This is a genomic window from Methylobacterium frigidaeris (genome assembly GCF_022179185.1).
Lineage (GTDB): Bacteria > Pseudomonadota > Alphaproteobacteria > Rhizobiales > Beijerinckiaceae > Methylobacterium > Methylobacterium frigidaeris.
On sequence record NZ_BPQJ01000010.1, the window covers coordinates 1 to 57,671 of the forward strand.

The window sequence follows — 57,671 nt, forward strand, 5'->3', positions numbered from 1 at the left end:
GCATCGGCTCCTCGCCGGCCTCACGCCGCGACCGAGCGCACCCCTGAGTAATTACGTGGCGGCGCGTGGGTCCGTGGAATTGGTGGGTCGGTAGACACCAATACGACTGGCGCTTACTCTCTGCAGCAGATCGGTCGACCTGATATTGTATCTGCAATTCGTGTCAGACATCCTCGTCTTTAGATTATGGCGGCTTCCAGGCTGGCGCCGACTTTTCTCGACTTAACGTCGGTGGCTATAATATTCATTTTGGCGCAACGGCTGGATACGCGGAATCATCTGGATTTTCATCGACCAGGAATTCGACCAATTCATCCATAAATCCCGAACCAATTCGATCTAATTTTCAGGTTCCTTTCGTTGGCGCCTATGCTGTTGTGACAAAAGATCGGACGTTTGCCGATTTCCAAACACGTTGGGATTTCTTTCAAGGAAATATTAGCAACTCGACATTTGGATTGAATAACCAACCGCTGAATGCGCGCGCATTTTCATTCATAGCAAATGTCGGCCACCAGATACCTATTACTAGCGATTGGTTTGTCGAGCCGTCGGCTGGGATCATCTATTCGCGCGTCGGCGTCGATCGATTATCATCGTTCGGTTCATACGGCAATATTTACGCACAAATTCCAGGTCCAGCGAAAAATGCGGCTCCCTTTACTGCCAGAATTAGCGATTTCGACAGCATTCTGGGTCGCTTGAGCCTGAGAGTCGGCACAAATATCAAGTCCGGCGATGTTTTGCTGCAACCCTACTTCACCGGCAGCGTATATCACGAATTTGGCGATGCAATCACCACCAATGTCGTGACTGATATTGGTTTGGCAACGGCTAATGGTGGGCCGAGATTTGTCGACGGCGTCGGAACTATTCGGTCGAACCGCATCGGGACGTACGGCCAGGTCGCCTTAGGTCTCGCCGGTCAGATCCTGAACACCGGCTGGCAAGGTTACGTGCGGGGCGACTACCGCATCGGCGACCACATCGAGTCCTTCGGCGCCAGCGCCGGGATTCGCTACTCGTTCAATCCCGAGCCGAGCGCTGTCCGGACCGTCAAGAGCGAGGATGGCGGCCTGTTCGCCATTACGTCCGAAGAGGTCAACTGGACCGGCGTGACGGTCGGCGGTTCCGTCGGCGCGGTCTGGGATTTCACACGCCTCGCCTTCCCCACCGGCGGTTCACTCACCCAGCCGTCCGACACCACGACCTATCCCTACTCCCTGTCGTCGGCCCCCATCGCGCGCCCCCGTGCGGCGGGCCTCATCGTGGGCGGCGGCATCGGAGCGAACTACCAGTTCGGCAAATGGGTGGTCGGCGTCGAGGGCGATGCGAGCTGGGTCAACGCCCAGGGCGGGCGGGCTTGCCCCAATCGGGTCTATTACTCCTGCAAGACGCAGATCGACATGCTCTCGTTCGTGACCGGTCGCGTCGGCTACGCCTGGGGCCGCACGCTGTTCTACGGCAAGGGTGGTCTCGCCATCGCCGACGTCGCGGATTCCTTCCAGCAGAACAACACGTTCGGCCTGCCTCTCACGTCTCTCGCGTACAAGCCGGTCGGCAACGGCAGCGCGCGCGCGACCGTGCTGGGATGGGCCCTGGGTGCCGGGTTCGAGGTTGCGCTGACGAACAAGTGGTCGGCGAAGGCCGAGTACCTGCATTACGATCTCGAGGCGAACCGCGCCGCCTACAACGTGGCGGGTGTCGTCAGCCGCAACGAGCGCAACGGTGATCTGGTGCGAATCGGCCTGAATTACCGGTTCGGGTCGGCCCCCGTTGTGGCGTCGGCAGCGCCGATCGTCGCGAAATACTGAAACGTTCAGTGCATGCAGCCGAGGCGGTCCTCCGCGCTCGGCTGCTCTGTATGCGCGGTTTTGCAGTGCCAGCTGGATGCGGGGCCAACGGGGACGATCGATGCTGGTGGAAACCAAGCTGCCCGACGCTGGGCGTCAGACCACGACGTCCGAGAGCCCCTCCTCGGAGCGGAGAAGCCCGTTCTCAAGCTCGGAAGGCGGCCCGTTCGTTTCGCCCCTGGACGCCATTCATGAGTCGGCTCGGCTGCCGACCTCATCGCGGCGAGCCATCGTGGTCGTCGGCATGCACCGCAGCGGTACGTCCGCGCTCAGTGGCGCCCTGGGCATCTTCGGGGGCTGTCTGCCCAAATCCCTGCCCCCCCCGAATGAGTCAAACAAGAAAGGCTTCTTCGAATCGACGAAGATTCTCGAGTTTCATCATCGCCTTCTGCATTCTGTTGGAACGACCTGGTTCGATTGGTCAAAGATCCCAACTGCCTGGTACGAAACTGCGGAATGCGAACAGTTTCGCCACGAGTTGAAAGACATTATTGCAGCAGAGTTCGATTCCTCTGGAGCAATGATTATAAAAGATCCAAGAATTTGCAGAATTGTCCCGTTTTGGGCCTCCGTCCTTGACGATCTTTGCATTCAAACTGACTACATCTTGCCATTCCGCAATCCGATCGAGGTTGCTCGCTCGCTGCGGACGCGCAATCGTATCAACATGTACCAGAGCTATCTTCTCTGGTTACGACACCTGCTCGACGCCGAATATCACACCCGCGGGAGCAGGCGCTTGGTCGTGGATTACAGTGATCTGGTTCGAGACGAACGAGAAGTTCTTTCTCGCGTCCTGGAATCTCTCAACTGTGTTCTTCCGCGGCAGTCCGAAGCCGTATTCGGCGAGTTATCCACTTTCATCGACCCTGATCTCAGGTCTTCACACTGCGAGAAACAGTATTTGTCACAGAGGACTGATCTTAGTCCCTGGATGATTGAAACCTATAACTGCTACAGGCGCCTGGTCGAAGATCCCACGGACAGAGCTGCAATGGCGCGGCTAGACAGCGTGAGGCACGCCTTCGAGGAAGCCTGCGCCGTGTTCTCGCCGGCGTTCCACTCACAGCGCGGCTTTTTGACGACCAACAACGGCGTTGCACGTCAATCAAGCTCGCCCGCGCGATCCGTCTACCTGAAGCAAGCAGATGAAGTTTGGGTCATATTTAATGATCAGCGTTACCATGTTTCCGATGCAAATGTCTACATGGACTTGTTTGCGTCCAACATGATCCCACCAGAGGCTGAAAATATTTCAGATATCTCTCGGGGGCCCGACTTCAATCCAGGAACTTGCTTGGTTCGTTGCGAAAAATCAAATTTCATATATCTCGTCACCGGTGTTCCAGGATTGAGCTTGAGGAAACATCATATCGTTCACTACAAGACTTTCCTGCAACTTTGCTTCGATGAAAGCCGGTGCAGAACGGTGCCGGAGCTGGTGCTCGCTGGGATTGCGAACGGCGCAGCCATCATGGAGTGAGAAAGCTCCCGCACGTGCAGCACGACCTGGGCGCTCTGCGATCGGACGGTAAGCAAAGGCGGCGCTGGCAGCAGGGGACATTGAACGGGAAGAGACCTGCGAAAACCGTCCGATGATCGCTCGACGAACGGCTGGCAGGCTCGGCAAGGGCGGCGGCGAACCCTCAATTCTCCCCGCCCTTCCAGACTCGTCTCAGCGCGGCGCCGATGGCGCAGGTGGGCAACCGCCGGGCAGGCGTCACAACGCGTGGCAATGCAGACCGCTCCCGGAGCGGCAGAAGGATTGGTTTGCCGGCCTGGAGAGCGCCTTCCGGGCTTAGGAAGCGCGCCGCGCGAAGCGCCGCTCGACCATGCCCGCACCCTCGTCCTGCACCACCTACGGTCGGATGCGAGGTCGTGCTCCATCCCTGCCCGCATGCTTCGCCATGCCCTGAGGCTTTTCCGGGTCAGGTCTGCATGCCGTATCGCGCACGCACCAAGGGCAAGGACGAGCGCGACGTGCTCGCACGTCGAAGGACGGTTTCGGCCTGGATATTCCACGTCGAAATTCCACGTCATGGACGGTCAGGCACGCTCGTCCTGAAGCGCGCGCACGACCAGCGCCGAGGCCGAGGTGCGATTCTCGACGCCCAGCTTGGCATAGATCTGCTCGAGGTGCTTGGTGACCGTGCGGGGGCTGAGAGACAGGATCTCGCCGATGTCGCGGCTGGCCTTGCCGCGGGAGACCCAGAGCAGCACCTCGGCTTCACGGTGGGTCAGGCCGAGCAACCGGCGCAGGCGCTCGATCTCGTCGCCGGCTTCGACGTTGAGGCGCAGCAGCACCTCGTCGCTGCCGACGCCGCCGATGCGGCTGAGCTGGAGGCGTCGGCCGTCGCCGCCCGGCAAGGTGAGGGGGCCGTCGGCATCGCTGCGCAACCACGCCGACGCGGCGGGCGGCAGCATGGTGTCGCCGCCGGCCGGATCGAGACTGCCGGGACCGAGGTTGCGCAGCAACCTCGCCGCCTGGGGCGTGCACCAGCGGATCACCCCGTCGGCGTCGACCGCGAACAGGAAGCGCCCGGCGCTGTCGAGAGCGAGGCGCGCGCTCTGGGAGGCCCGCGCATTCGCCAGGTGGACGCGGATCCGCGCCAGGATCTCGCCCGCCGAGATCGGCTTGGTGACGTAGTCGACGCCGCCGGCCCCCAGGCCGCGCACGACGTGCTCGGTTTCCGACAAGCCGGTCATGAAGATCACCGGAACGTGGGCGAGCGCCGCGTCGGCCTTGAGGCGGCGGCAGGTTTCGAACCCATCGAGGCCCGGCATCACCGCGTCGAGCAGGATGATGTCCGGCGTGATCTCCCGCACCACCGCCAGCGCGGCCCCGCCCGAGACCGCGACCAGCACGGTGGCGCCCGTCGCCTCAATGGCCGCGGTGAGGAAGCTCAGCGTCTCGGGCGAGTCGTCGACCACCAGCACGACGTCGCGGCCAGGCTCAGGCATCGCCGCGCCTCCCTTCGCTCGCCGCTGCGAGCGTGGCCGGTTCCAGGGCCGCCGGTTCCGGCATGGCCGATTCCAGAACCGCCGATTCCAGAACGGCCATGTAGCGGGGCAGGTCGTAGGCCTGCACGAGGCCGCGCAGCTCGGCCAGAAAGGGCTCGGGCGTCTCCGCCTCGATCTCGGCGAGCTTCGCCTCGATGCCCCGGACATGGCCTATGCGCCCGAGCCGGAGCAGTTCGGCGACTTCGTCGGGACGCGCCCGACGCGGCTTGGGCCCGGCGGCCGGCGGGGCGACGCTCGTCCATTCGAGGCCGAGCAGGGCCTGGATGCGGGCGAGCAGGTCGCGCAGGTCGAAGGGCTTGGCGATCATCGCGTCGTGCGGCGCGTCCTCGCCCCGCACCGGGCTGATCTCGTGCGCGTTCGCCGACATCATGGCGATGCGGGCAGGACCGTGGCCGGCGGCGCGCAAACCCCGGGCGAGTTCCCAGCCGGTCATGCCCGGCATCGCGATGTCGAGGAGGAAGAGGTCCGGCCGGCACTCCGCCGCGAGGTCGAGGCAGGTCGGCCCGTCGGCGGCCGAGAGCAGGGTGAACCCCAGGGGGCTGAGGATCTCGCGCATCAGCTCGCGGTGGGCCGGATCGTCGTCGACCACGAAGATCGTGCGCCGGCGCCCGGCATAGCCGGTGACCGGCGCCTCGACCGGGGCAGTGCGGACGGGCTCGCCGAGAGAGGACAGCATCAGCCGCAGGCGGAACGTGCTGCCGCGCCCGAGCTCGCTCGCGACCGCGATCTCCCCGCCCATGACCTGGGCCAGGAGATGCGCGATGGTGAGCCCGAGCCCGGTGCCGGGGGTGGCGGCGGCGGCGGGCAGCGAGCCGCGCACGAACGGCTCGAAGATCCGTTGGCGATCGGCCTCCGGGATGCCGGTGCCGGTATCGGTCACGGCGAACTCGGCGATCTGGCTGCGATAGGTCAGGGTGAGCCCGACCTCGCCCCGGGCCGTGAACTTGATCGCGTTCGAGATCAGGTTGAGCAGGATCTGGCGCAGGCGCTTCTCGTCGGTGGCGACGAGGGCCGGCAGGCTCCGGGGCCGATCGAAGCGGAAGGCGAGCCCCGCCGCCTCGGCCTGGGGCCGGCACATGTCGACGATCTGATCGAGGAACTCGGGCAGCCGCACCTCGTCGCGGTGGAGCTGGAGCCGGCCCGCCTCCATGCGCGAGATGTCGAGGAGCCCGTCGATCAGCCCCGAGAGATGCTCGGCGCTGCGGCGGATCACCCGCAGCCCGGCCTGGCGCTGGGGCGGGATGGCGGGGTCCGCCTCGAGGAGCTGGGCGTAGCCGAGCACGGCGTTGAGCGGCGTGCGCAGCTCGTGGCTCAGTCCCGTCACGTAGCGGCTCTTGGCGAGGTTGGCGGCCTCGGCCGCCTCCTTGGCCTTCTGCAGCTTGGCGTCGGTGACCTTGTGGGCGGCGATCTCGGCCCGGTGGAGCGCGGTCTGGCGGGCACTCTCCTCCTGCGCGACGCGGCGGCTCTCCTGCGCCAGCACGAACAGCCAGGCCACCACCCCGAAGATCACCGCCATGATGAAGAACACTGCCTGGAGCGCCTGGGCCAGCACGGCGCGATGCTCCGGCGGGCGGTGCGCGGCCTCGGCGTAGATGGCGCCCAGGATCAGACCGGCGGTGCAGCAGAGCGCCAGCATCACCCCGGCATAGCGTCCGAGCCGCGAATCGACGAGGGACGCGGCGCGGGCCGGCAGCAGGCGCCCGGCGACGCGCTTGGCTTGGGATCCCAGCCGCGCATGCGGCTTGCAGAGGTCGCCGCAGCGCGCATCGAGGGAGCAGCACAGCGAGCAGATCGGCACCCCGTAGGCGGGGCAATGGGCCATGTCCTCGTGCTCGAAACCGTGCTCGCACACCCCGCAGGTGATCTCGGCCCGATGGCGCCAGTGCCGCCGCGGCCGGCGCGCGAGGTAGTAGCGCCCACCCGTCGCCCAAGCGATGAGCGGGGCCGCCGCGAAGGCGGTGGCCAATGCCACGAAGGCCGCGAAGGCCTGCGGCACCTCGCCGAACAGGCCTGCATGGGCGAGGCCTGCGACGAGGCAGGCGAGCGCCATCGCGCCGGTCCCGACCGGGTTCACGTCGTAGAGGTGGGCGCGCTTGAACTCGATGCCCGGCGGCGACAGGCCGAGCGGCTTGTTGACCGCGAGATCCGCGACGAGCGCCCCGATCCAGGCCGCCGCCACGAGGGCGTAGACTCCCAGCGTCCGCTCCAGGGTCTTGTAGACGCCGAGCTCCATCAGCAGCAGCGCGATGGCGACGTTGAAGACGAGCCAGACCACGCGCCCCGGATGGCTGTGGGTCAGGCGCGAGAAGAAGTTCGACCACGCGATCGAGCCCGCATAGGCGTTGGTCACGTTGATCTTGAGCTGCGAGAGCACGACGAACAGGGTGGTGAGCGCGACGGCGGCGCCGGACGCCGACACGACGTAGCCGAAGGCGACCGCGTACATCTGCGTCGGCTCGCTGGCGCGCTCCGGCGGCACGCCGTGGGAAAGAGCCAGGACGGCGAGGAACGAGCCGAGCAGGATCTTGAGGACGCCCGGCACGATCCAGCCCGCCCCCGCCCCCAGCACGGCGCTCCACCAGCGCCAGCGCCGGCCCGGCTCCGGCGGCGGCACGAAGCGCAGGAAATCCACCTGCTCGCCGATCTGCGCGATGAGCGCGAACAGGATCCCGCAGGCCGAGCCGTAGAGAAGGAGGTCGAAGCCCCGGCCCCGCTCGCCGGACAGGCCGGCATGGGCGATCCAGGCGTCGAGCGGCGCGTCCGCGTAGGCCGCGATGCACGCGATCGGCAGGAGGTTCAGCGCGAGCCAGACCGGCTGCGTCACGAGCTGGAACCGGCTGATCAGCGCGATGCCGTAGGTGACCAGCGGGATCACCGCCAGGGCGCTGACGAGATAGCCGACGGCGAGCGGCAGCCCGAAGCCGAGCTCGAGGGCGAGCGCCAGGATGGCGGCCTCGATGGCGAAGAACAGGTAGGTGAAGCTCGCGTAGATGAGTGAGGTGATCGTCGAGCCGATATAGCCGAAGCCCGCCCCCCGCGTGAGCAGGTCGACGTCCAGCCCGTGGCGGGCGGCGTAGGCGCTCACCGGCACGCCGGTGAGGAAGATCACCAGCCCGACGGTGAGCACGGCCCACAGCGTGTTGGTGAAGCCGCTCGACAGGATCAGGGTGCCGCCGATCGCCTCCAGTGCCAGGAAGGCGACCGAGCCGAGCGCCGTCTGGGCGACCCGCCAGCCCGACCAGCGCCGGGCGCGCTTCGCCGTGAAACGCAGCGCGAAGTCTTCCAGGGTCTCGTTCGCGACCCACTGGTTGTACTCGCGGCGGACCGGGATGATGCGCTGTCGTCCGGGCATGAGCCTCCGTGTCGCCCCCGCTGCGGCGCAGTATCCGGCACCCGTCCCGGCGCCGCGACCCGAAATACCGTTCTGCGCTCCCCTTCCGCGCGACGCACGCCTTCCGCGCGGCGCACGGGAGCGCATGATCCTGTGCGGCTTCGGGCCAGCGCGGAATACGTAAAAACGCGTATATGCTGCGGCGCAAAACGCCACCTAGCCTGAGATCCGAACGCGGCGGGACCGACCCGGAGAGGGCGCCCGAGCGGGACGACAGGAGAGGGCGATGGCTGGGAACGAGCGGGGCCTTGCAGGCGATCTTGGCCTCGAATCGGCGTTGCGGCGTCGGCTGCTGATGGGTCTCGCGGCGGTGCCGGCCGCATCCCTCCTGCCGCGCCTCGCGCAGGCGGCAGGGCCGCCGACCGCGTCCGTCAACACCACCGGCCTCGCGGTGACGGACACCGAGGTGACGGTCGGCATCCTGCACTCGGTCACCGGCACGATGGCGATCTCCGAGACCGGGGCGCAGCAGGCGGAGAAGCTTGCGATCGAGGAGATCAACGCCGCCGGCGGCGTGCTCGGCCGCAAGATCAAGGTGATCCAGGAGGACGGCGCCTCCGACTGGCCGACCTTCGCCGAGAAGGCGAAGAAGCTCCTCGTCAATGACAAGTGCGCCGCCGTGATGGGCTGCTGGACCTCGGCCTCGCGCAAGGCGGTGCTGCCGGTGTTCGAGCAATATAACGGCATGCTGTACTATCCGACCTTCTACGAGGGGCTGGAAGAATCGAAGAACGTCATCTATACCGGCCAGGAAGCGACGCAGCAGATCCTGGCCAGCCTCGACTGGGTGGCGAAGGAGAAGGACGCCAAGACGTTCTTCTTCATCGGCTCCGATTACATCTGGCCGCGCACCTCGAACAAGATCGCCCGCAAGCACGTCGAGAACGTGCTGAAGGGCAAGGTCGTCGGCGAGGAGTACTTCCCGCTCGGCCATACCCAGTTCAATTCCGTCATCAACAAGATCAAGCTGACGAAGCCCAACGTGATCTTCACCGACGTGGTCGGCGGCTCGAACGTGGCGTTCTACAAGCAGCTCAAGGCGGCCGGCATCGATTTGTCGAAGCAGGTGCTGATGACGATCTCCGTCACCGAGGACGAGATCGACGGCATCGGCGGCGAGAACATCGCAGGCGCCTATGCCTGCATGAAGTACTTCCAGTCGCTCAAGAACCCGAACAACGAGAAGTTCGTCGCCGCCTTCAAGAAGATGTGGGGCGAGAAGACGGTGATCGGCGACGTGACGCAGGCCGCCTATCTCGGCCCCTACCTGTGGAAGCTCACCGCCGAGAAGGCCGGCTCGTTCGACGTCGACAAGATTGCGGCGGCCTCGGCCGGTGTCGAGTTCAAGAGCGCGCCGGAGGGCTACGTGAAGATCCACCCCAACCATCACCTGTGGTCGAAGACCCGGGTCGGCAAGGCGCTGCCGAACGGCCAGTTCGAGGTGGTCTACGAGAGCCCCGACCTCATCGAGCCGAACCCCTTCCCGAAGGGCTACCAGTAGGACACGAACCCTCCCCCTCCGCGGGGGATGGTGCCCGGCGAAGGCCGGGCGGGAGAGGGAAACCACGTTCCCGGATGAGGCGAACCCGTTCTGAGGGGCGCTTCCTGGATCGGCGTCGCGATCCCCTCTCCCGGCTCGCTCCGCTCGCCACCCTCCCCCGCTGAGGGGGGGGTTCGCGTCGGCTCTCTCATCGCCGGCGCACAGCACTCGATTGAACCTCCTGCCGGAGCTCCCGCCCATGTTCGGTGAATACTCGCTCGGCGACCTCGGCGCGATCTTCGCCATGCAGGGCTTCGCCGGCCTGATCCTGTTCTCGGTCTACGTGCTGATGGCGCTCGGCCTCGCGATCATCTTTGGCCAGATGGGCGTCATCAACATGGCGCATGGCGAGTTCATGATCCTCGGCGCCTACGTCACCTATCTGTGCTCGGGCTTCTTCCAGGCTCACTTGCCGGGCATCTTCCCCGCTTACTTCTTCCTCGCGATGGCGCTGGCCTTCGTGGCGGCGGGCCTGCTCGGGATGGTGGTCGAGTGGGCACTGATCCGCCACCTCTACAAGCGGCCGCTCGACACGCTGCTCGCCACCTGGGGCCTGTCGCTGATCCTGCAGCAGGCCTACCGGTCGATCTTCGGCGCCCGCGAGGTCGGCGTCGAACTGCCGTCCTGGATGATGGGCTCGGTGCAGGCGACCGATACGATCGAGATCCCGATCAACGGCCTGTTCGTGATGGCGATCACCGTGCTGATCACCCTCGCAGTCGCGGGCCTGCTGTTCGCGTCGCGATACGGCAAGCAGGTCCGGGCTGTGATGCAGAACCGGGTGATGGCCGGCGCCGTCGGCATCGACACGGGACGGGTCGACCGCCTCACCTTCGGCCTCGGCTGCGGCATTGCCGGGGTCGCCGGCTCGGCCTTCACGATGATCGGCTCGACCGGGCCGACCTCGGGCCAGCTCTACATCGTCGACACCTTCCTGATCGTGGTCTTCGGCGGCGCCGCCAGCCTGCTCGGCACCATCGCGTCGGCCTTCTCGATCTCGCAGACCCAGTCGACGCTCGAATTCTTCCTCTCCGGCTCGACCGCGAAAGTCATCACCCTGCTCGCCGTCGTGGCAATCCTGATGCTGCGGCCGCAAGGCCTCTTCACCCTCAAGGTCCGGCGCTGAGGAGTCCGACGCATGAAACTCCCGACCCTCAACGACAACCCGTTCATGAAGCCGGTGGAATGGATGGCGCTCGCCCTCCTGTGCGGCCTGATCTTCTGCGTCCTGCCGCTCGCCCTCGACGGGTTCCGGCTCAATCTGGTGGGCAAGTACCTCACCTACGCCTTCGTCGCGCTGGGCCTCGTCATCTGCTGGGGCTATTGCGGGATCCTGTCGCTCGGCCAGGGCGTGTTCTTCGGCCTCGGCGGCTACTGCATGGCGATGTACCTCAAGCTCGAGGCCTCGTCGGTGGAGAATACGAAGATCCAGTCGACGCCGGGCATCCCGGACTTCATGGACTGGAACCAGATCACGGCGCTGCCGTGGTTCTGGGCCCCGTTCAAGAGCCTGCCGCTGACGCTGATCGCGGTCGTGCTGGTGCCGACGCTGTTCGCCTTCGTCATCGGCGCGGCGATGTTCAAGCGCCGGGTCGGCGGCACCTACTTCGCGATCATCACCCAGGCGATCGCCGCGATCCTGACCATCCTGATCGTCGGCCAGCAGGGCTATACCGGCGGCATCAACGGCATCACCGACCTGCGCACGCTCCACGGCTGGGACATCCGCACCGACGCGGCCAAGACCATCCTCTACTTCGTCAATGGCGGGCTCCTCGTCGCCTGCGTGCTGGTGGCGCAATACGTCAAGCGCTCGAAGCTCGGCCGCATCCTGGTCGCCATGCGCGACAAGGAGGACCGGGTCCGCTTCTCCGGCTACGGCGTCGCGAGCTTCAAGATCTTCGCCTTCTGCCTCGCCGCGGCCTTCGCGGCGATCGGGGGGGCGATGTTCACCCTCCAGGTCGGCTTCATGTCGCCGTCCTTCGTCGGCATCGTGCCGTCGATCGAGATGGTGATCTACGCCGCGGTCGGCGGACGTCTGTCGCTGTTCGGCGCGATCTACGGCACGCTGCTGGTCAACTGGGCCAAGACAACCTTCTCCGAATCCTTCCCCGAACTGTGGCTGTTCGGCCTCGGCGCCCTGTTCATCGCGGTCGTGCTCGCCTTCCCCAACGGGCTCGCCGGAGTGTGGCGCCAGCACGTCGAGCCGCGGCTGACCCGCCGCCCGAAAGCCGCCAGCCCCGCCGCGCTGCCCCAGGGCGCCCCCGCCGAGTGAGGATTGTTTCGATGAACGCAGCCATCCTCCCCGGTGCGACCGCGGGCGACAGGGATTTCCTCCTCGCGGTCGAGGCCCTGACCGTCTCCTTCGACGGGTTCAAGGCGGTCAACGACGTGTCGTTCTACGTCGATCCGGACGAGATCCGGGTCATCATCGGCCCCAACGGCGCCGGCAAGACCACGGTGCTCGACCTGATCTGCGGCCGCACCCGGGCGACCTCCGGCTCGATCAAGTACAAGGGCACCGAACTGACCAAGCTCTCGGAGAGCGCCATCGTCCAGGCCGGGGTCGGGCGCAAGTTCCAGACGCCCTCGATCTACGACGACCTGACGGTGTTCGAGAACCTCGAGATCTCGTTCCCGCGCGGGCGCAGCGTGCTCGGCGCCCTGATGTTCAAGCGCGACGCCGAGGTGCGTGACCGCATCCACGAGATCGCCGAGATGATCTTCCTGAAGGATCAGCTCGACAGGCGGGCGGAGTTCCTCAGTCACGGCCAGAAGCAATGGCTCGAGATCGGCATGCTGCTGATTCAGGACCCGGAGCTCCTGATGCTCGACGAGCCGGTGGCCGGGATGAGCGTCGCCGAGCGCAAGAAGACCGCCGAGTTGCTGCACCAGATCATCAAGGGCCGCTCGGTGCTCGTGATCGAGCACGACATGAAGTTCGTCGAGGACATCGCCCACCGGGTCACGGTGCTGCATCAGGGCAAGGTCCTGTCCGAGGGCTCGATGGAGCGCGTCAAGACCGACCCGAAGGTGGTCGAAGTCTATCTCGGGCATTGAGGGGAGGCACCGCCATGCTCCAGACCGTTCCCGCCTCCGCGCCCGTCGCGGCGCCGGGCGCCGCCCCGATGCTCGCCGTCACCGACCTCCACGCCGCCTACGGCCAGAGCGAGGTGCTGCACGGCATCGACCTCACCGTGGCGCCCGGCGAGATCGTCGCCGTGATGGGCCGCAACGGCATGGGCAAGTCGACCCTGATGCGGACCCTGATGGGCATCCTGCCGGCCCGCGGCGGCACGATACGGGTCGACGGCCACGACGTGACGGCGTTGAAGAGCCACCAGCGCGTCGCCCGGGGCCTCGCCTACGTGCCGCAGGGCCGGATGATCTTCTCCGCCATGACGGTGCAGGAGAACATCGAGACCGGGCTGACCGTCACCGGCGAGTCCAAGGTGCCGGGCGACCTCTACGCGATGTTCCCGGTGCTCCTGGAGATGAAGGGCCGGCGCGGCGGCAACCTGTCGGGCGGCCAGCAGCAGCAGCTCGCCATCGCCCGGGCGCTGGCCAGCCGGCCGAAGGTGCTGCTCCTCGACGAGCCGACCGAGGGCATCCAGCCCTCGATCATCCGCGAGATGGGCCGGACGCTCAAGAAGATCCGGGACGAGCGCGGACTCTCGATCGTCGTCTCCGAGCAGGTGCTCAGCTTCGCACTTGATATTGCCGACCGAGTGCTGGTGATCGAGAACGGATCGATCGTCCACGAGGACCTGCGCGCCGACGTCGATGAGGCAACGGTCGCCCGCTACCTGTCGGTTTGAAGGGGGCACAATGGTCGATTACCGGATCTTCGAGCTCGGCGACTTCGTGCTCCAGTGCAGGAAGACGCTTCGCAAGGCCAGGCTGGCCTACAAGACCTACGGCACCCTCAATGCGGACAAGAGCAACGCGATCGTCTACCCAACGTGGTATTCGGGGCAGCATTACGAGAACGAGTGGCTGATCGGGCCCGGCAAGGCGCTCGATCCGGACAAGTATTTCATCATCATCCCGAACATGTTCGGCAACGGGCTGTCGTCGTCGCCGAGCAACACACCGGCGCCGTGGAACGGGCCGCGCTTCCCGAACGTGACCGCCTACGACAACGTGCGGGCGCAGCACCGGCTGGTCACCGAACTGTTCGGCATCGACAAGCTCGCTCTCGTCACCGGCTGGTCGATGGGCGCGCTCCAAACCTATCACTGGGCGGCGATGTATCCGGACATGGTTCCGCGCATCCTGCCGTTCCAGGGCTCGGCCAAGTGCTCGCGGCACAACTTCGTCTTCCTGGAAGGGGCGAAGGCGGCGCTCCAGGCCGACGCCGCCTTCGCGGACGGCTGGTACGCCAGCCCGCCGACCAAGGGGTTGCGCGCCTTCGGGCGCGTCTATGCCGGCTGGGGCCTGTCGCAGACCTTCTACCGGATCGAGGCCGATCTGACCCATATGGGCTACGCCTCGCTGGAGGATTTCCTGGTCGGGTTCTGGGAAGGGCTGTTCTACACCCGCGACGCCAACAACCTGCTGGCGATGCTGTGGACCTGGCAGAACGGCGACATCAGCGCCAACGAGATCTTCAACGGCGACTTCAAGGCGGCGCTCGGGGCGATCAAGGCCGACGCGATCCTGATGCCGGCCTCGACCGACCTGTACTTTCCACCCGAGGACAACGCGATCGAGGCCGCCGCGATGCCGAAGGCGGACCTTCGGGTCATCGACACCTGGTGGGGCCACTTCGCCGGCGGCCCGGGCACCAGCCCGGACGACATCGCGGTCCTCGACGCCGCGCTCAAGGAATTGCTGGCGCGCTGACGCCGCCCGCTCCGCATCCGGCGGCGCCATCCGCCGGCTCAACACCCGCTCCATGGCGAAAGGGAAACGCATGCCCGAGACGTTGATCAAGGTCGACCTGACGCAGTCGGCCTACGAGAACGACATGGTGCACAACCGCTGGCACCCGGACATCCCGATGGTCGCCTACGTGAAGCCGGGCCAAGACTTCATCGTCGAGACCTACGACTGGACCGGCGGGTTCATCAAGAACAACGACTCGGCCGACGACGTGCGCGACATCGACCTGTCGATCGTGCACTTCCTGTCCGGCCCGATCGGCGTCGAGGGCGCCGAGCCCGGCGACCTCCTGGTGGTCGACCTCCTCGACATCGGCGCCAAGCCGGACTCGCAATGGGGCTTCAACGGCTTCTTCTCGAAGCAGAACGGCGGCGGCTTCCTCACCGACCACTTCCCGCTGGCCCAGAAGTCGATCTGGGACTTCGAGGGGATGTTCACCAAGTCGCGCCACGTGCCGGGCGTGCGCTTTCCCGGCCTGATCCATCCCGGCCTGATCGGCTGCCTGCCCGACCCGAAGCTGCTGGCGACCTGGAACGAGCGCGAGACCGCGCTGATCGCCACCAACCCGACCCGGGTGCCGGGACTGGCCAACCCGCCCTTCGGCCCGACCGCCCATATGGGCCGGCTGTCCGGCGCCGCGAAGGACAAGGCGGCGGCGGAGGGCGCCCGCACCGTCCCGCCGCGGGAGCACGGCGGCAATTGCGACATCAAGGACCTGTCGCGCGGCTCGAAGATCTACTTCCCGGTCTACGTCCCGGGCGCCGGCCTCTCGATGGGCGACCTGCATTTCAGCCAGGGCGACGGCGAGATCACCTTCTGCGGCGCGATCGAGATGGCCGGCTGGGTCCACCTCAAGGTCGAGGTCATCAAGGACGGCATGGCGAAGTACGGGATCAAGAACCCGATCTTCAAGCCGTCGCCGATCGTCCCGCGCTTCGACGACCATCTGATCTTCGAGGGCATCTCGGTCGACGAGAGCGGCGGCCAGCACTACCTCGACGTGACGGTGGCCTACCGCCAGGCCTGCCTCAACGCGATCGAGTACCTGAAGAAGTTCGGCTATTCCGGCGCCCAGGCCTACTCGATCCTCGGTACCGCGCCGGTGCAGGGTCACATCTCGGGCGTCGTCGACGTGCCGAACGCCTGCGCGACCCTGTGGCTGCCGACCGGCATCTTCGACTTCGACATCAACCCGAGCGCCGCGGGACCGACGCAGTACCTCGACGGCTCGGTCCAGATGCCGATCTCGCCGGACAAGTAGCATGCCGGTCTACGACTATTCCTGCGAGTCCTGCGGCCCGTTCACGGTGCTGCGCCCGATGGCGCAGTTCCGCGATCCCCACGACTGCCCGGATTGCGGCGGGCGTTGCGAGCGCGCCTTCCTCACCGCGCCGCGCCTGTCGGGCATGGATGCGGGGCTGAAGGCGGCCCACGCCACCAACGAGCGCAGCCGCCACGCGCCCAGGCGCAGTCACGGCGCCGGCTGCGGCTGCTGCGCGCCGAAGAAGACCGCGGCGGCCCCGGCCGCCGCCAAGGGCTTCCCGGCCGCGCGGCCGTGGATGATCAGCCACTGAGGGAGGCGGTGGGGCTCCTCTCCCCGCCTCATCTCGCAGGGCCGTTCACGGACGGAACAAGGGTGCGGAACGCCGGCCTCCCCCGCCCGGGAGAGGGGATCCGGAGGTGTGACCGGCGCGACGTCCTGCCCCGGACGCCGCCGGGCCGCCCTGCGCCCGCGAGACGCACCGAAGCCAGACACGCCCACCATCCTCGCCAGGGAGACACGCCATGCATCACGGCGACATTTCCAGCAGCCACGACAGCGTCGGCGTCGCAGTCGTCAACTACAAGATGCCGCGCCTGCACACCAAGGCCGAGGTCATCGCCAACTGCCACAAGATCGCCGACATGGTGGTCGGTATGAAGGCCGGCCTGCCGGGCATGGACCTCGTGGTCTTCCCCGAATACTCGACGCACGGCATCATGTACGACGCCGCCGAGATGTACGACACCGCCTCGACCATCCCCGGCGAGGAGACGGCGATCTTCGCCGAGGCGTGCCGCAAGGCGAAGGTGTGGGGCGTGTTCTCCCTCACAGGCGAGCGGCACGAGGAGCACCCGCACAAGGCGCCCTACAACACCCTGATCCTGATGAACGACCAGGGCGAGATCGTGCAGAAGTACCGCAAGATCATGCCGTGGGTGCCGATCGAGGGCTGGTACCCGGGCGACTGCACCTACGTCTCCGACGGGCCGAAGGGGCTGAAGGTCAGCCTGATCATCTGCGACGACGGCAACTACCCGGAGATCTGGCGCGACTGCGCCATGCGCGGCGCCGAACTCATCATCCGCTGCCAGGGCTACATGTACCCGGCCAAGGAGCAGCAGATCCTGATGTCGAAGGCGATGGCCTTCGCCAACAACGTCTACGTGGCGGTGGCGAACGCCTCCGGCTTCGACGGGGTCTACACCTATTTCGGCCACTCGGCGCTCATCGGCTTCGACGGACGCACCCTCGGCGAGTGCGGCGAGGAGGAGATGGGCATCCAGTACGCCGCGTTGTCGAAGTTCCTGATCCGCGACGCGCGCCAGCACTGGCAGTCGGAGAATCACCTCTTCAAGCTGCTCCACCGCGGCTACACCGGCATGATCAACTCCCGCGAGGAGCGGCACGGGATGTCGGCCTGTCCCTACGACTTCTACCGCCGCTGGATCGAGGACCCCGACGGGACCCGCGACGCGGTGCGCGGCATCACCCGCGCGAGCGTGGGCACGCCCGAATGCCCCATCGAGGGCATCCCGATCGTAGGTGAGGGCACGGCGGCGCACCGTTAGCCGCGCCGTCCGACCTCTCTCCCCCGTGCGGGGAGAGAGACGTGCGACCCTCTCGTCAAACGTCTCAGGCTCCCGTGCTCGCCGACTACCTCATCCGTCACGAACCCTACTACCACCCGGTCGGCGACGAGGTCGCGCTGTTCGCGGCGGCCTGCGCGGCGCGGCTGCCGATGATCCTCAAGGGGCCGACCGGCTGCGGCAAGACCCGCTTCCTGGAGCACATGGCCTGGCGGCTGCGCCGCCCGCTCGTCACCATCGCCTGCCACGAGGACATGAGTGCGCCCGACCTCGTCGGGCGCTGGCTGCTCGATGCGGGGGGCACCGTCTGGCACGACGGGCCGCTCACCCGCGCCGTGCGCCACGGGGCGCTGTGCTACCTCGACGAGGTGGTGGAGGCGCGCTCCGACACCCTGGTCGCGATCCACCCGCTCACCGACGCGCGGCGGATGCTGCCGCTGGAGCGCAGCGGCGAGGTGGTGCCGGCCCATCCCGACTTCCTCCTCGTGGTCTCCTACAACCCCGGCTACCAGGCGCTGCAGAAGGACCTGAAGGAATCGACGAAGCAGCGCTTCGGGGCGCTCGCCTTCACCTATCCGGAGCCGGACGCCGAGGCCGCGATCGTGGCGCACGAGTCGGGCGTGGACGAGATCTGCGCCCGCCGCCTCGTACGGGTCGGCGCGGCGTCGCGGGCGCTCGTCGCAGAGGGCCTGACCGAGGGCGCCTCGACCCGGATGCTGATCCATGCCGGACGCCTGATCGCGGGCGGCATCGGCTTCGCGTCCGCCTGCGCGCTCGCCGTCGCGACGCCCCTGACCGACGATCCGGCCCTGCGCGATGCGCTCGCCGCGGCCGTCGCCGCGCAGGTGCCGTGAGCCGGGAGGGCGAGCGACGGCGCGCGGCGCTCCTGCGGGCCGTGTGGGGCCGCGCCCGCCCGCTCGCGACGCTTCCCCCGCCGGAGCCGGGCGGTCCCCCGCAGCGTCCGAGCTTCGACGAGGACGGGATCCGGCTGCCGCACGGACCGGCGCCGGCGCGGGCCGCCGACGACCGCCTCGCCGAGGCGAGCCTCGCCCATATCGGCGCCCACCTCGCCCACGGCGTCGGGCGCTTCGCGGCCGGCACCCTGCGGCCCGCGCAGGTCGCCCTCGTGTCGCTGATCGAGGACGCCCGGGTCGAGGCCCTGGCGTTGCGCGAGCGGCCGGGCCTGCGCCGGCTCTGGCTGCCCTTCCACGCCGCCGAGCCCGGTATCCTGCGCACCGCACCGGCCCTGATGGCACGACTGTCGCGCGCGCTGCTCGATCCCGATGCCGACGACCCGGACGCCTTCGTGGCGCGGGGCCGGACGCTCTTCTTCGCCGATCCCGCCGCCTGGACCGATCCGGGCTTCAGCCGCCGCGTCGGCGACCGGCTCGGCAACGACCTCGGCCAGATGCGCGTGCCGTTCAGCCCGCGCTCCTACCTCGTCGAGCCGGCCTACCGCGACGACCATGCCGGCCTGTGGGAGCAGGCCGAGCGGGAGGCCGCGAGCCGCACGGAGCCACGGCCGGGCGATTCCGCCGCGACCGCCCGCGCCGCCAAGGCCGAGACGCAGCCCGAGCCCACGGTCCGTATCTGGCGCTATCCCGAGTGGGACCACCGTATCCGCTGTGCCCGGCCGGACTGGGCGAGCGTGCACGAGGAGGAGCCGCCGGCCTCCGCCGCCCCGCCGGTCCCGCCCGATCCGCACCTCGACAGGACCTTGCGCCTCCTGCGCAGGCCTCGCGCGATCAAGCTGAAGCGGCAGCTCGACGGCGACGATCTCGACCTCGCCGCGGCGATCGATGCCATCGTCCCGTTACGCTCCGGCCGCCGGCCCGAGCCACGCCTGTACACCCGGATCCAGCATCGCGCGGTGTCGGTCCCGGTGCTTCTCCTCATGGACGCCTCGCTCTCGACGGCCGACCCGGCACCGGGCGGCGGCCGCCTGATCGATGCGGCCCGCGAGATCGCCCAACTCCTCGTCGATTCTCTCCGACGCTTGCACCTCCCCTTGGCGGTCATGGCCTTCCGCTCGGCAGGGCGGCACGACGTTCGCGCAACCTGGATCAAGCGATGGACCGATTCCCCGGACATCGCCGCCGAGCGACTGGCCGCACTCGAGCCCGGCGGCTCGACGCGCCTGGGCGCCGCCCTGAGGCATGCCGGCCGCGCCCTTCCGCCGGGCCCGAGCCTGATGCTCGTCCTGACGGACGGTGAGCCCTCCGATATCGACATTCACGATCCGGCCTATCTCGTCGCAGATGCTCGGGAGGCTCGCTCGACGCTCACGCGTCAGGGCGTCGTCGTGCTCGGCCTCGCCTTGGCTCAGGCGCAGCTGGGCGCACTCGCTCGGATCTGCACCCCGGCACGGTGCATCGTCGTCCGAGATGATCCACATCTATGGCGTCGCATCACACATGTGTTTTAAGTTCTTATGCTGAATCTCAGCAAGGAATTAGCGCTCATTAGCCTGAGGCAAGCTTGAGGTCGTTGAGCATGGTCGGAGGAGATCCGGCCATGTCGCAGAGTGGTGATGCCCTGACGGACGAGTCAGTGGGAGCATCTCGAGCGGTTGGCGCCGGGGACCGGAAAGGTCCACGCAGAGCGCGGGCGGATAATCGGCGATTTCTCGACGCGCTCCTGTGGATGGTCCGATCGGGCGGTCGCCGGACAGATCTTCTTGGATCGTCTTGGCAAGACCGATACATTCAAGCGGCGTTACTGCGGCGGGATTTCTCGTGGTGTTCTGGACGAGATGTGATCTGCCCGGGCGCAGGAGACGAGCTGGACTGGCTGATGCTGGATCGGACGATTGTCCGGGCTCGCAGGCAGATTGCGGGCGCACGCGAGGTCAAAGGGGGGCGGATGCCCGGGGCCTGGGTCGGTGACGCCGCGGCCTGACGACGACGATCCACGCGGCCACGGATGTCTTGGCGTGCCGGTGCCGTTGATCGTGAACCGCTCCGAGTTTCCCGGCGGCTCCAACCTCCGAGAGGATGGAGCCATGACGAAGCGAACGGCCCTGTTTTCCCCTGAGATGCGCGAAGCCTCGGCGGATTTTGCCAGGGCGGAGCCCGCAGCGATCGCGATCCTTCACGTCCTGCTCGGCGCCCGCCGCGCGGGCGCCATGGCCTGACCGGCCGCCGAGAAGAATCCTTCTGCCGGTCCACCAGGACTCGCACGCCTGTTCCAACAAACGCCAAGATAAAAATAATCTCGTCTCGTTGACGATTCCGATCGACAACGACAAGATCAAGATCTCGCGAAAGGTCAGGCGCGGCGAATGATTGCGCCATCAACCCATGAGGCCGGCATGACGTCACTCAACGAATACTTGGTGGAGAAGCGCGCGGCCGTGGCGGCGCGGGAGGCGCGGATCGAGGCCGGGAGCCTGGAGGCGGTGCCGCTCTCCGCACAGGTCGGCGTCGAGGGCCGCAGCGGCGTGCGCCGGATCCGGATCCGCGACCATCAGGTCGTCACCGACTCACCGCCGGACTTCGCCGGCTACGATCTCGGACCCGGCTCGCCGGAGCTGCAGCTCGGCATCCTCGGCAGCTGCCTCGCCCATTCCTACCTGATTCAGGCCGCGCGCCTCGGCGTGCCCCTCGACTCGATCGACGTCGCGGTGAGCGGGCAGCTCGACCCGAGGGCCGGGCGGCCTGGCTTCGAGGCGGTACCGGTCAGCCCGCACGACCTCGCCTACACTGTGCGAATCGTCTCGCCGGCCTCCCGCGAGGCGGTGGCGCACCTCGAAGCCGAGGTCGACCGCGCTTGCCCGATCCTCAATCTGCTGCGCGCGCCGCAAGCCGTGCGCGGCACGGTCGAGCACCGCGCCCCCGAAGCGCCCGCCCGCGCTGCCTGACACTCCCCCCTCGAAGCGCCCCCGGACGATGACGCTCCCCACGCTCTCCCACACCCGCCGCCGCTTCCTCGCCCGCGCCGGCACCCTCGGCCTCGCGACGCCGCTCGGCCTCCTCGGCTCGCCCTCCTCCGCCGGGCTCCTGCCCGTGCCGGCTCTCGGCGATGCGCCGATCTGCCGGGTCGCGGCCGAGGGGCCGGCGCCGGGCGGCGCGGCGCGCCCGATCAAGCTCGCCTGGAACGCCTCGGCGATCTGCACCGCCGCGGCCCCTGTCGCCAAGGAGAGCGGGGTGTTCGCCCGGCACGGGCTCGCGGTCGAGTTCGTCAATTTCGGCGGCTCGACGGAGCAGCTGCTGGAGGCGATCGCCACGGGCAAGGCGGATGCCGGCATCGGCATGGCGCTGCGCTGGCTCAAGCCCCTGGAGCAGGGCTTCGACGTCAAGGTCACGGCCGGCATCCACGGCGGCTGCATGCGGCTCTTGGGCGCCCGATCTGCCGGGGCGACCAGCCTGGACGCGCTGAAGGGCAAGGTGATCGCGGTGAGCGACCAGGCCTCGCCGGCCAAGAACTTCTTCGGCCTGCTGCTGGCCAAGCGCGGCATCGATCCCGAGCGCGACGTCGAGTGGCGGGTCTACCCCCTCGATCTCCTCGCACTCGCGGTCGAGAAGGGCGAGGCCCAGGCGCTCGCCGACAGCGACCCGCGCACCTTCCTGTGGATGAAGGACACCCGCCTGACGGAGGTCGCCAACAACCTCTCGGCCGAGTACCACGACCGCACCTGCTGCATCCTGGCCCTGCGGGGCGCGCTGGTGCGCGACGAGCGCCCGGTGGCCGCCGCCCTGACCCGGGCGCTGCTCGAGGCCGGCACCCGGGTCGCCCACGATCCCGACTATGCCGCCAAGGTCTATGCCGGCTACGGCGGCAAGGGCTCGGTCGAGGACCTCGCCGCGATGCTGCGCAGCCACACCCATCACCACCATCCCCTCGGGGCCGAGCTCAAGCAGCAGATCGCCGCCTATGTCGACGAGCTGAAGACCGTGAAGGTGATCCGCGCCCGCACCGACGCAAGGCAATTCGCCGAGCGCGTCTATGCCGACGTCCTGAGCTGAGGTGCCCGTGAGCGACATCGCCCTCGTCCGCGCGGACGGCGCCGTCCGGCGCCCCGCCTTCCTCCCCGCCCTGGCCTCCGTCGCGGCGGCCGCCGCCTGGATCGGGCTCTCCGCCCTCGTGGCTCTGCCGCCCGACCTCGGCGATTTCGGGTTCACCCGCGAGCTCGCCATCGGCTTCGCGGGATTCGGCGCGCTCCTCCTGGCGGCCGGCTTCCTGCACCCCGGCGAGGCCGGCCTCGTCCGGCGCATCCAGGGCTGGTCGCCCTGGCTCGTCGTGCTCGCCGGCCTCCTCGGCCTGTGGGAGCTGGCGACCGCCAAGCGCGCCTGGCTGCCGATGCCGTTCTTCCCGCCGCCGCAGGCGATCCTGGAGGTCTTCGTCGAGGATTACGCGCGGCTCGCCGACAGCGTCTGGCACTCCTTGCGCCTGCTCGCGGGCGGCTACGCCCTCGGGGCGCTCGCCGGCTTCACCCTCGGCGTGGCGATCGGCTGGTCGCGGAACGTCGGCTACTGGGTGCACCCGGTTCTGCGCTTCGTCGGCCCGCTGCCGGCGACCGCCTGGCTGCCCCTCGCCTTCTTCGTCTTTCCGTCGAGCGGCGCCGCCTCGACCTTCCTCGTCGCGCTCGCCACCGGCTTTCCGGTCACGGTGCTGACCTGGTCGGGCATCGCCGGTGTCAACAAGGCCTATTACGACGTGGCGCGGACGCTGGGCGCCCGCGAGGGCTTCCTGATCCTCAAGGTGGCCATCCCGGCGGCCCTGCCGCACGTCTTCGTCGGCCTGTTCATGGGGCTCGGCAGCTCCTTCGCGGTGCTGGTGGTGGCCGAGATGCTGGGCGTGAAGGCCGGCCTCGGCTGGTACCTGCAATGGGCGCAAGGCTGGGCGGCCTACGCCAACATGTACGCGGCGCTCGCCGTCATGGCCCTGGCCTGCTCGGGCCTGATCACCCTGCTGTTCCGGGTGCGCGACCGTCTCCTGTCCTGGCAGAAGGGCCTCGTCCAATGGTAGCCGGCCTGATCGCGCCGTCTCGGGCGCCCGACTCCGTCCCGGCGGGGGTTCCCGCGCCGGTCCGCGGCGCCGCCCTCTCGCTGCGCGACGTGCACCATGCCTTCGCGCTGAGGAAGGCACCGCTCCCGGTCCTCGACGGCGTCTCGTTCGACGTCGAGCCCGGCGCCTTCGTGGCCCTGCTCGGGCCCTCGGGCTGCGGGAAGTCGACGCTCCTGCGCCTCGTCGCCGGGCTCGAGCCGCCGAACGAGGGCCGGATCGCCGTCGACGGCGCTCCCTTGCGCGGCCCGCACCCGTCCCGCGGCCTCGTGTTCCAGGACCCGACACTCTATCCCTGGCGAAGCGTCATCGGCAACGTCGCGGTCGGCCCGGAGGCCCGCGGTCGAGCGCGAGCGGAAAGCGGGCGCGTCGAGGAGGCGCTGGCCCTCGTCGGGCTCTCCGGCTTCTCGGACGCCTTCCCGCACCAGCTCTCGGGGGGCATGGCGCAGCGGGTGGCGCTCGCCCGGGCCCTGGTCAACGCGCCGCCTCTGCTGCTGCTCGACGAGCCCCTGGGCAAGCTCGACTCGCTCACCCGCCTGACGATGCAGGCCGAGCTGGTGCGGCTGTGGCAGGACAAGGGCTTCACCGCCCTGCTGGTGACCCACGACGTCGAGGAAGCCCTGATGCTGGCGCAGCGCATCCTCGTCTTCTCGGATCGCCCGGCCCGGATCCGGGCGGACATCGCGTGCGACCGGCCCTATCCGCGCCACCGGGAGGATCCCGGGGTCGTCGCCGACCGTCGGGCCATCCTGGACCTTCTCGGCACCGCCTGAGGCCGGGCCGGACCCCGGCTCGATCCCCCTGGTCCGGACCGGATCAGCGGACCGGAGGCGCCCAGATCCCGAGAGCAGAGGTGTCGACGGCGCGCGGCAGCAGTCCCTCGGCGCGGAACGCGTCGGCGATCGTCTGCTGCTCGGAGAGGCCTTCCCGGGTCACGGGCTCGACCCGGTAGCTGCGATGGGCGTTGGCCTGCAGGACGATGTCGGGCTCGAGCTTCCAGAGCGCGGCGAGCCGCGCGGCGGCCTCGGCCGGGTTCGCCTTCACCCAGGCGCCGGTCTGCGCGAGCTTGGCGAAGAGGAGACCGAGCACCGGCCCGTTCGCCGCCACGTAGGAATCGGCAGCGAGGTAGTAGCGCTTGTAGAGCGACAGCCCGCTCCCGTCGCGCAGGATGCGCGCACCCGCCTGCCGCTGCGCCGCGGTCAGAAACGGATCCCAGGCCGCCCAGGCCTCGACTCCGCCGCTCTCCAGCGCGGCCCGCCCGTCGGCCGGGCTCAAGTAGGCCGGCACGATGCTCCGGAAGGACAGCCCGGCCTCCTTGAGGGCGGCGAGGACCAGGAAGTGGTTGCCCGCCCCCTTGGTGACCGCGATCCGCTTGCCCCTCAGGTCGGCCACGGAGCGCGCCGGCGAATCCTTCGGCACGAGGATCGCCTGCGCCTCGGGCGAGGCCGCCTCCTGGGCGAGGTAGGTGATGCGCGCGCCGGCCGCCTGCGCGAAGACCGGCACCGTATCGGCGACGTCGGCCGAGACGTCGATCGACCCGGCATTCAGCGCCTCCATGATCGGCAGGCCGCTGGTGAATTCGTGCCAGGACAGGCCGACGCCGTGCGCCGACAGCGCCTGTTCCAGGCTCCCGTCCTGGCGCAGCAGCGCGATGAGCGTCGAGGAGCGCTGGTAGCCGATGCGGAGCGTCGTGGCGGCGCGCGCGCTGCGGCTCAGGACGGCCGAGGCCGCAAGGCCCGCGAGCAGGGTTCGGCGGGAGGTCGGCATCGGATCGGATCCTCGGATGATGGTGGAATGACGCGGAAGGACCCGCGCCACCAGGGCAGGATGACGATACCGATAGATCACGATGAGTTCGGCGTGCAAGGAACCACGGGTGGGATTCCCCCGCGTTTCCGACAGTTCTGGCGAGATATTCCGACCTCGGCGACGTGAGCGGCACCTGGGAACTTGCCTCCCGACGACCTGAGAAATCGCTTCTCTTCTCTCGGCAGAGCAGGGAATAATATTTCTCTCGAAGCCTCGGCTTTGGAATGGCGCAGCCTCGCGGGCTGGCCCAGTATCGGCGATGCGTCCGACGCCCGATCGTCATCGCTCCGGCCTTGCGCGAAGCGACCCGCCGCCCGGGCCGTCCCGCTCCACGACGATTCGGGGGTCTCATCATGCTCAGCTGGTCACGGCGCGCGCTCCTCGCCGCGGCGCTCGTCCTCGCCTCGACCGCCGCGGCGCCGGCGCAGGCAATCCGGGTCGGGGTCACCGCCGGCCCGCACGCCGAGGTGCTCGACGTCGTCCGCAAGGTCGCGGCCACGCGCGGGCTCGACGTCGCCGTCGTCGAGTTCACCGACTACGTGATCCCCAACCAGGCGCTGGCGGCCGGCGACCTCGACGCCAACTCGTTCCAGCACGAGCCCTACCTGCGCAACCAGGTCGCCAAGACCGGCTGGAGGCTCGTCAAGGTCGCGACCACCACCGCCTCGCCGCAGGGCATCTACTCCAAGCGCTTCAAGCGCATCGAGGATCTGCCCGCGGGCGCCACGATCGCGATCCAGAACGACCCGTCGAACGGCGCCCGCTCGCTGCAGATCCTGCACGCCAACGGGGTGATCACGCTCAAGGACCCGGCCAGCGGCACCGCCACCATCGCCGACATCGCCGGCAACCCGAAGCGCTTCCGCTTCGTCGAGCTCGACGCCGCCCAGCTCGCCCGCGCGCTCGACGACGTCGACGCCGCCTCGATCAACAACAACTACGCCATCCAGGCCGGCCTCTCGCCGGTGACCGACCCGCTGATCCGGGAGCCGGTGGAGGGGCCGTGGGTCAACATCATCGCGGTGCGCGAGGCCGACCGCGACAAGCCGTGGGTGCGCACGCTGGTCGAGGCCTACCGCTCGCAGCCGGTGAAGGACTTCGTGCTCGCCCGCTTCAAGGGCGCCTACGTGCCGACGTGGTAGCGTCGGGCGATCTCCTGCCTTCCCTCGCCCCGGTCGAGCCATGATCCGCTTCAATGCCTTCGAGATGAACTGCGTCGGGCACCAGTCGCCCGGCCTGTGGCGCCACCCCCGCGATCGCTCGGGCGCGTACAACACCCTCGCCTACTGGACCGACCTCGCCCGGCTGCTCGAGCGCGGCGGCTTCGACGGCGTGTTCCTCGCCGACGTGGTCGGGCTCTACGACGTCTATGGCGGCTCGCCCGCCGCCGCCCTGCGGCACGCCACACAGGTGCCGGTCAACGATCCGCTCCTCGTCGTGCCGGCGATGGCGGCGGTGACCGAGCATCTCGGCTTCGGCGTCACCGTGAACCTGTCCTACGAGGCGCCCTACCTGCTCGCCCGCCGCATGACGACGCTCGACCACCTGACGAGCGGCCGCATCGGCTGGAACGTGGTCACCGGCTACCTCGATTCCGCCGCCCGCGCGATGGGGCTCGAGCGACAGCGCGCCCACGACGACCGCTACGACCTCGCCGAGGAGTACATGGCCGTCGTCTACGCCCTGTGGGAGGGCAGCTGGGACGATCGCGCGGTGCGGCGCGATCGGGCGGCGGGCGTGTTCACCGATTCCTCCCGGGTCCGGGCGATCCGGCACGAGGGCCCGCATTTCCGGGTCGAGGGCGTGCATCTCGGCGAGCCCTCGCCGCAGCGCACACCGGTGATCTACCAGGCCGGGACCTCGCCCAAGGGCCGCGGCTTCGCGGCCCGCCACGCCGAATGCGTGTTCGTGTCGGGGCCCTCGCCGCAGGTGATCGCCCCGCGCGTTGCCGCGCTCCGGCAGGCGGCGTCCGACGAGGGCCGGGCGCCGGGCGACCTCCTGATCTACGCGCTCGCCACCCTCGTGGTCGCCGAGACTGACGCGCGGGCGCAGGCCAAGCTCGCCGAGTACCGCTCCTACGTCAGCCACGAGGGGGCGCTGGCGCTGATGTCGGGCTGGACCGGGGTCGACTTCTCGACCCTCGACCTCGACGCCCAGGTCCGGCACGTCGAGAACGACGCCGGGCGCACGGCGATGGACAACGTCACGCGGGCGGATCCGAGCCGGGTCTGGACGGTGCGGGAGGTGGCCGAACACGTCGGGATCGGCGGGATCGGGCCGGTCTTCTGCGGCTCGCCCGCGACCGTGTGCGACGCGCTGGAAGCCTTCGTGGCGGCGACGGGCGTCGACGGGTTCAACCTCGCCTACGTGGTGGCGCACGAGACCTTCGCCGACGTGGTCGAGTTCGTCGTTCCCGAGCTGCAGCGGCGGGGGCGCTACCCGACCGCGTATCGCGACGGTCCGCTGCGGCGGAAGCTGTTCGGGCGCGACCGGGTCGACGCGGCGCATCCGGCGGCGGGCCACCGGCACGCCTCCGGTGCGGCGTGATCGGCCTCGCGGTGCGGCCGCGGCCGATGGCAGGTACAACGCCATTCGACAGGCGGACGACCGTGAGCATCGCAGGAGCGATCGATCGGGACTCCGCGGATCGTCACGCCACCTGATCCCGCTTCAGATCCCGAAAGCCCGCAATGCGGCCGGCGATCGCGCTCGCCGCCACCGTGGCGGGGCTGGCGAGCCAGACCTGCCCGGGTCCCGACCGCCCCGGGAAGTTGCGGTTGATGGCCGAGATCGTGACTTGCTCGCGGGTCTCCGAGGCGCCCGGGCCGCAATTGGCGCAGGCGCCGCAGGCGGGCTGCATCACCTCCGCGCCGACCGCCGCGAAGGTCTCGAGGTAGCCCTTCGCCTCGCAGTAGCGGCGCACGTCGAGGGTGCCGAACTGCAGGATCAGCCGAACCCCCGGCGCGACCGTGAGGCCGCGCGCCGCCGCCCAGGACAGGACCTCGTGGTAGCGGTCGAAATCCTCCCGCTTGCCGGCGGTGCACGAGCCGCCATAGGCGATGTCGATCGTCACCGGAGCCTCGAGGGCGTCGAGCGCGATGCCGTTGCCGGGATCTCCCGGGCGCGCCAGCATCGGCGACAGCGACGCCACCTCCACCGTGACTTCGGCCGCGTAGGCGGCGCCCGGGTCGCTGCGCATCCAGTCCTCCAGGGCGGGCGCCGCGCCGCGGCGCTCCTTCAGGAAGCGCAGGGTCTCGGCATCGGGCGCGACGACGCCGGTGAAGCCGCCGAGCTCGGCGGTCATGTTGGTGAGCGTCGCCCGCTCGTCGGTGGAGAGCGCCGCGACCGCGTCGCCGACGAACTCGAACACCCGGCCGACGCCGAGCCCGGCACGGATCTCAGGGCGCGCCAGGAGGTGCAGCACGATGTCCTTGGCGCCGACGCCCGGGGGCAACGCGCCGTTGAGCGCGACCCGGACGCTCTCCGGCATCGCGAACCGCACCGCGCCGGTGACGAAGGCGTTGGCGATGTCGGTCGTGCCGACCCCGAAGGCAACGCAGCCGAGCGCACCGGCATGCGGCGTGTGCGAATCGGTGCCGACCACGAGCTGGCCCGGGAGCGCGTAGCGTTCGGCCATCAGCGCGTGCGAGATGCCCTCCGAGCCCGGCCCGTCGGCGAGGTATCCGTGGTGGGTGAGGCCGTGCTCGGCCACGAAGGCGCGGTGGGCGCGCGACGCCGCGGCGACGTGGGGCATCAGGTGCCGATGGGCGTGGCTGAGATGCGTGTAGGAGTAGTGGTCCTCGAAGGCGAGGATCGAGGCGGGATCGTGCAGGGCGAGATCGCCCCCGAACGTCTCCCCCAGCAGGTGGCGGGCCATGCCGGTGTAGATGTCATGGATGAAGCGCAGATCCGCGCGCACGAAGCCGCTCTGACCCGCCTCCCCGACCGACGGGCATGACGGCGTCGCCAGCGCGTGGCGCCGCACGACCTTCTCGAAGTAGGTCCGCGGCCGGCCGTCGTCGGGAAGCGGGGCGGGCCGGGCCCCGGCGAGCTGGGTCCGACCGTAGGGGAGGAGCCCGCCGGCGCGCAGGATCGCGGCCGCGAGGGGATCGCGGCCGGCGACGAGCTCGTCCACCGTCACCGCCTCGCCGGCTTGGACACGGGCGACGAGGCTCATGTCCGTCGAGGTGAAGAGCCCGAGATTGTCAGCGTTCTGGCGGTAGATGCGCTCGAAGCTCTCGGCGATCACCAGGCGGATGCCGGAGAGTCGCTCGGCCAGCGGCGCGTGCTCGCGCGAGGAGCCCTTGCCGTAGCGCGCTCCCCCCACCAGCACCGAGAACCCGCCGGCTTTGAGCGCGCCGGGCGCGATCGGCGTCTCGTCCCCGGCCCGGAAGCCGATATGGGCGTGGCCGGCAAGCGTCGCGTCGAAATGGACCAGCGAGGGCACCGGCGTGATCTCGTCGGTCGAGATCTCGGCCCGCAGGGGATGGGCGTCGGCGAGGGAGAGGTCCTCGCCGGCGAGCTGGCGGCGGACCAGATCCGGATCCGCCGCGAGGTGAAGGACGCGCCCGGGCAGCGCGAGGGTGGCGGGTGCGCTCAATGGGAGATCTTCTCGAGTTCGAGCCCGGTGGTGCGCGGCCCCATCAGGCCGATCGTCAGCATCACCACGCTCATCGCGCCGGCGATGAACACGAACACCCCGGTCACCCCGAAATGCTCCAGCATGAACGCGATCAGGAAGGCGTTCACGATCGCCGAGAACCGGCTCCAGGAATAGACGAAACCGACCGCCCGGGTGCGGATCCCGGTCGGGAACAGCTCCTGCTGGTAGGTATGATAGCTGTACGAGATGATGTTGCCGGCGAGCGTCAGCATCACCCCGAGGCTCACGATCGCGACGGCGCTCGAGGCCTGCGAGAACAGCAGCCCGCAGACGATGTTGACCCCGGCCATCGCCACGATGACGTGCTTGCGCTCGAACCGGTCGGCGATGAGGAGGCCGATGAGCGGGCCGACGGGGGCGGCGAGCGCGATCAGCGTGGTGTAGCCGAGGCTCGTCGTCACGGTGATGCCCTGCTTGATGAGCAGCGTCGGAACCCAGTTGGCGAAGCCGTAATAGCCGATCGTCTGGAAGATGTTGAACAGGATCATCATCACGGCGCGCCGGCCGTAGGGAGGCGCCCACATCTCGGCGAACCGGGTGTGGTGCACCACCGTCTCGGCCGGGCCCGGCGGTGGCAGCGGCCGGCCGATGTCGCGCTCGACGGCGCGCTCGAGCCCGGTCATCACCCGGTCGGCCTCGTCGAGCCGGCCCTTCATGGCGAGCCAGCGCGGGCTCTCCGGCAATTCGCGGCGCAGCCACCAGACGAAGACCGCGCCGATGCAGCCGATCAGCACCACCCAGCGCCAGCCGTCGAGGCCGAGCGGCGCGTGCGGCACCAGGAGGTAGGCGAGGTAGGCGACGACCGGCACCGCCGAGAAGCCGAAGGCCTGGCAGAGCGCGTTGGCACGCCCGCGCAGGTGCTTGGGCACCAGCTCCGAGACGTAGGTGCCGATGGTGACGATCTCGACGCCGATGCCGAGCCCGGCGATGAAGCGCCAGAGGTTGACCCCGAACGCCGTATCCTGGAACGCCATAACGCCGTTGGCGGCGCAGTACCACAGGAGCGACCAGGTGAAGATCGACCGGCGCCCGAAGCGGTCCGACAGGAAGCCGCACGCAATGGTGCCGAGGAACAGCCCCGAGAACAGGGCGGCGACGAAGCTCGCGACGCCCGTCGTGCCGAACAGGCCGTGGGTCGTTGGCGTCAGGATGCCGGACTTCACCAGCCCGGGCGCGACGACGCCGGTGAACAGCAGGTCGTAGAGCTCGAAGAAGAAGCCGAGGCCGAGCAGCATCACCAGCCGCCACACGGTGCGGGTGGCGGGGAGCCGGTCGAGACGGGCCGAGATCGTCCCGGCACCGGCGACGACGGGCGCCTCGGCGGCCGCGATGGGGACGGCCTGCGCGACGGTGAGGGTCATGGGTAGCCTCCTGGCGGTTTCCTCGAGGGACCCGCCGGCGTCTGACGCGCCGTGCGGGGACGTGAACTCAGGTCATGCGGCGCCCGCGAGGATGCCGCCTTCGGCGAGCCCCGCGATCTCGTCCTCGGTCAGGCCGGCCTCGCGCAGCACCTCGCGTCCGTGCTCGCCCGCGCGCGGCGGCTGGCGGCGCAGGCCGGGCCGGCCGTCGCCGAAGGAGACCGGCAGGCCCGGCAGCCCGGCGCCCGCCGCGCGGGGCTCCCGCGCCCCCTCGGCACCGGCGAGATCGACGGCTAAGAGCCCGCCCGAGGCGAGGAGGTGGGGATCGGAGAACAGGTCGCTGGGCTTCGCGATCGGCGCGAACGGCACGCCGAGCGCCTCGAGCCGCGCCATCAGCTCGGCCTTCGGCAGGGCGGCGAAGACCTGGGCCACCCGCGGCAGGATCCGCGGCCGTGCCTCGGCGAGCTGGCGCATCGTCGCGAGGGCGGGATCGTCGCGCAGGTCGTCGAGGCCGAACGCGTCGCAGAAGGCCCGCCACTGCCCCTCGCCGACGACGCCGACGAAGACCTGCTCGCCGGGCTCGGCGGCGGCGAAGACGTCGTAGACTGGCCAGGGCTTGCGCATCGCCGGATCGCCGAACGGCTCCGGGTCCTCGCCCTCGATCGCCGCGCGGGCCATGTGCTGGGCCATCAGCACCATGTTGGTCTCGAACAGGCCGGACTGGACGAGGCCGCCGCGGCCGGTGGCCGCGCGCTCGCGCAGGGCGGCCAGGATCGCGAGGGCGCCGAACATCCCTCCCATGATGTCGTTGACCGAGGAGCCCGCCCGCAGCGGCCGGCCCGGCGGGCCGGTCATGTAGGCGAGGCCCCCCATCATCTGCACCACCTCGTCCAGGGCGACGCGGTGCTCGTAGGGGCCGGGCAGGAACCCCTTGCACGAGCAGTAGACGAGGCGCGGGTTGACGCTCGCGAGCGCGGCGTAGCCGAAGCCCAGGGCCTCCATCGCGCCGGGGCGGAAGTTCTCCAGCACCACGTCGGCTCCGGCGACGAGCCGGCGCGCGGCGGCTGCGCCCTCCGGCCGCTTCAGGTCGAGGCAGATCGAGCGCTTGTTGCGGTTGAAGGTCGGGAAGAAGCCGAGCGCCGCGCCGGTGAGCCGGCGGGTGTTGTCGCCCCGCGGCCCAGGCTCGACCTTGATCACGTCGGCACCGAGATCGGCCAGGATCATGCCGCAGCTCGGCCCCATTACCATGTGGCTGAACTCGACCACCCGGATGCCGGCGAGCGGCCCCGGCGACTTGGCATCCGGCTCCGGTGTCGGCTTCGCGGCCGTTCGATAGGTCGGCGGCACACCGGCGGCCGCCACCCGGCCCTGCAGCGGCTCGGAGGGCAAGCCCGCGTGCAGGGCCTCCCGGGCGGTGATCAGGCGCGCGAGGTCGATGCCGGTCCGGACGCCCTCCGCTTCGAGCAAATGGACGAGGTCTTCCGTCGCGACGTTGCCGACCGATCCCGGCGCGAACGGGCAGCCGCCGAGGCCGCCGAGCGCCCCGTCGAAGCCGCGCACCCCCTCCTCCAGCCCCGCCATCGCGTTGGCGAGCGCCGTGCCGAGGGTGTCGTGGAGGTGGAGGTTACCGAGCCGGTCGGGCCCGATCTCGGCCCGTACCGCCCGCACCAGGCGGCGAATGTGAGAGGGCGTGGCGTAGCCGAGGGTGTCGGCGAGGGCCACCAGGTCGGCGCCGGCCTCGACGAGGGCGCGGGCCAGCGCGACCACGTCGCGCTCCGGCACGGCGCCCTGGAGCGAGCAGCCGAAGGCCGTCGAGATGCCGGCCTCGATCACCGGCCGATCTGCCCCGAGGCCGCGGGCCCAGCCGACCACGCGGCGGACCTCCGCGACCTGCTCGTCCCGCGCGCGCCGGACATTGGCGCGGCTATGCGCCTCGCTCGCCGAGACCGGGACGATGATTCCTTGAGCGCCCGCCGCCGCCGCGTCTCTCGCACCCCGCAGGTTGGGCGCCAGCGCCACCGCGCGTAAGGACGGATGCCGCGCCCGCACCGCCCGGGTCACTTCGGCGGCATCGGCCATCTGCGGCATCGCCGCGGGGGGCACGAAGCTCGCGACCTCCATCTCGGCGAGGCCGGCTTCCGCCATGGCGGCGATCCAGGCGAGCTTGCCCGCGGTCGGCATCACCGCCTTCGCGTTCTGCAGGCCATCGCGCGGGCCGACCTCGCGAATCACCACGACGGGCGCAGCCGGGACCTCGGCCATGGCGCTCTCTCCCTGCTCGTCCCGCGTCTCAACGCGGATCTGTTTGGCTGTCGCGGGAGACTGCGCCCCACGGTCGGAGCCGGGAAGCGCTGATTGGCGAAGGGAGTGTTCGCGATCGGCGAATGCCGGAGGCTCAGACCGCCTCGCCTTCGCTTCCTGAGAGAACGCCGAGCAGGCGCCGGGCGGCAGCGGGCAGTTCCGGCCCGGGCCGGCTGACGAGGCGGACCGTACGCCGCGCCCACGGCTCGTCGAGGGGGATGCCGACGAGGCCGAGATGATCGCCGTAGACCCGCATCACCCCGTCCGGCATCACCGTGATGCCGTGGCCGGCGGCCACCAGGCGGACCGCGGCGTCCGGGCTCGCGGTGACGAAGCTGTAGCGCAAGGCGCGGCCCAGCCGCTCGGCCGCCTCCTCGAGGAGCACTGCCAGGGCACCGCCGGCGACGAGACCGACCAGCGGCTCATCGATCAAGGCCGCGAAGGGCAGGCGCTCCGGCAGCCGGGGGCGCCAAGCCGCCGGGGCGACGGCGAGCAGGCGGTCCTCGCGCCAGGGCCGCACCTCGATCTCCGGCGGCACGACCTTGTCGGTGGTGATGAACCCGAGATCCGCCCGGCCCTCGCCGACATTGCGCAGGGCCGCGGCGCTGGTGACCTCCGCGAGCTCGACCGCGATGCCGGGATATCGCCGCCGGAATGCCGCCAAGTGCTCCGGCAAGGGGTGGCCGACGATGACCGAGGCGGTGGCGTCGAGGCGCACCCGCCCGATCTCCCCCGCCGCCATCGCCCGCAGGTCGTCGCCGAGCCGCTGCTCCATGGCGAGGAGCGCGCGTGCATGGGCCGCCAGCACCTCGCCGGCGGCGGTCGGGCGCACACCCCGGGCGGAGCGTGCGAGAAGCTGCACGCCGTGGGCGGCCTCGAGATCCTGGATCCGCCGCGCCGCCGCCGACACCGCGATGCCGCACCGGGTGGCCGCACCGGTCAGGCTGCCGAGATCGAGGGCCGCCAGGAAGATGCGCAGCGTGATCCAGTCCGGCGCCATGATGCCTCGCTGGCTCGACGGTGCGGGGGAACCTTAAGCGCGTCCGATCGCCAGGGCCACAGAGAGCCTGCCGCCCCTCGTCGAGCCGGCCCGGACCCGACCTCGGAACGGGATCCCGGCCGCCGGCCGCGGGATGGTGCGCGTTACACGCCTCGCACCGCTCATGCTTCAGAGCGGCGGCATCGCCGGCCAAGCTGCCGGCGCTTCCCCGGCAGCATCGGCGGGGCGATCGCCGGTCACTCCCCGGGCGAGGCGAGGCCGTGTCGGGCCTCGCCGGCGGCGGGGGCCTCGCCTTCGGAGCTGCGAGCGCGCCGCCCCCCGACCCGGCCCATGACGCCCCGATAGAGGCGCTTCGGCAGGTCGGCGATCACGCACATGAGGCAGAACACCGCCGGCACGAAGATCAGCGACAGGATGGTCGAGAACAGCAGGCCGCCGATGACGGCGATCGCCATCGGCGAGCGGAACTCGCCGCCGGCCCCGACCGCGAGGGCGCTCGGCACCATGCCGGCCACCATCGCGATGGTGGTCATCACGATCGGCTGGGCGCGCTTGCGTCCAGCATCGATGATCGCCTCGTTGCGGCCCATGCCGTGGCGCATCGCCTCGATGGCGAATTCCACCAGCATGATGGCGTTCTTGGTGACGATGCCCATCAGCATCAGGATGCCGATCCAGACCGGCGTGGTGAGCTGCTTGCCGGTTACGAGCAGCGCCATCACGGCGCCGCCGAGGGAGAGCGGCAGGGAGAACAGGATGGTGACCGGGTGCAGGAAGGAGCCGAACAGCATCACCAGCACGGCGTAGACCATCAGCAGGCCGGCCTGCATCACCTCGGCGAAGCCGGCGGAGAGTTCGGCGAGGTTCTCGGCGTCGCCCGACTGGCTCACCTGCACGCCCTTGGGCAGGTTCTTCATCACCGGCAGGGCGTCGATGCTCTTGAGCACGTCGCCGAGCGCCGCGGTACCGACGAGATCCGCCGCCACCGTCGCCTGGCGCTCGCGGTCGTAGCGGGAGATGTTGGCCGGCCCGTCCTGGAAGCTCAGATCGGCCACGGCCGAGAGCGGCACGCCGCCCTTCGCTGCTGGACTCGGGATGCGCAGGCCCTCGATCACCGCCCAGTTGAGCCGCGCGGTGTCGTCGAGCTGGACCCGGACTGGGACCAGCCGGTCGCCGGCGTCGAACTTGGCGAGGGCGGGACCGACGTCGCCGATGGTGGCGACGCGGATCGTCTCCGACAGCGTGTCGGCGGTGATGCCGAAGCGGGCCGCGAGGTCCATGCGCGGGCGGATGCGCAGCTCCGGCCGGTCCAGGGTGGCGCCCGAGATCACGTTGGCCACCGTCGGCAGCCGGCGCATCTGGTTCGCGAGCTCGTTGGCCACGCTCGCGACGGTGCGGCTGTCCTGACCGTTGACGACGAGGGAGATCGCCCTCAGCCCGTTCTCGTCGAGGAACCAGTAGCGGATGTCGGGGATCTCCTGCAGGCGCCGCTCGACCTGCTGCTCGAGGGCGTGCTGGGTGATCGTGCGCTCGGACTTGTTGGTGTAGTTCAGGATCAGCGAGGCGCGGCGCACCTCGGCGGTGCCCTGCGGCACGTGCCCGCCATTGACGAAGACGCTCTTCACCTCCGGGATCTTGCGCAGGTCGGTGACGATGGCGTCGGTCACCCGCTGCGTGTCGGAGACGAGGGAGCCCGGCGGCAGCTCGATCGCGAGCAGCGAGCGGGCGGTGTCCTGCGCCGGCAGGAAGCCCTCGGACAGGAGCCGCATGCTGGCGATCGAGGCGGCGAACAGCCCGATGCCGAGAAGCACGGTCAGCAGGTAGTACTTCACCGACTTGCCCACGAGCCAGACATAGGCCCGCTCGACCCGGCCCGGCGGTTTCTCCTCGTGCACCTCCGGCTTCATGATGTAGGCGGCGAGCATCGGGGTGACGAAGCGGGCGGCGAGCAGCGAGAACAGCACCTGCACGGCGATCGTGATGCCGAACTGCTTGAAGAACTGGCCGGCGATGCCGCCCATGAAGCTCGCGGGCGCGAAGATCGCCACGATCGTGAAGCTGATCGCGATGACCGCGAGCCCGATCTCGTCGGCGGCGTCGATCGCCGCCTGGTAGGGCGACTTGCCCATGCGGATGTGGCGGACGATGTTCTCGATCTCGACGATCGAATCGTCGACCAGGATGCCGGTGGAGAGCGTGACCGCGAGGAAGCTCACCAGGTTGAGCGAGAAGCCGAGCATGTCCATGGCCCAGAAGGCCGGGAAGATCGACAGCGGCAGCGACACCGCGACGATGATCGTCGTGCGCAGGTTGCGCAGGAACAGGAACACCACGATGACGGCAAGGGCGGCGCCCTCGAACAGCGTCTTGATCGCCGCCTCGTAGTTGCCGACCGTGTAGTCGACCGAGGTGTCGATCAGCGTCAGCTTGACGTCGGGATACTCCGCCTGGATCTGGTCGACCTTGGCCTGAACCGCCTGGGCGACGACCACGTCGCTGGCGCCCTTGGCGCGCTTGATGCCGAAGGCAACGACCGGCTTGGTGTCGAGGCTCGCGAAGGTGCGTCGGTCCGCGACCGTGTCGGTGACGACGCCGAGATCCTGCAGCCGGATCTGCCCGCCGGTGGAGAGCGGGATCATCACGCCCTTCAATTCGTCGAGGGAGCGGGCCCCGGCGAGCGCCCGGATGGCGTAGTCCTGGCCGCCGAGTTGGGTGCGCCCGCCGGCCACGTCGACGTTGATGCCGCGCAGACGCCGGCTGACGTCGACGGCGGTGAGGCCGTAGGCCAGGAGCCGGTCGGGATCGAGGGAGACCAGGATCTCGCGCTCGACGCCCCCGATGGTCTCGAACTGAGCCACGCCGCGGATGCTCTGCAGGCGCCGCTTCACCACCGTGTCGACGAACCACGAGAGCTGCTCGGGCGTCTTGCCCTGCGCCGCCGCCGCGTAGGTCACGATCGGCAGGCCGACCACGTCGACCCGCTGGATCAGCGGCGTCTCGGCGTTGCGCGGCAGGTCGGCCTGGATGCGGGTGATGGCGTCCTTGACGTCGTTGAGCGCCCGGTCGGTATTGGTCTCGAGGCGGAACTGCACCGTCGTCACCGAGATGCCGTCGGTGACGGTCGAGGAAATGTGGCGCACGCCCTCGACGCCCGAGACCCCGTCCTCGATGGTCTTGGTGACCTGGGTCTCCAGCTCGGCCGGCGCCGCCCCGAACTGCGCCACCGCCACCGAGATGATCGGGATGTCCGCCGAGGGCAGCCGCGTGACCGGCAGCTTGGTGAAGCTCATCCAGCCGAGGATCAGCAGGATCAGGGAGATCAGGATGGACGGCAGCGGCTTGCGGATCGCCCAGGAGGAAACGTTCAGGGACAAGGACGGCCTCGCCGCGGTTGGGGGTCTCGGGTCAGGGGGCTTGTGCGTCGACCGCCGAGGGGGACCGGTTCGGCGGCGGACAGGGTGCGGGCTCTTCAGGAGCCGCAGGGGAGCGGCCCGATGCCGGTCGGTTGGGCTGCGTCAGAAGGCCATGCCGGCATTGGCGACCACCGCCTCGCCCGCGGTGAGGCCGCTGCGGATCTCGACCTCGTCCTCGGAGGACAGGCCGATCGTGACCCGGCGGGTGTCGATGCTGCCGTCGCGGGCCAGCACCTGCACGCTGGTGAGGTCGCTGCGGCGCAGGATGGCGGAGCGCGGCACGGCGACGCCGCAGCTCGAGGCGGTGTCCACCAGGGCCCGGGCGAACTGGCCGGGCCGCAGGCCGGTTCCGGCCGGCAGCGCGATCAGGGCCCGGCCGAACTGCGTCGCCGGGTCGACATCGGTCGCCGGCACCCGGACCTCGCCGCGCAGCTCGGTACCGGCATCGGTGACGATGCGGGCATTCGCCCCCTGGCGCACCTTGGTGACGTAGAGGCTCGGCACCTGCACCATCAGGTCGAGGTCCCGGTCGGTGACGAGGCGCATCAGGGGCTCCGCCTGCGGGCCCGTGAGGGCGCCGACTTGGGCGGTGCTGCTGCCCACCACCCCGGCATCCGGTGCCTTGAGGGCGACGCTCGCCGGAAGACGGGCCGCCGGCGATGCGGCGGCGGACGGATCCTCCGGGGCGACGCGGACCAGGCGCACGAGTTCCTGCCCGGCGCTCACCTTGTCGCCCTCCTGCGCCAGCACCTCGGAGACCCGGTAGCCCTCCATCGGAAAGGCCAGATAGGCCTCGCGCCGGGGCATGGCGTAACCGGTGATCCGCACGGAATCCGCGAAGCAGGCCTTGCGAGCCGGGACCGTGGCCGGTGCCGCTCCGGCCCCGGCCGCTGCGGCGGCGCCGGGCACGGCCCCGGCGAGGCCGAGGGCCAGGAGCGGCGCGGCCAAGGACAGGAGCTGCGTGGCGGCGTGCGGGGCCCGAAGGCGGCCACGGGGCGTGGCAGAGGACATGGACGGCTCGACGCTCTGGAGGGTGCGGTCCGCAGTGCCGGGCTCGGCTGGACTCTGGGGGAACGCCCGCCGCACCGGAGACGGGCGGCGGATGTTCATGGGCGGATATTCATGGGCTGATGTTCGTGGGCGTCAGCTCATGCGACGGCCGGTCGAGTGACTCGGGCGGTCGCGGTGGATCGCCCGAGGTACCACGGAAGTCGGCGTCGCCCGGACGCCGCGGGCGCGCGATACGGCTCGCGAACGAAACCGCCGTCAGAAGCGCGAGGCCGACTTGACCGCCGACATGTTGACCGCCGTCACCCGGCGGTTCGTCGCCGCGAGCGGGTTGCCGGTGTCCTTCAGGTGGCTCTTGCCGTAGCCGACCGCGACGATATTGGCGGGCGCCACGCCGTAGTTCTGGATGATGTACTGCCGCACCGCCTCGGCCCGGCGCTCGGACAGGGCCTGGTTGGTCTGGTCCGTCCCCTTGCCGTCGGTGTGGCCGACGACCAGGAAGGTGTTCCCCTTCAGCTGGGAGAGGGCGCCGCCGAGGCTCTTGACCAGCGGCAGGGCCTTCGGGCCGATCGTCGACGAGGCGTAGTCGAACGGGATCTCGAGATCGATGCTCTGCTTGTCGGCCGAGGCGGCCGCGATCCGCTCGCGCTCCGCCGGGGAGAACGAGGTGCGGTTGCGCAGCGTGTCGAGGAAGGCACGGTCCTCGCCGCCGCCCCTGGACTCGCCGCCGCGCGCGCCGATGGACAGGCCGCGGGTCAGCGGCTGCTGGGCCGGCGAGAGCGCCTTGAGGATGTCGGCCTCCGAGGGGGCCGGCTGCGCCTGAGCGACCGCCGAGCCGAGAGCCAGGAGGCCGGCCAGGAGCGCGGTGCGGAACGACTTCGTGGGCACGGAGTTCATCATCGTGGTGATCCTTTGCGGTCCGCATGCTGGAACGCGCATGCGGTAGGTCAGGGATTGCGACGCGTCGATCGAACCATCTCCGGTCCGCGCTCCCCGGTCTGTGAGCCGGGACACACGGCCGCCTCGTCACATCGAGCGGGTACCGAACTCTCCGCTCAACGGATTCCGTACCGGGCGAACTCCTTGGCGACGCCCGGATCCATCGCGAGGGCATCGCTGATGTCGCTGTTGCCCTCCTGCGTCTCGCCGGTGCGCAACCGCGCGAGCCCGCGGCCGTAGAGCGAGGACGCCTGCTTGCCGTTGCCGCGCAGGGCGGCGTCGTAGTCGCGTACGGCCATGCCGGCCATGCCGATCTTGAGGTTGACCAATCCCCGGCTGTCGAGGGCATCGGCGAAGTTGGGGCGCAGCTTGAGCGCCTCGTTGCAGTCGCGCAGCGCCCGGTCGAGCTCCTCGATCATCGCCCGGACCCAGCAGCGGTTGTTGAGGGCCTCGACGTCCTGCGGGTTGAGGCGGATGACCTCGTCGAAATCCGCCATTGCCGGCTGGAACTCGCGGTGCATGGCGTAGAGCTGGCCCCGACGGTAGAGCGCGCCCGTGTCGGTGGGATTGCGCTCGATCGCCCGGTCGAGCTCGGCCTTCGTGCGCAGGTCCTCGCGGGAATAGGTCAGGGCCTGGACGTCGACGGAGGACGGCTTGGCGGCGGCCGCATCGATCCGGTCGATCTCGGCACGGGCGCGCTCGGCCCACGCGCCGGTCGGATAGCGGGTGAGGAAGTTCTGATAAGCCTGGCGGGTGTTCGTGCGCTTGGCGGCGGCGAAGTCGCCCGCCGGGTCCGCCACGGGGCCGCTGGGCGGCTTCGGCGCCTCGATCTTCGGGGGCTCGAGCTTCGCGGTCTCCTGCCTGGCGGTCTCCTGCCTGGCCGGCTCGAGCGGCTTGGGCGGATCCGACGGCCGTGCGGCCTCGGTGGAGGTCCGCGGCGGCCTGGACGGCACCGGCCGAGGGTCGGCCCAGCCGCCGGCATTCTCCTTGAGGGTCGAGAAGATCCACGGCACCTGCGCCCCCTGGGTCGCGGCCGAGACCCCGGCCCGGGCCTTGTCGAAGGCGGCACGGGACACGCCGTCGCTGCCGATCGGCCCGACGAGCTCGTCCGCGAAGGTGCTGCGGGTGCCGCTGCCCGGGCGCAGCATGGTCTGGGGCGCGGTGGAGTAGACCACCAGGGTGTTGGCCGGCGGATCGCTCACCGCCGCGAGGCCGGTGGAATAGCCGCGGAAGCGCCGCTCGAACGGGTTGCGGTTCGCCGCGTCCAGCACCACGACCTTCGCATCCGCGCCCCGCCGGTCGATCTCCGTCATCACCCAGTCGACGGTTACGCCGTCCCGCCGCAGGTCGGCTTCGCTCCAGATCTGGCCGTCGGTCGGAACCAGGTAGTTCTTCTTGTTGGACTGGATGCCATAGCCAGAGAAGTAGAACAGGACGTCCGCACCCGGCTTGATCTTGTCGAAGAAGGCCGACAACGTGTCTTGCATCGTCCTCTTGTTGGTGTTCTCGGCAATGTCGACGGTGTATCCCCGCCGCTGCAGGGCCGCCCCGACGGCGCGAATGTCCTGAATCGGCGTGGTCAACGGGCTGTCACTGTCTGGATATTGTGCATTACCGATCAGGAGCGCGACGCGATCGCCCTGCTTGCTGTCGGCCGCAGCGGATTGCGCGACGCACATCCCGGCTGCGAGCACGATACAGACAAACCACCACGCACGCATGTTGCCCTCAAAGACTTGCGCAGAGACCCGATTTCGCCGGGCGAACCCTAAATCCTCTCGACTGTCCTGACAAGTTTGGCGAAAGCCTGGGGAGGGCCGGAATCAACAATCTTCGTCGAGCGTCAACCACAATTATCGATTGACGACCCCAATCGATTTCCAGATCTCCCACGAGTTCGGCCGCTCCTGCGCTTCTCCTGGGCACGTCGAACGAAGAAGGAGCAGCCTAACGGCGTAGCAATCACGGCATCAACAGCCTTGCATCGGCATCCGAAATTTTGCTTCTACATCCACGATTGCCGTTTCCCCGTGCCGGCGCGCACCCGCTGCAGCGAAGGATGTCGCTGTGCCCGCAATGTCACGGTGTCTCAAGACGCGCTTCGACGCGGCGGTTGGCCGGATCGAGGGGATCGCTCGCGAGCGGCCGGGCCTTGCCGTAGCCCCTGGCAGAGAGCTGCCCGGCCTGGACACCGCGGTCGGCCAGGTACTTCACCACCGCCCGGGCGCGCCGGCTCGACAGGCTGAGGTTGAAATCGTCACCGCCGCGGCCGTCGGTATGACCCTCCACCGCAAAGCTCGCCGACTTCAGGCGCGCGTCCTGCAGTGCCCGGGCGAACTCGTCGAGATTCGCGCGGGCGGCGGGCGTCAGCACGTCCGAGTTGTAGTCGAAGTTCACCACGAGATCGAAGCTGCCGGCGGGCTTGCGAGCCGGAACGCCGGCATTGCACTCGTTGCGGGTGCCGATGCACAGCCCCCGGGATTGCCCGAGATCGGGCTGGTCCGCCGCCGTGAAGTGCTTGACGATGTCGTCGGCCGTGTAGGCCGGGCCGGCCAGAGCCGGACCCAACATCGCCGTGATCTGGGCAGCCGCAATCAGTGCCAGGACGCGCATCGCTCGTTACCCTCGTTATGCTTGCTCTTATGCCGAACCTCCAGTCTATCGTCAACGGCCTGCCGCGGTGCGAGTCAAAAAATACTTGAATTACGACAGACTTGAAACACTCGACGAGATCATGACGACCGAATCCGGGCGTTCGTATTTCGTCGATGCAATAGTCTGGAGTTTCGTCCCAGCGCGCGCAATAGAGACGCAATGAGCCGGCCGTGGATGAAACCGCGGGGACACAGTCGGCCCTTGCCGAACGGCGCCGCCTCGGTCAGGGTGCCGCAAAGGCCGCGCGAGGGCCGGTCGTCGTCACGAGGAAGGATCGGTTGATGCCCGGGACGGCCCCGCAGGACGGGGGGGAGGTGCCGCGGCACGAGGCGGCGCGGCTCGATCTGGGTGCGGCGAGCCATGTCGGCCATGTCCGGTCGCTGAACGAGGATCGCTTCCTGGTCGCGCCCGAGAGCGGCCTGTTCGCGGTGGCGGACGGGATGGGCGGGCACGCTGCCGGCGACGTCGCGTCGAGCGCGGTCGTGCACGCCCTCGCGACGATCGCCCCCGCGCGCTCGGCCGGCGACCTCCTCGCCCGGATGAAGGCCAGCATCGCGACGGCGAATGCCGAGATCCAGACAATCGCGCAGGCTCGCGGTACCGTGGTCGGCACCACCGTGGCGGTTCTCCTGATCTTCGCGCCCCACTTCGCCTGCCTGTGGTCGGGCGACAGCCGGATCTACCGAATCCGGGACGGACGCATCGCGCAGTTGTCGCACGACCACACGGAGATCCAGTCCCTCCTCGACCGGGGGGTGCTCACGCCCGAGGAGGCCAGCGTGTGGCCGGGCCGCAACGCGGTCACCCGGGCGATCGGCGTGCAGGAGCGGCCCGAGGTCGAGCTGGTCCATGGCATGCTGGAGCCCGGCGACCTGTTCGTGCTCTGCTCGGACGGGCTGACCCAGCACGTCGCCGACCGGGAGATCCTCGACCTGTGTGCCGGCGCCGGCGCGCAGGCCGCCTGCGACGCCCTTGTGTCGCTCACCCTGACGCGCGGCGCGCGCGACAACGTCACGGTCGTGGCTCTGCGCTACCTCGGCGGACCCGCCCGGGGCGGGGTCGAGCGGGAAGGCACCGGGTCATGACCGAGGAGACGGTCTTCCTGCCGCAGCCGTCCCGCGCGTTCATCCAGCCCGGCACCCGGCTCAACGACACCTACGTGGTCCGCAGCCTGATCGCCGCCGGCGGCATGGGGGAGGTCTACAAGGGCGAGGCCCTGGGCACCGGCGACGCGGTGGCGATCAAGGTCATCAAGCCCGAGCTCGCCCGCAACACCGCGGCCCTGGCCCTGTTCCGCCGCGAGGCCTCCGCGCTCCACCACCTCAATCACGAGGCGATCGTCCGGTACTTCGTGTTCTCGGTCGATGCGAAGCTGGATCTGCCCTACCTCGCGATGGAGTTCGTCGACGGCGTGCTGCTGTCCGAGCGCCTGAAGGACGAACCCCTCGACACCCCGACCCTGTCGCTGCTGCTGCGCCGCCTCGCCGCCGGGCTCCAGGCCGCGCACGATCTCGGCATCATCCACCGCGACGTCTCGCCCGACAACGTGATCCTGCCCGGCGGCAACGTCGCCCGGGCCAAGCTGATCGACTTCGGCATCGCGCGGTCACCGAACCAGGAGGGAACGGTGATCGGCGGCGGCTTCGCCGGGAAGTACGCCTACGTCTCGCCCGAGCAACTCGGGCTCTATGGCGGCGAGGTCACGCCGAAATCGGACATCTACAGCCTCGGCCTGCTGCTGGTTCACGCCGCCCGCGGCCAGGCGATCGACATGGGCAGCACCCATCTGGAGGTGATCGAGAAGCGTCGGCGCGTGCCGGACCTCGCGGGCATCGACGAGCGCATCCGCCCCGTTCTGACGGCGATGCTGCAGCCGAACCCGAAGGATCGTCCCGCCGACATGGCGGCGGCCGCCGCCCTGCTTCCCACGGGCGAGCCGCGGCGGCGGCGCATCGGGCCGCTGCTCGCCGCGGCGGCCGGCCTGGCGACGGCGGCGATCCTCGGGGGCGCGGCGGTGCTGGTGCTGCCCCGCTCCGACCCGGCGCCGCCGCGGGTGGTCGAGGCCCCCCGCCCTGCCCCGCGCAACGATGCTGGACCCGGAACGGACCCGGGAAGGCCGCAAGAGAGGCCGCCAGAAAGGTCGCAAGGAACCCAGCAAGGAACCCAGCAGGACGACGACGTGGCCCGCCGGAAGGCGGAGTTCGAGAAGGCGGCACGCGAGAGGGCGGCGCAGCACAGGGCCGCGCTGGACGAACGGCAGGCCCTGGAGGAGCGCCAGGCCCGGGAGGAGAGGCCCGCCGTGATCCCCCTGGACGATCCGGGGCCGGATCCGGACGAACCGCACGCCCCTCCGCGCCCGGAACTGCCCCGGACCGTGACCGCGACCGCGAATGCCGATCAGGTCGAGCGCTTCGTGCGCAACTACGAGGGCGGCGACTGCTTCTTCGCGACGGCGGTCTCGGTCCATCCGCCGAACGTCGTGGTGGATGCTTTCGGGGCCCTGTCCCAGCCGTTCATGGCCTTCGACGCCGCGTTCCAGCGCGACCTCGGCGTCGACCCGCAGATCACGCTGCACCAGGTCATGGAGGCCCAATGCCCGCTGGTCGATTTCCTGGCGCGGCAATTCCCCTTGCGCGACGCCCGGGCCGCCAGCCTGACCATCACGTCGGACCTGCTGCGCAATGGTCAGGAACTGAGCGGAGTGGTCGAGGCCGGCAGCGACCGCAGTATCGAATTGCTGCTGATCTCGGATGACGGCAGGGTCAGCAATCTCGGCCGCTCCCTGCGGCGCAGCGGCGACTCAGCCCGATTCAGCGTGAAGGTCGAGGGCAACGGCACGCCGAAGCCGCAGCTGCTACTCGCTCTCACCAGCCAGAAGCCGCTCTCCAGCCTGCGGGGCGGCGGAACCGCGCGGGCGAGCCAGATCTTCCGCCTGATCGGCGACGAACTCGACCGCGACCCCAGGCCCGCCGGGATCGCCGTCAGCTACTTCAAGCTCGGAAACTGAGGGCGGTCCGGGGGGCATGCCCCCTGCCCTCGTCCCGTGCCGGAGGCCGCATCAGGGCATCCGGGTCATCAGCCGCAGCGCCTCGACGTCGAAGCGGCTGTAGGGCCGCGCGTCATAGCCGCGGCCATACCAGGGCTGCCACTGGTGGTTGGCCGCGTAGAGAACCCGCAGCTCGCGCTGCATCTGGCGGTCGCTGACCCGCTCGCAGGCCCACGGCGCGGCGCAGCGGACGTAATCGGCCTGCGCCGGCAGCGCCGTCGCCAAAGACGACGCGACGGTGGCGGCTGACAGGATCGCAGCAACACGCAGGCTCATGATCTTCCTCCAAACTGTCCTCTGGCGGCCTCGAAAGTCTTGAGGCCCCTCGTTGCCGCGATGTGGTGTCCGTGTCCGCCGATGCAAGCTTGACATGAGGAAATCTATCGCGGGATCTCCCGAGGTTCCGTGTGTCGGCGCACGCGGCTGAACCGATGCTGAACTTCGTGACTCAGTCATGGTCCGCCGAGAGGGACCGGCGCGGCCGCGGGTTCGGCGACCATCATGCGAGTCACGAGGTCGAGCGGCGGCGCATCCCGCCGTTCCGCTGGGGTCGCGCCGGCCGTCCTCGTGCCTCCGACATGCGAGAAGGGCCCGGCGCAGAGGCCGAGCCCTTCGATCCTTGAATCCGTCAGACCGAGATCATCCCCGCGGGATCACCACTGGTAGCGCACGCCCACCCGGCCGCCGCCGCCGACGAGGTCGCCGCCGATGCGGTAATCGGCCCGGACGAAGCCCGACAGGCCAGTCTTCAGGTTGAAGAAGTTCACCGAGGCCTGAACCTCGCCGCGCAGCTTGCCCTGCTCCCGCAGGCCGGTCACCCCGGTGATCCCGTTCACCGCGCCCGAGACCCCGCTCTCCGTCAGGACGGAGTAGAGGAAGCCGGTCACGCTCGGCTCGACCCGGATGTCGCCCTCGACGAACTCCGAGCCCACCCGCGCACCGATCCGGCCGCGCAGGGCGTCGCCGTCCCGCAGGGGAACCGAGGTCGCCGTGAGCGCGGCCTGCTGGTTGAAGGTGGTCGCGACGTATTCGAGACCCGCCGTCGGCTCGACGTAGACCGCGTTCTGCAGCGGGATGCGGTAGCCGACATTGGTGGTGTAGGCGTAGTTCTGCAGGCCGGTGCGCTGGAGCAGGCCGGGCGCCCGGATGTCGAGGCCGAGCAGGTCGACCTTGAACAGGTGATCCCAGAACCACGGGCCGTTCAGGTAGGTGCCGTAGACACCGACCGTGCCGCCCTCGTAGTCCTGCCGGCCAGCGGCCTGGTTGAGGCGCACCGCAGCGGTGGTGTAGCCGCCCATCACGCCGATGACGAGACCGTCATCGTCCTTGGTCAGGCGGCTGATCACCAGGTCGGCGCCGCCGAGCAGGCCGCCGCCGGATTGGCTGTAGCCGAGGTCGCGGAAGAAGGAGTTGCCGCCGAAGGAGAACGAGGTCGATCCGGTACGGCGCTCGAGGTCGCCATAGGCGCGGGCCCAGACCGCCGGACGGACGTTGCTCGGGGGCGGCTCGACCGGCTGGACCAGCTTCGGGGCGATCGGGTCCTTGGTGACCAGGGCCGCGTACTGGTTCAGGCCGGCATATTGCAGCGCCTGCGGGATCGACGGCGTGCCGGAGGCGGCGCGCTGGGCGTCGGTGCGCAGCTGGGTCATCCGGTCGAGGACGGCGGTGCCGCCCTGGAACGCGATGGTGCGCGAGGCGATGACCGCGGTCGGCGCCGAGAGCGCCACCGCGTTCGGCACCGCGGCGAGCGCGAGCGCGGTCCCTCCCTGCTCACCCTGGCCCGCGCTCGAGACCAGCTGGCCTTCGAGCGTTCCGAAGTTCCGCAGGGTGCCCAGGGTGAAGGCATTCGCCTGGGTGGTGCCTCGCACCGTCACGATCGGGCTGCTGATGCTGAACGGCGTCGCGGCGGACAGGTTCGTCACGTTGACGGTGGTCGAGCCGCTGGCGTTGCCGGTGATGACGACGCGGTCGCCGACGCCCGTCTGGGTCAGGAACTCGGTATCGATGCGGCCGTTCTGGCCGACATAGTTGCCCTGGATGGTCAGGCTGTCGCCGGCCCGGCCGTTGACGAGGCTGATCGTGCCGGCGTTGCGGAACTCGGACAGACCCGCGACCGTGGCGTTGGCGGCGCCCGTCTGCCCGGGCACGACCGAGAGGGTGCCGAGGTTGGTGAACACGCCACCGCCGCCGAGGGTGCTCGTGCCGACCGCGTTGAAGAGGCCCGTGTTGCTGACGGAGGACCCCGCGCCGAGGGCGAGCGCGCCGGTGATCGTGCCGCGGTTGTCGATCTGGGTCGCGACGCTGCTCGCGGAGGTGTCGATGGCGACCCCGGACGTTCCGACGATCGAACCGCCGGCCGCGTTGCTGATGGCCAGTGCGCTGCCGGTGCCCGGCTGCACCACCCCGGCCCTGACGCCAACGAGGCCGCTCAGGGTCCCGCTATTCGCGACGCTCAGGCTGCCGCCGTAGCTCATGAGGTTGGCCGCCAGCCCGGTGGCGGCCGTGATGGAACCGCTATTGGAGAAGGCCACACTCCCGGCCGATCCCGGCAGGCTGGCGCTCGCCGGCATGCCGCCCTGCGCGGCGACGCCGGCGGTGCCGGCGGTGATCGTGCCGGCGTTCTGGAGCACCAGCGTGCCCTGCATCGCCGCGGCCGCGATGCCGTACGCGCCGCCCGCGATCGTGCCGCTGTTGGACACCGACAGGTCGCGCTGCGCCAGGCCCGCCAGGCCCACCGCGGGGACGTCCGGCGTCCCGGTGATCGCGATGAGGTTGGCGCGGAGCGCCTGGGCCGCTTCCGGGAGGTTGTCGAGAACCGCCGGCGTGAACGGATCGGCGATCGACCCGTCATAGGTCAGCGTGCCGGTATTCGTGAGCACGCCGCCGCCCGTCGTGGCGGCCATGCCGACCCTGCCGAAGGTGATCGTACCGGCATTGGTCACGGCCGCGGCGGCCGACGTCGCCGCCATGCCGACGCCGGCCGTGATCGTGCCGCCATTCGTCAGCGTCGCGGATGCGGCCTCGCCCAGGACGCCGAACGGCGCCGTGATCGCGCCGGTATTGGTGACCCTGAGAGCGCCCGTATTGGTCTGGGCCAGGATGCCAGCCGTGCCGGCCGTGATCCTGCCGGCGGTCTCGACCGTGCCCGATCCGGTCCCGCGGCTCGAATCGATCTGGATGCCCGCCCGGTCGGCGGAGGTGATCGTGGCGCTCGCCGCGACGTTGATCGTGGTGCTCGTGCTCGGCACGGCGCCCGCCTCGGCCGCGGTCGGCATCACCAGGACGGCCGCCGCCCCCGCCGGCGCGGCGATGGTGGTGTTCTCCCGGACGGTGAGCGTGAACGGGTTGACCGGGGTGTAGAAGATGCCCTGGTTGTAGGTCTGGTTCGGGCCGCAGACCGCCGCGGTCGTGGTCGAGGCATTGTCGCCCGAAGCGCAGACATTGGCGACGAGCACGCTGCCGTTGCGGACCGGGAACAGGAACTGCCCGGGCACGCCGCTATTCGTGCTCGTGACGAGGGCGTTGGGGCCGCCGTCGATCAGCGCCCCGTTCACCAGCGAGCCCGGCAGCTCGTAGTAGGTGCCCGCGACGCCGGTACCGGCCGAGTAGCCGGCCGAGGCGGAGGTGCCGCCGAGCCCGTTGACGCCATTATTGGCATCGCCGGTCTCGAACTGGATCCGCCCGTAATTGAAGTAGACGTCGAAGTTGCCCTGGCCGGTATCGGCGCGGTTCGTCAGGAGCAGCTGGAACGTATTGGTCTTGTCGGCGCGGCTGTTGTAGTAGCCGACGGACGGCCACGTCACCCCGAACGCCGCCTGCCCCGCATAGGTGCCGTTGCCGTAGGAGGTGATGCCGCTGGCCGGATTCCGGGTGTCGATGTCGGTGAAGAAGGGCGCGATGATCGGAGCGCCACGGTAGCCAGCGCCGAGCCCGACGGGCGTGAAATTGCTGGAGGCCTGGCCGAACGTCACGTTGCCGTTGTTGTTGACGTAGACCTCGCCGTAGCTCGTCCCGAAATAGTTGACGGCGAAGGGCAGGGTCACGGCCCCGGTCGACGCGTCGTCGTTGCGGGCGAGCTGGTTCGCATCGAAACCCGACACGACGGTCTGGGCCCCGGCGATGCCGGGTGCCAATGTCAGGCTCGCGGCCGAAACACCCAGCAGCAACATCCGCTGCATCCGCCCGAGACCATGGCACCGCCGCGCGCCCGCCATGATACCTTCCGTCACCATCGCCCTCGTACTCCAGATCGGTCGGCTTGGGGCGCATGTTGCGCACAGCCACGGTTAATAAAACAGCTGATTCGCCAGTCTCGTCTGGATTCGCGCCGCGCGTGGCCAGACTGCAACAATCTCGCCAAGTTGACGAGACGCGAACGCGATCCACATAGCATGTAAGATACGCAAATAAAACATCGATGCACTCCCTGGAAAAGCGCAATACACCAGAAGAAAATGTTTTTGACCAACGAGAAATAGAGTGACATGATCGATGCGTCACCCGGCAAAGAGACGCGATGTCGTCGTGCCGGTCGGTGCCGCAGTCGTGCTGCCGCGGCCGTCTTGCCTTGATCTCTCGCTGCAGTCCTTCGCAAGGCGTGCGACGGCAGCACGCCGTCATGGGATGGGCGACGCCCCGGCCCATCCATCCCGGGCTCATCGCGTCGGGCCGGTGCCGGTCACGGTGCAGAATCGGACCGCCTGCCGCGAGGCCGTCCCGGTCCATGGTCGTCTCGCGCCGCGGCGGGCCGAATCACCCGCCCCGTCACCCATGACCGTGACGTGGTGTGAGCTTCCGCACCGGATTGGCACTTTTCGGACTTCCCGGTCGTCGAGCTCTTGCCTAGACGAGACGACAGGCGGCATTGTACCTGGGAGCCGCGGGGAGCCGTCCGTCCATACCGATGAGCACCGCTGAAACCACCGAGATCGGCGTCCTGTTCTGCGACGTTGCCGGAAGCACCCGGCTCTACCGCGAGGTCGGCGATGCCGTGGCCCTGCGGGTGGTCGATGCGTGCCTGGACCTCGCCGCCGGGGTGGTGCGGGCCGGGGGCGGTCGCCTGGTCAAGACCATCGGCGACGAGTTCATGGCGGTGTTCGACGATGTCTGCGCCACCTACGACGCGGCGATCGCGGTCCAGCGTCGCTTCGAGGAGGCGGCGCCCGGACTGGAGCACGTCGCGACCCACCGGCTGCAATTGCGCATCGGCTTCCATTTCGGCCCGGTGGTGCGCACCACCGACGATTACTTCGGGACCACGGTGAACATGGCGGCCCGGATGACCTCCCTGGCCAAGGGCGGTCAGGTCATCACCACCGGCGCCCTCGCGGATGCCCTGCCGGTGGCCCGGCGGGCCGCCACGCGCTCCCTCGTCGGGGTGCACGTCAAGGACGCGTGCGAGGACCTGCGGGTGGTGGAGGTGCTCTGGCATCTCTCGACCCACCAGACCACGGTGTTCTCGCTGATGCCCGCAGCCCCGAAGGCCGCCGCGATCCCCGAATTGCGCCTCTCCTACCGGGGCCGGCGCTGGGTCTTCGACGAGGGGAACCAGAGCGTCTCCCTCGGCCGCGAGGCCAGCAACGACATCCTGGTGGAGAACGAGCATGCCTCCCGCCGCCACGCCACGATCGAGCGCCGGGGCGACAAGTGGGTGCTCGTCGACCACAGCACGAACGGCACCTTCGTGACGTTGTTCGGTGCCGAGGAGTTCTGCATCCGGCGCGAGGAGCTTGTGCTGCGCGACGTCGGCACCCTCGGCATGGGGCAGTCGGTCGGACAGGACCGGGGGAACGGCCTCGATTACGCGCTGACGCTGGACGGAGGCGGCCCCGAGGACTGATCCACGCCGCGGAGCCAAGGCTCCCGCACCGCCGCGCTCCCCCGGCCGCGGCGGTGCGGCTTGTCCCCGCGCCCGATTCCGAGCGCAGTCTGCCGATCGGTATGGGGGCAATCCGATTGGAGCGCACCCCTCCCACACCACCTGGCATGCGGATCCGCACCGGGCGGTTCGAGGAGCCGAGGTCGGACGAGACGGGGCAGACCCTCCCTCAAGACCGCGCCCATGCTGGGCGCACACGCCAACACGGCGCCCCCCGGCCGCCTTGTCCCATCCTCGAAGACGCGTCCGGCGTCAGGCCACGATCACTCGTAGACGCAGACGTAGATCTTGCGCACCGTCTCGATCGTGCGCCAGATGCCGACGAAGCCGGGCTTCATCACGAAGCTGTCGCCGGCCCGGTAGGTCCTGGTCTCGCCGCCCGTCTCCTCGATCTCGACCAGGCCGGAGAGGATGTGGCAGAACTCGAAGGTGGTGCCCTTGATCGAGTGGGTCTCGCCCGGGGTCGCCTCCCAGATGCCGGTCTTGATCATCCCGTCGCGCGTGTCGTCCTGCGCCCAGGTCTTGAACGCGGGCGAGCCCGAGATCAGGCGCTCGGGCAGCGGCAGGGCCTCCTTGGGGGCGAAGCGGGGATCGGTGTCGATGGTGACGAGAAGGGTCATGCCGGTCTCCTGGGCAAACGGGTCGAAGGGACGCGAGGATGGGGGCTCGCGGCCGCATGCGGACCGCGCCGGTCCTCGGCTGGCCGGCGTGGCGGACGCGTCGGTGCGAATCGGATGACGGCGGGAGGGCCGGCGATGGGCCGCCTCGCCTCGAACCCGCTCGACCTTAACGGCGAAAACCCGGGGCTCCTGCCGTAAACCGGGAGGCTTCGGGCGAAAATTTCGAAAACCGCCCGATCTCCAGCGGAAATGTCGGTGCGGTCCGGGTCACCTTACGGCGAGCGGTGGCGCCGTGGCGATGCGATGCGGGCCCGAGTGCACCTCGCGAAACGCCCGCTGCACCGACGCCGCCGGACCGCGCGACGACGGCGATCGGGCGTTTCGTGAGAGACACTGAGCCCGGGTCACGCCCCGAGGCGCCGGCCGGAAGGAGAGGATGCGGTGACGACGCCCCCCAACACGATGCGGCTGAAGTCCTTCGATCTCGCCACGCAGGACATCGCCTCCGTCGACGTGGAAGCGCTCCACGCCCTGTCCCTCGGCGTCGAGTGGCCGCATCGCCCGGGCGACTGGGACGCGCTTCGCGCCCTCGGGCACGGCTTCGTCGCCCTGGACGAGATCGGCCGCGTCTTCAGCTCGGCGATGTGGTTTCCCCACGGCGAGGACTGCGCGACGATCGGCATGGTCATCACCTCGCCGCGCCTCCAGACCCATGGCGGCGGGCGCTGGATGATGGACCGCATCCTCCAGCAATGCGGCGACCGCCGGCTGATCCTGAACTCGACCCGCGCCGCCTACCGCCTCTACGTCTCGCTCGGCTTCGAGCCGCAGGCGACGGTCTACCAATGCCAGGGCTACGCCACGCCGGACGCCGCTCCCGTAGCCGGCCTCGCGGACGCGGTCGAGGCGATCGCGCCGACCGATCTCGGCGAGGTCGCCGCCCTGGACGGGGCTGCGTTCGGAGCCCCGCGGCCCCTGCTGATGGCGCATCTCGCCCCGACGGCCGAGATCCGCGGCCTCCGGCGCGACGGGCGCCTGGTGGGCTACGGCATGCGCCGTCCGTTCGGGCGCGGCGTCGTCATCGGCCCGGTCGTGGCGGAGAGCGAGGCGGAGGCCGTGACACTCGTCGCCGCCCTGCTCGCCGGCCTCGACGGCCAGTTCGTCCGCCTCGACACGCGGCAGGAGACCGGTGCGCTGCGCACCTTCCTGGAGGCGGCCGGCCTGCGCCTGTTCGACACGGTGAGGACGCTGACCCGCGGCGGAGCCCTGCCCAAGGTCGAGCCCGGGCGCCCGGGCGTCTATGGGCTGGCGGCGCACGCCCTGAGCTAGAGGGCCCGCGCCCGCCCGGGCGACGCAAGAACTCTTCGATCTCCAACTCTTCGATCTCCAACTCTTCGATCTCCGGCGAACGAGACGAACCGCTCCCCTTCCGGCGATGGGCGGACGCCGCTTCGCGCATCCTGCACACTGCTCGGGAAGCCCTTCCTCATGGACACCGCAACCCTCCCGGACTGTCGGATCGCGGCCGATCCCGTCGCCCTGGTGCCCTTGGCGCCGACGCACCTGCCCGGGGCCCTGGCGCTCTCGCAGGAGATGGCCTGGCCCTACCGGCGCGAGGATTGGGATTTCGCTCTGCAGGCCGGCCGGGGCTTCGCCCTGGAGCGCGACGGCGCGGTGATCGGCACGGCGGCCTGGTTCCCTCACGGCGAGGACCACGCCACGATCGGCATGATCATCGTCTCGGGCGCGGCGCAGGGGCGGGGCTACGGGACTCGGCTGGTGGAGGCGCTGCTCGCGGCCGCCGGACCACGAACGATCCTTCTCAATTCCACCGCGGAGGGGCGCGCGCTCTACGAGCGCTACGGCTTCACGCCGGTCGGCACCATCCGGCAGCACCAGGGCCCGTTCAGGCGACGTCGCGCGGCGTCGCCGGACCCGGGCGTGCGAGCGATGGGACCGGCGGACATCGAGGCCGTCGCGCGGCTCGACCAGGAGGCGACCGGATTCGCGCGGCGCCCGCTGCTGGAACGCCTGATCGCGGCCGGCGAGGGACACGTTCTCCTGCGGGACGGCGCGCGCCCTGCTTACGCGATCGTCCGTCCCTTCGGCCGGGGACACGTCGTCGGCCCGGTCGTCGCCGGGAGCCCGGACGAGGCGCGCCGCCTGATCGAGGCGGCGCTCACCCGCCTCGACGGCCGCTTCGTGCGGATCGACGTGCCGGACGCCGCCCAGCTCTCGCCGTGGCTGACGGAGATCGGCCTGCCGCAGGTCGGCGACGCCCTCACGATGGTGCGCGGCACTCCTCCGCCGACCGGACCGGCGCGCCTCTTCGCCCTCGCCAACCAGTCGTTCCACTAAGCCGACCGCGACGCCCCTCACCGTCGCCTCTCAGGACTCGAAACTCCCGGTGCCGCCATGAAGCTCACATCCTATTGGCTCGACACGTCGACACCGTTCGCGGGCGCCGCCGCGGGGCCGGTCGAGGGCGCTTTCGACGTTGCGGTGATCGGCGGCGGCCTGACCGGCGCCTCCGCCGCCCTGGCGCTGGCCAAGAAGGGCGCTCGCGTCGTCCTCCTGGAGGCGGACACGATCGGCGGCGCCGCCTCGGGCCGCAACGGCGGCATGTGCAACAACGGCTTCGCGCAGGATTACGGCACGCTCTCCGGCAAGCTCGGCCGGGAGGTCGCCGACCGGCTCTATCGCGCCTTCGATGCCGGCGTCGACACGGTCGAGCGGCTGGTCCGGGAAGAAGGGATCGATTGCAGCTTCGCCCGCGTCGGCAAGATTAAGCTCGCGGCCAAGCCCGAACACTACGACAAGCTGGCGCGCAGCCAGGAGCTGCTCGCCGCCACCGTCGATCCCGACACCGAGATGGTGCGCCTGGCCGACCTGCCCGGCGAGATCGGGTCCGCGCGCTATTACGGCGGCCTGGTCTATCGCAAGAGCGCCGCCCTGCATGTCGGGCGCTTCGTCCGGGGCCTCGCCGAGGCCGCCGCGCGCCGCGGCGTCGCGGTCCACGAGCGCACCCCGATGACGAGCCTCAAGGCCGCCCCCGGTGGGGGCCACCTCGTCGGCACGCCGCGCGGCACGGTACGGGCCAAACAGGTGCTGCTCGCCAGCGGCACCTCGCAGGCCGGCCCGCTCGGCTGGGTGCGCCGGCGCATCGTGCCGGTCGGCGCCTTCCTGATCGCCACCGAGCCGCTGCCGGTCGAGACGCTGGACCGGCTGACCCCGCGCCGCCGCAACTCGGTCGATACCAAGAACCTCGTCAACTACTTCCGCACCACGCCCGACAACCGGCTGCTCTTCGGCGGCCGCGCCCGCTTCGCGGTCTCCAACCCGGCCTCGGACGAGAAGAGCGGCGAGATCCTGCGCGCCGCCCTGCACGACGTCTTCCCCGAGCTGACCGACATCCGCATCGACTATTGCTGGGGCGGCATGGTCGACATGACCCGCGACCGCCTCCCCCGGGCGGGCGAGCGCGACGGCATCTACTACTCGATGGGCTACAGCGGCCACGGCACGCAGATGTCGACCCTGATGGGCACGATCATGGCCGAGGTCATGGACGGGCGCGCCGAGCTGAACCCCTGGGGGTCCTTCGCCTGGCCGGCGATTCCGGGCCATTTCGGCCCGCCCTGGTTCCTGCCGCTGGTCGGCGCCTATTACCGCCTCAAGGACCGCTTCCAATGACCGATCCCATCCGGCACCTGACGGAGGCCGGCCGCCTCGGCCGCTTCTACAGCGACGGGGCGTGGCGCGATCCGGCGGCCGCGGAGCGCATCGGCGTCGTCGACCCGGCGCGCGAGGCGGTGATCGCCGAGATCGCGCTCTGCGGCGGGCCGGAAGTCGAGCACGCAGTCGCGGCCGCCCGGCGCGCCTTCCCGGCCTGGTCGCGCACGCAGCCCGCCGAGCGCGCGGCGCTGCTCGACCGCGTCCACGGGCTCGTGCTGGACCGGCTGGAGCTGTTCGCCCGGGCGCTAACGGCTGAGATGGGCGCCCCCATCACCTACGCGCGCCGCGCCCAGGTGCCGCTCGCCGCCGAGCACATCCGGGTCGCCCGCGACCTGCTCGCGACATATCCCTTCCTGTCGCAGCGCGGCACCACCGCCATCGCCCGCGAGGCGATCGGCGTCTGCGGGCTCATCACGCCCTGGAACTGGCCGCTCTACCAGATCACCGCCAAGGTCGGCCCGGCGCTCGCGGCGGGCTGCACGGTGGTGCTGAAGCCGAGCGAGCTGTCGCCCTTGAGCGCGCTCCTGTTCGCCGAGGTGATGGACGAGGCCGGCTGCCCGGCGGGCGTGTTCAACCTCGTCAACGGCACCGGGCCGGTGGTCGGCGAGGCGCTGGCCACGCATCCCGAGGTCGACATGATCTCGATCACCGGCTCGACCCGGGCCGGCGTGCTGGTGGCGCAGGCCGCGGCCCCCACCGTCAAGCGCGTGGCGCAGGAGCTCGGCGGCAAGTCGCCCAACGTCGTGCTGCCGGATGCCGATCTCGCCCGCTGTATCCCGCTGGGCGTCGCCGCGGCGATGCGCAACCTCGGCCAGTCCTGCAGCGCGCCGACCCGGATGCTGGTGCCCCGCGCGCACCTCGCCGAGGTCGAGGCCCTGGCGAAGACAGCCGTTGCCGGGTTCGTGGTCGGCGCGCCGCTGCGCGAGGAGACGACCCACGGGGCGATCGCCAACCGGGCGCAGTTCGACCGCATCCAGACGATGATCCGGATCGGCATCGAGGAGGGCGCCAGGCTCGTCGCCGGGGGCCCGGGGCGGCCAGAGGGCCTGACGACCGGCCTCTTCGCCCGCCCGACCGTCTTCTCCGAGGTGCGCCGCGACATGACGATCGCCCAGGAGGAGATCTTCGGGCCGGTCCTGGCGATCCTGCCCTACGACAGCGTCGAGGAGGCGGTGGAGATCGCCAACGACACGATCTACGGCCTCGGCGCCCACGTGCAGGGCACCGACCTGGAGCAGGTGCGGGCGGTGGCCCGGCAGATCCGCGCCGGCCAGGTCCACCTCAACGCGCCGGACTGGGACCCGACCGCGCCGTTCGGCGGCTACAAGCGCTCGGGCAACGGCCGGGAATACGGCCGCGAGGGCCTGGAGGAGTACCTGGAGACCAAGTCGATCCTCGGCTTCTACCGGTGAGGCGCGGGATCTCCTCGCGGGCATGGAAGAGGGGAGCCCGCACGCGATCTGCCCGTACGCGATCTTCAGCGGACTTACCCCGAATAGCCCCATGACCCGCCGAGAGGAGCGCCGTCGCGCCGTGGGCGCGGCGAGCCTCCGCGTGTATGGGGTGGCGTCATGCACACGCTTCTGCTCAAGCTCGGCCTCCGGTTCGACGACCCGCATGACGAGAAGCGGTTCGTCCGGCAATTCACCCTCGACGATCTCGGCCGCACGCAGGCCGCGATGGTGCTCGGCGCCTTCGTCTACT

Annotated in this window: 43 protein-coding genes (1 of these 43 running past the window's edge); 28 read left to right on the forward strand and 15 right to left on the reverse strand. The window is 69.7% G+C overall.

The genetic code is table 11. The features are described from left to right. Positions 1 to 149: 149 nt before the first annotated feature. Together MFF64_RS12490 and MFF64_RS12495 are read left to right on the forward strand one after the other, a co-directional pair. Entirely contained in the window at positions 150 to 1,814 is a 1,665-nt protein-coding gene (locus MFF64_RS12490; protein WP_238191140.1) for an outer membrane beta-barrel protein, read from the forward strand. A 100-nt stretch (positions 1,815 to 1,914) separates the two neighbouring features. After that, entirely contained in the window at positions 1,915 to 3,336 is a 1,422-nt protein-coding gene (locus MFF64_RS12495) for a sulfotransferase family protein (protein ID WP_238190985.1), read from the forward strand. 563 nt (positions 3,337 to 3,899) lie between these two features. On the opposite strand, the gene MFF64_RS12500 is transcribed toward MFF64_RS12495, so the two are convergent. Both MFF64_RS12500 and MFF64_RS12505 read right to left on the reverse strand, forming a co-directional pair. Further along, positions 3,900 to 4,814 (reverse strand): response regulator transcription factor, encoded by a 915-nt coding sequence (locus tag MFF64_RS12500; RefSeq protein WP_099902731.1) that lies wholly within the window; start codon positions 4,812 to 4,814, stop codon positions 3,900 to 3,902. Further along, positions 4,807 to 8,226: an ATP-binding protein gene (locus MFF64_RS12505; RefSeq protein ID WP_238190987.1), complete on the reverse strand. Its 3,420-nt coding sequence runs from the start codon at positions 8,224 to 8,226 to the stop codon at positions 4,807 to 4,809. Before MFF64_RS12505 ends, MFF64_RS12500 begins: the two co-directional genes overlap by 8 nt. 265 nt (positions 8,227 to 8,491) lie before the next feature. Here MFF64_RS12505 and urtA point away from each other — a divergent pair, with 265 nt between their 5' ends. From urtA to MFF64_RS12585, 16 genes are all read left to right on the forward strand, one after another. Continuing rightward, entirely contained in the window at positions 8,492 to 9,766 is a 1,275-nt protein-coding gene (gene urtA, locus MFF64_RS12510; protein ID WP_099903118.1) for an urea ABC transporter substrate-binding protein, read from the forward strand. A 238-nt stretch (positions 9,767 to 10,004) separates the two neighbouring features. Further along, complete coding sequence (urtB, locus tag MFF64_RS12515) at positions 10,005 to 10,931, forward strand: urea ABC transporter permease subunit UrtB (protein ID WP_099903116.1); 927 nt, start codon at positions 10,005 to 10,007, stop codon at positions 10,929 to 10,931. A 12-nt stretch (positions 10,932 to 10,943) separates the two neighbouring features. Beyond that, entirely contained in the window at positions 10,944 to 12,080 is a 1,137-nt protein-coding gene (gene urtC, locus MFF64_RS12520) for an urea ABC transporter permease subunit UrtC (protein ID WP_238190989.1), read from the forward strand. 11 nt (positions 12,081 to 12,091) lie between these two features. Next, positions 12,092 to 12,865: an urea ABC transporter ATP-binding protein UrtD gene (gene urtD, locus MFF64_RS12525; protein ID WP_238190991.1), complete on the forward strand. Its 774-nt coding sequence runs from the start codon at positions 12,092 to 12,094 to the stop codon at positions 12,863 to 12,865. 14 nt (positions 12,866 to 12,879) lie between these two features. Next, positions 12,880 to 13,623, forward strand: coding sequence for an urea ABC transporter ATP-binding subunit UrtE (gene urtE / locus MFF64_RS12530; RefSeq protein ID WP_238190993.1), 744 nt, complete (start codon positions 12,880 to 12,882; stop codon positions 13,621 to 13,623). Between the two features lie 10 nt (positions 13,624 to 13,633). Next, a complete protein-coding gene (locus MFF64_RS12535) occupies positions 13,634 to 14,650 on the forward strand; it encodes an alpha/beta fold hydrolase (RefSeq protein ID WP_238190995.1) in 1,017 nt (338 codons plus the stop codon). Positions 14,651 to 14,720: 70 nt separating this feature from the next. Beyond that, positions 14,721 to 15,950 carry a formamidase gene (fmdA, locus tag MFF64_RS12540; RefSeq protein WP_238190996.1) on the forward strand — a complete coding sequence of 410 codons (1,230 nt, stop codon included), beginning with the start codon at positions 14,721 to 14,723 and terminating at the stop codon, positions 15,948 to 15,950. Position 15,951: 1 nt separating this feature from the next. Continuing rightward, on the forward strand, positions 15,952 to 16,263 hold the full coding sequence (locus MFF64_RS12545) for an FmdB family zinc ribbon protein (protein WP_238190999.1): 312 nt from the start codon (positions 15,952 to 15,954) through the stop codon (positions 16,261 to 16,263). A 211-nt stretch (positions 16,264 to 16,474) separates the two neighbouring features. After that, a complete protein-coding gene (locus MFF64_RS12550) occupies positions 16,475 to 17,521 on the forward strand; it encodes an aliphatic amidase (RefSeq protein ID WP_238191000.1) in 1,047 nt (348 codons plus the stop codon). 41 nt (positions 17,522 to 17,562) lie between these two features. Beyond that, the gene (locus tag MFF64_RS12555) at positions 17,563 to 18,393 is read left to right on the forward strand and encodes a CbbQ/NirQ/NorQ/GpvN family protein (RefSeq protein WP_438823068.1); all 831 of its coding nucleotides are present in this window, start codon (positions 17,563 to 17,565) and stop codon (positions 18,391 to 18,393) included. Continuing rightward, entirely contained in the window at positions 18,390 to 19,964 is a 1,575-nt protein-coding gene (locus MFF64_RS12560) for a nitric oxide reductase activation protein NorD (RefSeq protein ID WP_238191003.1), read from the forward strand. Before MFF64_RS12555 ends, MFF64_RS12560 begins: the two co-directional genes overlap by 4 nt. 576 nt (positions 19,965 to 20,540) lie before the next feature. Next, positions 20,541 to 20,672 carry a hypothetical protein gene (locus tag MFF64_RS37835; RefSeq protein WP_273557150.1) on the forward strand — a complete coding sequence of 44 codons (132 nt, stop codon included), beginning with the start codon at positions 20,541 to 20,543 and terminating at the stop codon, positions 20,670 to 20,672. Between the two features lie 177 nt (positions 20,673 to 20,849). Then, a complete protein-coding gene (locus tag MFF64_RS12570) occupies positions 20,850 to 21,398 on the forward strand; it encodes an OsmC family protein (protein ID WP_238191004.1) in 549 nt (182 codons plus the stop codon). Continuing rightward, positions 21,391 to 22,503, forward strand: coding sequence for an ABC transporter substrate-binding protein (locus MFF64_RS12575; protein ID WP_438823069.1), 1,113 nt, complete (start codon positions 21,391 to 21,393; stop codon positions 22,501 to 22,503). Before MFF64_RS12570 ends, MFF64_RS12575 begins: the two co-directional genes overlap by 8 nt. A 16-nt stretch (positions 22,504 to 22,519) precedes the next feature. Further along, on the forward strand, positions 22,520 to 23,506 hold the full coding sequence (locus tag MFF64_RS12580) for an ABC transporter permease (protein WP_438823070.1): 987 nt from the start codon (positions 22,520 to 22,522) through the stop codon (positions 23,504 to 23,506). Beyond that, positions 23,500 to 24,315: an ABC transporter ATP-binding protein gene (locus MFF64_RS12585; protein ID WP_238191010.1), complete on the forward strand. Its 816-nt coding sequence runs from the start codon at positions 23,500 to 23,502 to the stop codon at positions 24,313 to 24,315. Before MFF64_RS12580 ends, MFF64_RS12585 begins: the two co-directional genes overlap by 7 nt. Before the next feature lie 43 nt (positions 24,316 to 24,358). On the opposite strand, the gene MFF64_RS12590 is transcribed toward MFF64_RS12585, so the two are convergent. Beyond that, entirely contained in the window at positions 24,359 to 25,309 is a 951-nt protein-coding gene (locus tag MFF64_RS12590; RefSeq protein ID WP_238191012.1) for an aliphatic sulfonate ABC transporter substrate-binding protein, read from the reverse strand. A 395-nt stretch (positions 25,310 to 25,704) separates the two neighbouring features. Between MFF64_RS12590 and MFF64_RS12595 the strand changes: the two genes are divergently transcribed. Then, positions 25,705 to 26,493 carry a MetQ/NlpA family ABC transporter substrate-binding protein gene (locus tag MFF64_RS12595; RefSeq protein WP_238191014.1) on the forward strand — a complete coding sequence of 263 codons (789 nt, stop codon included), beginning with the start codon at positions 25,705 to 25,707 and terminating at the stop codon, positions 26,491 to 26,493. Positions 26,494 to 26,533: 40 nt separating this feature from the next. Next, positions 26,534 to 27,898, forward strand: a complete 1,365-nt coding sequence (locus MFF64_RS12600) for an LLM class flavin-dependent oxidoreductase (RefSeq protein WP_238191016.1) — start codon at positions 26,534 to 26,536, stop codon at positions 27,896 to 27,898. A 103-nt stretch (positions 27,899 to 28,001) separates the two neighbouring features. Here the strand turns inward: MFF64_RS12600 and MFF64_RS12605 are convergent, their stop codons facing one another. From MFF64_RS12605 to MFF64_RS12645, 9 genes are all read right to left on the reverse strand, one after another. Next, a complete protein-coding gene (locus tag MFF64_RS12605; RefSeq protein ID WP_238191018.1) occupies positions 28,002 to 29,951 on the reverse strand; it encodes an aconitase family protein in 1,950 nt (649 codons plus the stop codon). After that, positions 29,948 to 31,375, reverse strand: coding sequence for an MFS transporter (locus MFF64_RS12610; RefSeq protein ID WP_238191020.1), 1,428 nt, complete (start codon positions 31,373 to 31,375; stop codon positions 29,948 to 29,950). Before MFF64_RS12610 ends, MFF64_RS12605 begins: the two co-directional genes overlap by 4 nt. Before the next feature lie 72 nt (positions 31,376 to 31,447). Beyond that, entirely contained in the window at positions 31,448 to 33,634 is a 2,187-nt protein-coding gene (locus MFF64_RS12615; RefSeq protein ID WP_238191022.1) for a hydroxymethylglutaryl-CoA lyase, read from the reverse strand. A 133-nt stretch (positions 33,635 to 33,767) separates the two neighbouring features. Beyond that, complete coding sequence (locus tag MFF64_RS12620) at positions 33,768 to 34,673, reverse strand: LysR family transcriptional regulator (protein WP_238191024.1); 906 nt, start codon at positions 34,671 to 34,673, stop codon at positions 33,768 to 33,770. Between the two features lie 236 nt (positions 34,674 to 34,909). Continuing rightward, the gene (locus tag MFF64_RS12625) at positions 34,910 to 38,047 is read right to left on the reverse strand and encodes an efflux RND transporter permease subunit (RefSeq protein WP_238191027.1); all 3,138 of its coding nucleotides are present in this window, start codon (positions 38,045 to 38,047) and stop codon (positions 34,910 to 34,912) included. A 141-nt stretch (positions 38,048 to 38,188) separates the two neighbouring features. Beyond that, a complete protein-coding gene (locus MFF64_RS12630; protein WP_238191029.1) occupies positions 38,189 to 39,097 on the reverse strand; it encodes an efflux RND transporter periplasmic adaptor subunit in 909 nt (302 codons plus the stop codon). Between the two features lie 255 nt (positions 39,098 to 39,352). Beyond that, a complete protein-coding gene (locus MFF64_RS12635) occupies positions 39,353 to 39,994 on the reverse strand; it encodes an OmpA family protein (RefSeq protein ID WP_238191031.1) in 642 nt (213 codons plus the stop codon). Positions 39,995 to 40,149: 155 nt separating this feature from the next. Beyond that, positions 40,150 to 41,754: a caspase family protein gene (locus MFF64_RS12640; protein ID WP_273557151.1), complete on the reverse strand. Its 1,605-nt coding sequence runs from the start codon at positions 41,752 to 41,754 to the stop codon at positions 40,150 to 40,152. 358 nt (positions 41,755 to 42,112) lie between these two features. After that, positions 42,113 to 42,646: an OmpA family protein gene (locus tag MFF64_RS12645; RefSeq protein WP_238191035.1), complete on the reverse strand. Its 534-nt coding sequence runs from the start codon at positions 42,644 to 42,646 to the stop codon at positions 42,113 to 42,115. 323 nt (positions 42,647 to 42,969) lie between these two features. On the opposite strand from MFF64_RS12645, the gene MFF64_RS12650 reads away from it, so the two are divergent. Both MFF64_RS12650 and MFF64_RS12655 read left to right on the forward strand, forming a co-directional pair. Continuing rightward, positions 42,970 to 43,773, forward strand: coding sequence for a PP2C family protein-serine/threonine phosphatase (locus MFF64_RS12650; RefSeq protein ID WP_238191037.1), 804 nt, complete (start codon positions 42,970 to 42,972; stop codon positions 43,771 to 43,773). Continuing rightward, positions 43,770 to 45,695, forward strand: coding sequence for a serine/threonine-protein kinase (locus tag MFF64_RS12655; RefSeq protein WP_238191039.1), 1,926 nt, complete (start codon positions 43,770 to 43,772; stop codon positions 45,693 to 45,695). The genes MFF64_RS12650 and MFF64_RS12655 overlap by 4 nt, the downstream gene beginning before the upstream one ends. A 51-nt stretch (positions 45,696 to 45,746) precedes the next feature. On the opposite strand, the gene MFF64_RS12660 is transcribed toward MFF64_RS12655, so the two are convergent. Continuing rightward, positions 45,747 to 46,010, reverse strand: a complete 264-nt coding sequence (locus MFF64_RS12660) for a hypothetical protein (RefSeq protein ID WP_238191042.1) — start codon at positions 46,008 to 46,010, stop codon at positions 45,747 to 45,749. A 377-nt stretch (positions 46,011 to 46,387) separates the two neighbouring features. Next, positions 46,388 to 49,903 carry a nidogen-like domain-containing protein gene (locus MFF64_RS12665; RefSeq protein ID WP_238191044.1) on the reverse strand — a complete coding sequence of 1,172 codons (3,516 nt, stop codon included), beginning with the start codon at positions 49,901 to 49,903 and terminating at the stop codon, positions 46,388 to 46,390. A 734-nt stretch (positions 49,904 to 50,637) separates the two neighbouring features. Here MFF64_RS12665 and MFF64_RS12670 point away from each other — a divergent pair. Continuing rightward, positions 50,638 to 51,573 carry an adenylate/guanylate cyclase domain-containing protein gene (locus tag MFF64_RS12670; RefSeq protein ID WP_238191047.1) on the forward strand — a complete coding sequence of 312 codons (936 nt, stop codon included), beginning with the start codon at positions 50,638 to 50,640 and terminating at the stop codon, positions 51,571 to 51,573. 302 nt (positions 51,574 to 51,875) lie between these two features. Here MFF64_RS12670 and MFF64_RS12675 read toward each other — a convergent pair whose 3' ends face one another. Next, complete coding sequence (locus tag MFF64_RS12675) at positions 51,876 to 52,232, reverse strand: cupin domain-containing protein (RefSeq protein WP_099899760.1); 357 nt, start codon at positions 52,230 to 52,232, stop codon at positions 51,876 to 51,878. Positions 52,233 to 52,673: 441 nt separating this feature from the next. On the opposite strand from MFF64_RS12675, the gene MFF64_RS12680 reads away from it, so the two are divergent. From MFF64_RS12680 to MFF64_RS12700, 5 genes are all read left to right on the forward strand, one after another. After that, positions 52,674 to 53,561, forward strand: coding sequence for a GNAT family N-acetyltransferase (locus MFF64_RS12680; protein ID WP_309296447.1), 888 nt, complete (start codon positions 52,674 to 52,676; stop codon positions 53,559 to 53,561). Between the two features lie 159 nt (positions 53,562 to 53,720). Continuing rightward, on the forward strand, positions 53,721 to 54,590 hold the full coding sequence (locus MFF64_RS12685) for a GNAT family N-acetyltransferase (RefSeq protein WP_099899764.1): 870 nt from the start codon (positions 53,721 to 53,723) through the stop codon (positions 54,588 to 54,590). 57 nt (positions 54,591 to 54,647) lie between these two features. Beyond that, a complete protein-coding gene (locus MFF64_RS12690; protein WP_238191049.1) occupies positions 54,648 to 55,925 on the forward strand; it encodes an NAD(P)/FAD-dependent oxidoreductase in 1,278 nt (425 codons plus the stop codon). Beyond that, complete coding sequence (locus MFF64_RS12695) at positions 55,922 to 57,379, forward strand: aldehyde dehydrogenase family protein (protein ID WP_099899766.1); 1,458 nt, start codon at positions 55,922 to 55,924, stop codon at positions 57,377 to 57,379. The genes MFF64_RS12690 and MFF64_RS12695 overlap by 4 nt, the downstream gene beginning before the upstream one ends. Before the next feature lie 159 nt (positions 57,380 to 57,538). Further along, a protein-coding gene (locus tag MFF64_RS12700; protein ID WP_099899768.1) for a sensor histidine kinase crosses the window boundary here: on the forward strand, positions 57,539 to 57,671 show its start. It continues 1,283 nt past the right edge of the window; the window shows 133 of its 1,416 coding nt (coding positions 1–133); it begins with the start codon at positions 57,539 to 57,541; the stop codon falls past the right edge of the window.

Excerpts from the sequence above, each read along its gene's own strand:
- MFF64_RS12630 (WP_238191029.1), bottom strand. The coding sequence starts at position 39,097 with ATGTCCTCTGCCACGCCCCGTGGCCGCCTTCGGGCCCCGCACGCCGCC.
- MFF64_RS12670 (WP_238191047.1), top strand. The coding sequence starts at position 50,638 with ATGAGCACCGCTGAAACCACCGAGATCGGCGTCCTGTTCTGCGACGTT.
- MFF64_RS12535 (WP_238190995.1), top strand. The coding sequence starts at position 13,634 with ATGGTCGATTACCGGATCTTCGAGCTCGGCGACTTCGTGCTCCAGTGC.
- MFF64_RS12675 (WP_099899760.1), bottom strand. The coding sequence starts at position 52,232 with ATGACCCTTCTCGTCACCATCGACACCGATCCCCGCTTCGCCCCCAAG.
- urtC (WP_238190989.1), top strand. The coding sequence starts at position 10,944 with ATGAAACTCCCGACCCTCAACGACAACCCGTTCATGAAGCCGGTGGAA.
- MFF64_RS12570 (WP_238191004.1), top strand. The coding sequence starts at position 20,850 with ATGACGTCACTCAACGAATACTTGGTGGAGAAGCGCGCGGCCGTGGCG.
- MFF64_RS12645 (WP_238191035.1), bottom strand. The coding sequence starts at position 42,646 with ATGCGCGTCCTGGCACTGATTGCGGCTGCCCAGATCACGGCGATGTTG.
- MFF64_RS12665 (WP_238191044.1), bottom strand. The coding sequence starts at position 49,903 with ATGTTGCTGCTGGGTGTTTCGGCCGCGAGCCTGACATTGGCACCCGGC.
- MFF64_RS12650 (WP_238191037.1), top strand. The coding sequence starts at position 42,970 with ATGCCCGGGACGGCCCCGCAGGACGGGGGGGAGGTGCCGCGGCACGAG.
- MFF64_RS37835 (WP_273557150.1), top strand. The coding sequence starts at position 20,541 with ATGACGAAGCGAACGGCCCTGTTTTCCCCTGAGATGCGCGAAGCCTCG.
- MFF64_RS12655 (WP_238191039.1), top strand. The coding sequence starts at position 43,770 with ATGACCGAGGAGACGGTCTTCCTGCCGCAGCCGTCCCGCGCGTTCATC.
- MFF64_RS12695 (WP_099899766.1), top strand. The coding sequence starts at position 55,922 with ATGACCGATCCCATCCGGCACCTGACGGAGGCCGGCCGCCTCGGCCGC.
- MFF64_RS12685 (WP_099899764.1), top strand. The coding sequence starts at position 53,721 with ATGGACACCGCAACCCTCCCGGACTGTCGGATCGCGGCCGATCCCGTC.
- MFF64_RS12495 (WP_238190985.1), top strand. The coding sequence starts at position 1,915 with ATGCTGGTGGAAACCAAGCTGCCCGACGCTGGGCGTCAGACCACGACG.
- fmdA (WP_238190996.1), top strand. The coding sequence starts at position 14,721 with ATGCCCGAGACGTTGATCAAGGTCGACCTGACGCAGTCGGCCTACGAG.
- MFF64_RS12500 (WP_099902731.1), bottom strand. The coding sequence starts at position 4,814 with ATGCCTGAGCCTGGCCGCGACGTCGTGCTGGTGGTCGACGACTCGCCC.
- MFF64_RS12610 (WP_238191020.1), bottom strand. The coding sequence starts at position 31,375 with ATGACCCTCACCGTCGCGCAGGCCGTCCCCATCGCGGCCGCCGAGGCG.
- MFF64_RS12640 (WP_273557151.1), bottom strand. The coding sequence starts at position 41,754 with ATGCGTGCGTGGTGGTTTGTCTGTATCGTGCTCGCAGCCGGGATGTGC.
- MFF64_RS12615 (WP_238191022.1), bottom strand. The coding sequence starts at position 33,634 with ATGGCCGAGGTCCCGGCTGCGCCCGTCGTGGTGATTCGCGAGGTCGGC.
- MFF64_RS12545 (WP_238190999.1), top strand. The coding sequence starts at position 15,952 with ATGCCGGTCTACGACTATTCCTGCGAGTCCTGCGGCCCGTTCACGGTG.
- urtE (WP_238190993.1), top strand. The coding sequence starts at position 12,880 with ATGCTCCAGACCGTTCCCGCCTCCGCGCCCGTCGCGGCGCCGGGCGCC.
- MFF64_RS12660 (WP_238191042.1), bottom strand. The coding sequence starts at position 46,010 with ATGAGCCTGCGTGTTGCTGCGATCCTGTCAGCCGCCACCGTCGCGTCG.
- MFF64_RS12620 (WP_238191024.1), bottom strand. The coding sequence starts at position 34,673 with ATGGCGCCGGACTGGATCACGCTGCGCATCTTCCTGGCGGCCCTCGAT.
- MFF64_RS12595 (WP_238191014.1), top strand. The coding sequence starts at position 25,705 with ATGCTCAGCTGGTCACGGCGCGCGCTCCTCGCCGCGGCGCTCGTCCTC.
- MFF64_RS12550 (WP_238191000.1), top strand. The coding sequence starts at position 16,475 with ATGCATCACGGCGACATTTCCAGCAGCCACGACAGCGTCGGCGTCGCA.
- urtD (WP_238190991.1), top strand. The coding sequence starts at position 12,092 with ATGAACGCAGCCATCCTCCCCGGTGCGACCGCGGGCGACAGGGATTTC.
- MFF64_RS12585 (WP_238191010.1), top strand. The coding sequence starts at position 23,500 with ATGGTAGCCGGCCTGATCGCGCCGTCTCGGGCGCCCGACTCCGTCCCG.
- MFF64_RS12600 (WP_238191016.1), top strand. The coding sequence starts at position 26,534 with ATGATCCGCTTCAATGCCTTCGAGATGAACTGCGTCGGGCACCAGTCG.
- MFF64_RS12635 (WP_238191031.1), bottom strand. The coding sequence starts at position 39,994 with ATGATGAACTCCGTGCCCACGAAGTCGTTCCGCACCGCGCTCCTGGCC.
- urtB (WP_099903116.1), top strand. The coding sequence starts at position 10,005 with ATGTTCGGTGAATACTCGCTCGGCGACCTCGGCGCGATCTTCGCCATG.
- urtA (WP_099903118.1), top strand. The coding sequence starts at position 8,492 with ATGGCTGGGAACGAGCGGGGCCTTGCAGGCGATCTTGGCCTCGAATCG.
- MFF64_RS12505 (WP_238190987.1), bottom strand. The coding sequence starts at position 8,226 with ATGCCCGGACGACAGCGCATCATCCCGGTCCGCCGCGAGTACAACCAG.
- MFF64_RS12690 (WP_238191049.1), top strand. The coding sequence starts at position 54,648 with ATGAAGCTCACATCCTATTGGCTCGACACGTCGACACCGTTCGCGGGC.
- MFF64_RS12590 (WP_238191012.1), bottom strand. The coding sequence starts at position 25,309 with ATGCCGACCTCCCGCCGAACCCTGCTCGCGGGCCTTGCGGCCTCGGCC.